We start from the raw sequence: 56,922 nt of genomic DNA on the forward strand, positions 1-56,922 counted from the left end.
GGTCGTTATAGGCCGGACGCTCGGTACGAGCCGGACGGTCGTTATAGGCCGGACGCTCGGTACGAGCCGGACGGTCGTTATAGGCCGGACGCTCGTTACGAGCCGGACGGTCGTTATAGGCCGGACGCTCGGTACGAGCCGGACGGTCGTTATAGGCCGGACGCTCGGTACGAGCCGGACGGTCGTTGCTGTACGACGGGCGATCCGTGCGGGCGGGACGGTCGTTATAGGCCGGACGCTCGGTACGAGCGGGACGGTCGTTGTAGGCCGGACGCTCGGACTGAGCCGGACGATCCGTACGAGCCGGACGGTCGTTATAGGCCGGACGATCCGTGCGCTGCGGGCGATCGCCGTATGCCGGGCGGGCCGGGCGATCGTTCGCGTTGTAGGCCGGGCGCGCGGGACGGTCGTTATAGGAGGGGCGGGCGGGGCGATCGTTGTAGGAGGGACGCTCGGTGCGCTCCCCATAGGCCGGACGCTCGGTGCGCTGTGGGCGGTCACCGTACGACGGACGCGCCGGGCGGTCATTTGTCGGATTCCAATTCGGGCGGCGATCCGTGGATGCCGGCCGGTCGTTTCCAGCCGGGCGGTCCCCGGTGCGCGCGGCGCGCTCATCCGCGTTCCATCGCTTCTTCACCGGGGCATCATTGTGAAAGCCTCGGTGTCCCTCGCTTCGGCTGCCGTTTTTGGCGGGTCCGGCGGAGTTGTATTTTTTGACAGGTCGGCCTGAGGCCGCTTTTTTATCGAATGGCATAGTCGTATTTCCGGGTTGTTTTTAATTGCATGGCAGCGCACTGCCAACAAGCAGTGCTTCTGCGGGAACCCGGGCAGTCTTTGGCCAGGACCGTTTCACATACGTGATTGTTCCCACGTATTCCAGGGAGTAGCTGGAGATGTTCTCTTATGGTGAGAACTGAGGGAAACCGGCCCGAAAGACTTACAAACCCATTCGCGTTTCTGTCGCGATGTCTAGAGCCGACCCCGCAACGTTACAGCACACCCGCCGAAAGCGCATCAGATTGACCCGAATGCGTCTTCGTCGGCCGTCGGCGCCGTCACGGTGCTCGCCCTCGCCACGTGCGCCCTGTTGCGCAGTCCGGTAAGGTCACGCCTTCCAACCAGTCGCCCTACCCGCAGGTGAAGACCTATCCCCATATCGTTGTCGTCGAGAATCTCGAGTACGGCTGCATCACCGGAGAACGGGCGGATGCCTGCCTCCCCGTGACTCGTCGGAGGCGGCTACCCCGTGAGCGGCGGTCATCTCGATTTACGACGGCAGCAAGCTGACGGGCTTTCACTCCCTCGCCCTCTGCCGCCTCGGCCGCGCGAGTCTTGAAGCCTGCCCACACGCGGTCCAGGCCTCTGCACCGTGGCAGGTGGATGACTCGAATCCACCGTTCTTCGTCGGGCACTCGCTCGACGAGAGCATCTTGCAATCCCCAACGACGACGCGCGGTCGCGCATCGCCATCTTCTTTCCCGCCACGGTGGACGGGCCGGTTGGCGGCTAATCTCAGCGCTCGAAGCGGGTGGACTCCGCACCGATGACGGCAACTTTTATGCGCTCGCTCATGTCGGCCGAAAGCGCGGGCAGCGCGTCCAACGAGAACCAGGCGGCCTCGGTGTTCTCCCCATCGGCGGGGAACGGCTCACCCGACACCCAACTGCAGCGGAACACCAGGTCGAGATACCGTGACCGGTCGCCGTTGTCGTACGTGACAAGGTCGATGACTTTTACCCAGGACAGGGATTCGACGTGAGCGATGACATCCGCCTCCTCCAGCACTTCACGCTCGGCCGCGACGGCGGGCTCCTCGCCCGGGTCGACGATGCCGGTGACCGGAGTCCACGCGCCGCTGTCGGCGCGGCGAACCAGAAGCACCTCAGCGCCACGAAGCACGACGGCAGTCACCCCGGGCAGCCACAGCTCGTCATGACCGACCTTCTCGCGGAGGGTGAGCACGAAATCAGGGGTAGCCATTCGACGAGCCTAGCTTCGCGGGTCGGGCACCCTCGCCGTGGTCGGGCGTCCGGGCGCCGCGGCTTGCGTGCGGGCATCCGGCCACTTCGGGGCGAGAGGGCCTAAGGGGTGGAAGAAAGCGCCGCCTTCGCCGCGCGACGATCCGTGCGGCGTTCCTTCGCGCCCTCGACGAGGTAATAGAGCACTGGAAGCACGATGAGGGTGAGCAGCGTGGATGACACCAGCCCACCGATCACGACGATCGCGAGCGGCTGCGAGATGAAGCCACCATGACCGGTCAGACCGATGCCGAGGGGCACCAGCGCGAAAATCGTCGCCAGCGCGGTCATGAGGATCGGCCGGAGTCGACGTGACGCGCCGTTGATGATCGCCTCGGTCACCTTCATGCCACGGGTTCGGTACTGGTTGATCAGGTCGACAAGCACAATGGCGTTAGTCACCACGATCCCGATCAGCAAGAGCACTCCGATCAGCGACGCGACACCGAGGGGTACTCCCGAGATCACCTGAAGCGCGATGGCCCCGGTCGCCGCAAACGGAATCGAGACGAGAAGCAGCAATGGCTGGCGCAGGCTCTTGAAGGTGGCCACCATCACGACGTAGACGATGAGGATGGCGGCGAGCAGGGCAAGGCCGAGCTGGCCGAACGAGTCGCTCTGTTGGGTGGTCACGCCACCGAGGGTCGCGGTCGCGCTCGCAGGAAGCTTCAGCTTCGCCACAGCGGCCGACACGATCGCCGAGGCGCTTCCGGTATTGTCCGTCCCCGGCACCACCGTGAGGGTGGCGCTGCGCAGCCCTTTGATCGTGGTGATGCTCGAGGGCCCGTTTACCGTGGCGATCGTGGCGAGGTCGGAAAGCGGCACCGCGCCCTTCGCTGTCGGGATCGAGAAGGTGTTGAGCGCGTCCGTCGTGAGCGGGGCGGTGGAGTTATTGACATAGATCGACAACATCTTGCCATCGATGACCACACTGCCGGTGGCGCTCGGGTTCATCGCCTGGGTGACGATGCCACCGACCTGTACCTCGCTGAGCCCATCGGCCGCTGCTTTCGCCCGATCGATCTGCACCGCTATATAGGGGAGCGAGGCGGACAGGTTGCTCGACGCACGCGAGACCACGGAGAGGTTCTTCATTTTCGCGAGAATGACATCGGAGGCATTCCGCAAGTCGGCATCACTGCCGGCCGTGACGTTCACCTCGATGTTGGAGGAGGCGAACCCGCCCTGCGCGGTGGCCACCGCGAGCTCGCCCTCTCCGGTGGTCTTTTTCAACTGGGCGGTGACCGTGGCCTGCAGTTTGGCCTGGTCGGCATCGGGATTGGTCGTCAGCGAGAAGGTGCTCGAGCCGCCTCCGGAGAACGCTGCGCGCAGCGAGCTGCCGCCGGATCCGATGGTGAGCAGAACGGTGTCGACACCCTTCACGTTGCGCAGCAGAGTCTCTACCTTCTTCGAGGCGGCATCCTGTGCCTCGAGGCTCGTGCCAAGGGGCAGAGTCTGGGTGACGGTGAGCGTGTTCTGCCCGCTGTTGCCGATGAAGTTTGTCTTGAGGCTCGTGGCAAGCAGTGCGCTGCCCATCAACACGACAAAGGCTGCGATGAGCACGAGAGCAGGAAATCTGAGGGTCCAGCGGATGACCGGAAGGTACACCTTTTGCAGCCGAGTCGTCTGCTCGAACTCGTCCGCACCGGTGGAGGCCGCAACGGACTCGCCTTCGGCGTGCCGGCGCGCATTCTTGCGGCTTCCGAGGAACCAGTACGCAAGCACCGGAACAATCGTGAGCGACACGAACAGCGATGCGAGGAGGGCAATCGTGACGGTGATGGCGAAGGGACGGAACAGCTCCCCGGTGAGTCCACCGACGAGTGCAATCGGCAAAAATACCGCAACTGTGGTGATTGTGGAGGCGGTGACGGCCGTCGCGACCTCCCGCACGGCGGTGAGGATGGCTGGCAGCTTTTCTTCGCCGAGACCGATGTGCCTCTTGATGTTCTCGATCACGACGATGGAGTCGTCGACCACCCGCCCGATCGCGATGGTGAGTGCCGCGAGCGTAATGATGTTGAGCGTGTAGCCGGAGGCCTGCATGCCGATGAAGGTGATGAGCACAGAGACGGGAATCGAGATCGCGACGACGAGGGTCGACCGCACCGAGAACAGGAAGACGAAGATGATGATCACGGCGAAGCCGAGGCCGAGCAGCCCTTCTTGCGCAAGGCTGTTGATCGACTGGGTGATCGATGGCGCCTGGTCGGCGACGACCACGAACTTGGTGTTGCTGCCGAGCTGCTTCTCGAGAGTCGGCAGGTCGCTTCGAACCAGATTCGATACCGACACGGTGTTGCCGGCTGCCGACTTGGTGACGTTGAGCGAGACGGCTGGCTTGCCATTGACGCTGGAGTAGCCGCTCGTCGGATCGTTGACGACGGCGACGGTCGCAACATCCGCGACAGTGGGGATCGTGAGGGACCTCGCGCCGAGCAACGGAAGGGCCGCGATCTCGTCGGTCGTGGTGATGCGCGATCCGGACTGCACCGTGAGCGTCTTCGAGTTCTCGGTTATCGATCCGCTCGCGAGGAGGGTGCCATTCGCGGTGAGTGCGGTCTTGATCGACTGGATACTGAGGCCGTTAGCAGTGAGCTTTGCGGCATCCGGCGTGATCGTCACGCGCTGGGACGCGGCGCCGAGCAGGCTGACGTCGCTGACGCCGGTGAGCTGCTTGAGGTTCGTAACCGTGAGAGTCGACAGCTTCGACGCGAGGGTGTTCGCATCCATATCGCTCGTGACGGCGAGCTGGATCACCGGCAGATCGCTGAGGCTGAAGGTGATCACCTGGGGGGTGACGCTCGCAGGGAGTCTCGTCTTGATGCGGTCGAGGGCGAGCTGGACCTTTTGCTCGGAGGTGGCGATATCGGTACCGTACGAAAAGGAGGCCGTGACAGTGGATGCTGCGGTATTCGAGGTCGCCGTGGTCGATTCGAGATTCTCGATCCCCTGAAGGGCGCTCTCGATCGGAGTGCTCAGGTCGGTGTTCACGACGTCGGGCGACGCACCAGGGTAGCTGGTGACGATGAAGACCGAGGGTAGCGAGAGAGAGGGGATCAACTCCTGCTTGAACGAGGTGAGCGCGATGCCTCCGAAGATACCAATCACGATTGTGATCAGCGCGATGAGGGCGCGGTTACGAAGGCTGAAAACCGAAAACAGATGCACGGGGGGACTCCTGGAGCAGCGGCGGGGGAAGCGCACGACCATGTGCTCTTCGAAAGTATCTCAGGGCTTGCTGGGCGTGTGCATACTCTCTCAGGAGTAAGTAGAAAGGGCTAGACCACGTCTGCGAGGAATGATTGGTCGAGTAGCGGGCCACGCGCAAGCGATACCCATGCGGCGCTCAGAGCCGTCACCGCACGATCCGTTTCATCCGCTGAATATCCGAACGGAATGCGAAGGAAGCGCTCGAATGTGCCGTCTATACCGAAGCGGGGACCAGCCGCGAGCAACAGGCCTTCCGCCCGGGCGGCGAGCGTGAGCTGCGAGCTCACCGGCGCACCGAGATTGACCCAGGTGGTGAGCCCGCCGTCGGGGGTCGGTACCCTCCACTCGGGGAACGCGACCGCGAGCCTGTCGGCGAGGTGATCTCGGCCCGCCCGCAACTGAGCTCGCCGGGTTTCGAGAATCGCGTCGTAGTCCTCCAGCAGGTTCTTCACCACTAGCTGTTCAAGGGCCGGGGTTCCGAGGTCCCCCGCGCTTCGCGCTCGTGTGAGCTTCTGGATGAGCTGGCGCTCGGCTCGGATCCACCCGATGCGCACCCCGCCCCACACGGTCTTTCCCACTGAGCCGATGGTGACGGCAGCACCATAGGCGGCGAGGGGAAGGGGTGCATTCACTCGATCGATAGTGAGCTCGGCCATGGTCTCATCGGCGACGATCACCGTTCCCTGCCGCTCGGCGAGCGCAAGCAGCCGCTCTCGTTGCGCGGGAGGCATGGTACGCCCGGTGGGATTGTGGAAGTCGGGCATGAGGTAGCCCATCGCCGGACTGGAGCGTCGGAGCGTCTGTTCGAGGGCGGCCTCGTCCCACCCTTCGTTGCTGGTAACGCTCACGGGAACGAGCCGCGCGCCGGTGAGTCTCAGCGCTTCGTAGGCATGCGGATAGCTTGGCGACTCGACGAGTGCGCTATCCCCGCGACCGAGCAGGGTCCGCGCGACCAGCGCGATCGCGTGCTGGGCGCCGAGGGTAATCATGATTTGCTCCGGCTCGGTTGGCACGCCGCGCGCGGTGAAGCGGTCCGCGACGGCGGTGCGCAAAACCGGGAGTCCAATCGGATCGAAGCCCGAGTCTCCGAGATAGGCCGGCAGTTCGGCTGCGGCTCGATTGACCGCCTCGACGAGTGCCGGAATCGCGGGAAGAGCCGCTTTGCTGAAGTCGAGGTACCCGGTCTGGTGGGTGTCGAAGATGGGCGGGAACCGTGTGGGCAGCCGTGCGATGCTGCCCGATCCGCGCAGGCTTTCGAGGAATCCGGCGTCTCTCAGCTCGCCGTAGCTCGCGGTCACGGTGGTGCGACTGACCCCGAGCTGCGCGGCGAGGTCGCGTTCCGCGGGCACCCTGGTGCCGAGCGGGATGCGGCCGTCGAGGATGAGCAGGCGGATGCGGTCGGCGAGCGCCGCATACGCGGGAGCGGTAGTGGCCTCTCGCCATCCGCGCACCAAGGAGGCCAATGACCGCGCAGAGAGGGTATTCATAGAACCACTCTAGGAGAATTGGCATCTTGCAAGAAAGCCAATTACCGAATTGGATTGGCCCATGATGATTCGGCGTATTCCCCAATTGCTCGTCGGCCTGTTCCTCTACGGGTTCGCGATCGCGATGATGGTGCAGGCCGGCATCGGCGTCTCACCGTGGGACGTTCTGACGCAGGGAATCGCCCGGCAGACCGGTCTCGCGTTCGGCCTCATCACGAACCTCGTCGGGCTGCTCGTATTGGTGCTCTGGATACCGATCCGCCAGAGGCCGGGTCTCGGCACCCTGCTCAACGTGCTGCTGATCGGGCCGAGCGCCCAGCTCGGCCTCTGGCTGCTTCCGGTCGCACATGAACTGTGGGAGCAGGTGGTGCTCTTCGCCGGCGGGCTGGCGCTACTCGCCCTTGCAACGGGCCTCTACATTGGTGCCCGATTCGGACCGGGGCCGCGCGACGGCCTGATGACGGGCATCCATCGCCGCTGGGGGTGGCGCCTGTGGATCGTGCGCACCTCGATCGAGGTGACGGTGCTGGCCATCGGCTGGCTGCTCGGAGGCAATGTCGGCATCGGCACCGTGCTCTTTGCTCTGCTCATCGGGCCGATGGTCAACGTGACCATCCCATTGCTGACTGTGCCGATCGCGCCGACTGCGGTCGCCACTGCCGAGCGGGTGCCGTCATGATCTCCGCCGTTTCGCTTGCCACCTTCGGTCTGAGGGCATCCGTCACCGCGCTCGCGATCGCCCGGCGGTACGAGTACGACCGGTAGCGGACGCACGCCCGGCGCAGAGGGCCGGCATCCACCTGTCCGTGACTTTTGCGCTATGAGTGTCACACCCGCCTGAATGAAGAGGGGGATCATCGGAGGGAGAGGAAGGTACAGGAGGCCATCGGGGGATCTCCTGGATCGGCACGTCGGTTGTTTGACTCCCTCGTGGCTCGCACGCGGGAGGGGACCACGCGCAAAGGTCGAGTGCGATTTCGAGCTTCCAGCGGCACCTTCGCGGCCCTGAGCGACACTCGCGCCCGCCTGTTTGGGCGCGAGTGTCGCTGAGGGCCGCGGAGCCTCCCGATCCGCGAACCGCAGCTCCTTTCCAGAGCACCCTTGCGCAAACCCAACTCGCGATATATCTTGAGTTTGTTGAGACGCGATATAGCTCGAACGTGGATGTCGCGGCATCCGCCCCATCCCCACCCAATCGAAGGAGACCCCATGGCCCAGGAGAAGTGGCTCATCGACGGCGAGAAGACCATCGACATCGAGATGATCCGCAAGCTCAAGGTTGGCCTTGTCGCTGGCCAGGTGAATATCGTCGGACACGACGACCCCGGCGCTCGCGTCGAGGTGCACTCGGTGCGCGGCAAAGCGCTCACAGTCACGATCAACGGGGACACGCTCGAGATCGACCATCCCCAGCTTGGCTGGGACAACTTCATCGAGGTGTTCAAGTCGTTTCGCGGCAACGCGAGCGCGGACATCAGCATCATGGTTCCTCGCGATGTCGGCCTCAAGTTCGGCATCGTGACTGCGAGTGCGCTCATCAGCGGACTGACCGCGGATGCCCGCATCAGCACGGTGAGCGGCGACGTGATGATCGACAACCATCACGGTGACCTCGAACTCAACGCGGTGAGCGGCGAAATATCGGTGCGCGACCACTGCGGCAGGATCGTGGCCCACACCGTCTCGGGCGACCTGACGGCGAGTGGCGAGACCATATCGTTCACCAGTGACGGTGTCTCCGGCACCGTGTTCCTCGACATCCGGGGCATCCCCCAACTGGTTCGGATCAATACCGTAAGCGGCGACGTCACGACGCGACTCGAGCCGGGCGTGCCCGTGCAGTACAAGATCAACACCGTGAGCGGCAAACTGCAGCTCGACGATTCCGAGATCCGCGGGGTGCGTGGCGGATACACCGGCACGTTCGGCACGCTGGAGGAGCACTGGCTCGAATTCCGCGCCAACACGGTCAGCGGCGACGTCTCCGTGCTGCACGCGGTGAGCGCTTGACTCCCCCGGTCTTCGCCCACGGGCACCTGCGGCTTTACCTGCTCAGCATTCTCGCGACCCGGCCGATGCACGGCTACGAACTGATCCAAGCGCTCGGGTCCCGCTTCGGCGGCACCTACGTTCCGAGCGCCGGCACGATCTACCCCCGCCTCGCCAAGCTGGAAGACGAAGCGCTCGTCACGAAGTCGACCGACGGACGCAAGACCATCTACGAGATCACGGATGCTGGACGGGCCGAGCTCGAAGCCCGTCACAGCGAACTCGATGGCATCGAGAATGACGTCACCGACTCGGTGCGCCGCCTCGCCGACGAGGTGCGCGCTTCGGTGAACAACGCCATGAAGACGCTGCGGGCCGACCTGGCGGCGACGGCGCGCGAGGCCCGGGCGGATGCTCGCGAGGCCGGTCGCGCGATCCGTGGAGAACCGCAGCGCGAAACTTCGGCGACCCGATTGCGCGAGGCCGAGATGGTGCTCGATGAATTCCGTCACCAGGTGCGCATCGACCTGCGGAGCCGCGTCGGGCAGGGGGACCTCGGCGAGGACGTCGTCGCAACCCTGCGAGAGCAGCTCGCACAGGTGCGACAGACCCTGCGCGGCTGATCCGCGCCTCCCGTTTTTCCGACCACCTCCCGTTTTTCCGACCACCTCCCTGTCGGCACACCGAGGTGGTCGGAAAAACGGGAGGTGGCACGTGGAAAAACGGGAGGTGGTCGGAAAAACGGGAGGTGGTCGGCCAAACCCGGTCGGGGAGCTTGGTTGCCCGAAGTATTCCCCATTGCGGCGACTGATTTCTAGGCGCCCTCGGTTCAGGTGTAGTGTCGCACTCCGTGACTAGCGAAGTACGCTCGCCGAAACGATGGCTTATTGGCGAACCGCTGGCCTCCGAGAAACTCGAGGGCCAGCTCCTCCCGAAGCACCTTGCGCTGCCTATTTTCGCGAGCGATGCACTGTCTTCCGTGGCGTATGCGCCGCAGGAACTCCTGCTAATCCTCACTCTCGGCGGCCTCGCCTTCCTCAGCTTCGCGCCCTGGGTCGCGGCCGCCGTCGTGCTGCTGCTCGTCGTGGTGGTCACCTCGTACCGCCAGCTCATCAAGGCATATCCCTCTGGCGGTGGCGACTATGAGGTCGCCCATAAGAACCTGGGCGAAAAATCGGGGCTGGTCGTCGCCTCCGCGCTCCTCGTGGACTACATCCTCACCGTCACGGTTTCGGTCGCCTCCGGCGTGGATAACATCATCTCGGCATTCCCGGTGCTCAATACCTATCGGGTCGAGATCGCGGTCGGTTTCGTGATTATTCTCGCCGCCATCAACCTCCGCGGCGTCGCCGAATCGAGCAAGACCTTCGCGCTTCCCACCTACCTCTTCATCGCGTCGACGGGTGTAATGATCGTCACCGGGTTGGTGCGGGCCGCACTCGGCGATACCCCGATCGCGGCATCCTCAGCCTTCACCGTCAAAGACCCGGCGAGTCTTACCCAGGTCGCGTTCATCCTGCTGCTTCTCCGGGCTTTCGCGAGCGGATGTTCCGCCCTGACAGGTGTCGAAGCCGTGGCGAACGGGGTGCCGGCCTTCCGCCGCCCAAAGATCAAGAACGCGCAGAAGACTCTGGTGCTCATGGGCTCCATCGCCATCGTGCTCTCCATCGGCATCATGGCGCTGGCACTGATCAGTAAGGTGCACTACGCGGAGTCGGCCTGCGACCTGCAGGGCTTCAAGGACTGCACAACGGCGCCCCAGACCAGCGTGATCTCGCAGATCGCCGCGGCCACCTTCCCCGGTGGCGGGTACTTCATGTTCTACGTGATCCAGGGGGCGACTGCGCTGGTGCTACTGCTCGCTGCCAATACGGCGTTCAACGGCTTCCCGCTGCTCGGCTCGGTGCTGGCCCGCGACTCCTACGCGCCGAAGTCCCTCCAGACCCGCGGTGATCGCCTCGTCTACTCGAACGGGGTGCTCGTCCTCAGCGGCGCGGCCATCCTCCTTCTGGTCATCTATCGCGCGAATCTCACCCAGCTCATCCAGCTCTACATCATCGGCGTGTTCGTGTCGTTCACTCTCGGCCAGACCGGAATGGTCGTGCACTGGACGCGGATGCTGCGCGATGGACGCGAAATCCTGAGCAAGACACAACGCGGCCAGGTCTGGCGTAGCCGGGCAATCAATGCCACTGGCGCGACTTTCACGGGAGTCGTGCTCATCGTCGTCACGATCACCAAGTTCACTCACGGCGCCTGGCTGGTGTTCGCGATCATGCCAGTGCTCTTCTTCCTGATGCTGCGGATCAACCGCTACTACGCGCAGGTGGCCAAGGACATCGAGGTCGACCCCACCACTACCTTCGGGGCCACCGGGGACCACGCCGTCGTGCTCGTCGGCAAGATGCAGAAGCCAACTCTCAAGGCCCTCGACTACGCCATCGCAGCGCGCCACGACAGCATCGAGGCGGTGCACATCAACATCGACGACCACGCCTCTGAACAGCTCTCGAAGCAGTGGGACGAGATGAACATCCAAGTGCCGCTGCGAATTGTGCCCTCGCCCTACCGCGACATCAGCATGCCCCTCATCAAGTACATCAAGGCGCGTCGGGCCGAGTTCGGCTCCGAAGTCGTGACGGTTTATACACCGCAGTACATCGTGGGGCACTGGTGGGAAAACCTGCTGCACAATCACAAGGCCCGCCGCATCCGCCAGAAGCTGATGCTCGTGCACGGCGTCACGATCGCGCTGGTACCGTGGCTGCTCGACTCCTCGCGCAATCTCTACAGCCGTTCGTACCGCCCGCTGCCGGGCGAGTCCCGTCGTGGCGAGCCCCGTCGTCCGATCATGCGAAAGCCGCTTCCACCGGCCGCGCCCGCCGCCCGCACGTCGAGGGTGAGTGCCGGAGAGGTTCGGAGCGAGAGCCAGGTCGACCGTGCCGCGCGTCTCGCGCGCGAGACCGCCGCCAAGAAGTCCTCGGCGCGGAAGTAGCCCCCATGGCAGGCTGGCGTGAAGTGGCGGCTGTCGCAGCGGGGGGCGTGATCGGCACGGGGCTGCGGCTCACCCTCGATACGGTGATCCCCCATACCGATACGGAGTTCCCTCTCAGCACCCTCCTGATCAACGTCGTCGGATCCTTCGTTCTCGGTGTCCTTGTCGCCACCGTCTGGCGTCGGGCGCACACGCCCAACTGGCTCAAGGTGGGGCTCGGTACCGGCACGGTCGGCTCGTTCACCACCTTCTCGGCACTCATCATCTCGCTCATCGCCCAGGCTCACAACGGCCTCTGGATGCTCGCAGTGCTGTACCTCGTGTTATCCCTCGTACTCGGTTTCGGTGCAGCACTCCTCGGGCTCAGCCTCGGTCGACGTCCGCGATCGACACCGCTGGAGATCGACATGGTGGACGAATGAGCCCGGCACTCATCGCCGCAGTACTCGGCGCCGGAGCCCTCGGAGCTCTCGCCCGCTACGCGATCGCGCTCGCCTTCATCCGCGCGACGCGATTTCCCCGGGCCGTGCTGGTGGTGAACGTGGCCGGATCCCTGCTCGGCGGCGCGGTACTCGCCCTCGCCGACCGGGGAATCGTCGACACCGAGCTTCGCCTCATCCTGCTCACCGGCATCGCCGGGGGCCTCACAACATTCAGCACCTGGTCGGTCGAGACGCTGCAGTTCGCCCTCGCCGGACGCTGGCGCACCGCTGTCGCGAACCTGGTGCTCAATCTCGTGCTCGGTCTCGGGGCTGCGACGGCGGCCTACTTCGTCGTGTACTGGTTGTTCCTGCTTCACCAGTATCGGCCCTAGCTCCAAAGAGTCGCGGCACCCGGATCCGCCCGCCACTCCCCGCGCCCAGGAGTGACACGCGCGCCCGCACCTTCGGGTGCGCGTGTCACTCCTGGGCGCGGAGAGGGCAGACAGCGCAGAGAGGGCGCAGCGACAGCGCAGCGCCTCTACCCCTTCTCCCCACCCTCCGTGGTGTTCATGATCTTCCGTTGAAAGATAAAGAAGATCGTGGCCACCGGGATCGTCATGAGGATGGCTGCGGCGAGCTTGAGTGGAAATTGGTTGCCCGATCCGAGCTGTCCCGAGAACAGGCTCGCTATTCCTGTGGTGAGGGTGTTGAGATTCGGATTCTGCCGCGAGACAACGAAAGCGCCGAATTCGTTCCACGACCCCTGGAAACTCAGGATGAACAGGGTCACGAGCGCTGGCCTCGCCATGGGGAGCACGATGGTCCAGAAGGTGCGGAAGATACCGGCGCCGTCGATGCGCGCGGCCTCCTCAACGCTCACCGGAATCGACTCGAAGAACTGCTTCATGATGAAGATCCCGCCCGCATCGACGATCAGCGGGATGATCATGCCCGCGTAGCTGTCGTAGAGCCCGAACTGCTTGAGGATGAGGAAGCGCGGAATCAGCAACACAACATTCGGCACCGCCATCACGGCGATCAGCGCGCTGAAGACGATCGTGCGGCCGCGGAATTTCAACCGGGACAGCGCATAGCCGGCCAGCGAGTCGAAGAAGACTCGCGCGGCAGTGACGATGATCGTGATGAACGCCGAGTTGAGTGCCCACAGCGGCAAGGGCGAGCCCGAGAACAGCTGCTGGTAAGCGGCGACCGTCCAGGTTTGCGGGATCAGCGCGAGCGGATTGTTCGTCGCGTCACCATCCGTCTTGAATGATGACGATATCGCCACCAGGAATGGATAGATGTACACAATTGCAAAGAGGAGGAGCATCGTATAGCTGAGAATTGCACCTATATGGAACCGTCGCCAGGCCCGGTGCGCGCCAGAGGGCGGTCGGGGCGGCGTGCGCACCATTGTCGCCGGTGCAGCGGCGTTCAGATCCGGAGGAAGTGCCGTGGTGGTCATCGGACGCTTCCGTTCCGTGCGGCAGTCTTCGCCGCGGCAGTATGCGCTGCGGCTGTCGCATCGGCGGCGAGCAGGCGACTCAGCGGCCGGTCCAGCCGTTCCTTTTCGCGATCTCGCAACACCAGTCGTTGTAACAGGGTGAGAACAACGATGATCGCGAACAGGATGAACGAGATGGCCGCGCCATCCCCCCAGTTGAGGTCCTTGAACGAGGTCTGGTAGGCGAGGAAGGCCGGCGTGAGGGTGGTCTTCGCTGGCTTTCCCTGACCGAGGATATAGATCTGGTCGAAGATCTGCCAGGTACCGATGAGGCCGAGCGTGAGCACGGTGAACAGGGTAGGACGCAGCATCGGCAGCGTCACGGAGAAAAACTTGCGGAAGGGACCGGCACCGTCGATGAGCGACGCCTCTTCCACTTCGATGCCGATGTTCTGAAGTGCGGCAAGGAAGAGCAGCATGAAGGTACCAGAGGTGGTGAAAATGACGAGGATGATGATCACGCACATCGCCACGCTTGGTCCTGACAGCCAGTCCCACCAGCTCAACTCGAGCAGCGCCGGCGAGGAGAGCACCGGCGGGTTGTCGCCGACACCGAACACTCCGGCGATGATGTGGAACAGTCCGCGAGGATCCGCGAACCAGGTCGGTCCCTTGGCGCCAAGCGCGGCGATGACCGAGTTGACGGCACCCGAGGAGGCGAAAAGGAACGCGAAGATGCCGGTGATGGCGACGGCGCTCGTGACCGAGGGGAAATAGTAGGCCGTGCGGAAGAAGCTACGCCCGCGGAGGACTCGCCGGTTCACCTGCACCGCGAGAAACAGCGCGAGCGCAGTCTGCAGCGGCACCACGAACACGACGAACCAGAAGTTGTTGCGGATGCTCGTGCCGAAATCCTTCTCCGCGAGGCCGCCGGAGGTGAGCACGTGAGCGAAGTTTTTCGCACCCACAAATTCGACCTGCGAATTGATCGGCGAGCCGAGTCCTCCCCAGTCGCTCACGCTTACCCAGAGCGCCAGGATGATCGGAAACACGAGGAAGACGCCGATGATCACGATGGCCGGGGCGGTGAACAACCAGCCAAAGCGCCCCTCCCCCGACCGGATACCGCCGCCGCGGTTGCGGTTGCGCGGGGAATCCTTCGCCGGTCGGGGGAGGGTGCTCGTCGACATGATGCCTACTTGCCGTTCGCGGTGTCGAGCGCCGACTGCAGGTTCTTCTGCAGCGCCGACAGTATCGCCTTCGGGTCACCGCTGGCGATGCCCTCAAGCTGCGAGTTGAAGTCGGCGATCACCGAGGCGGCGCCCGCAAAGGCGACCGGGCTCACGGCATAGTTATTGCCCTTCACGAACGGGGCGTTATTCGGATAGGTGGTGGCGTAGGTCTTCGCTGCACTCTCCGTGCTCGGGATGACGCCGAAGGCCGCCGAGAACTTGAGTTGCTGCGCATCCGAGGTCAGGTATTTGACCAGGCTCTCTGTCTCCGTCGCGGTCTTGGACTGGGCCGGGATACCCCAGCAGTTGCTGAACGTGAACGTCGACTTTCCACCCGGGCCAGCCGGCAGCTCCGCTACCGTGTACTTGAGGTTGGGGTAGTCGCCCTTCAGCCCGCTGATCCACGGGCCCTCGATGACCATCGCGGCCTTGCCCTTGCCGAGTGCCTCACCACTCCAGCCGGAGTCGAGCGCCGACGGGAACTTGAGCACGCCCGCGGTCGCAAGCTTCTTCACCTCGGTCAGTCCGGCGATGTTTTCGGCGGTATCCGCGGTGACCTTCTTGCCGTCCTTCGACAGCAGCGATCCGCCGGCCTGGTTCATGAAGGTGCCGATTCGGGCGTACTCCGCACCGAACGCGAGTCCGACGGTGTCCGCCGTTGTCAACTTCTTTGCTACGGTCTCGAGACTCGCCCAGTCCTTGGGTACGTCGGAGGCGGTGAGTCCGGCTGCCGCCCACTTGTCGGAATTGATGATGAGGCCGAGCGTCGAGAAGTCCTTCGGCTCGCAGTAGAACCTGCTCTTATAGGTGAAGGCCTTGGTGAGCGCGGGGTAGAAGGCACCCTTGTTCGCCTGGTCTGCCGCGTAGGGCTCGAGGTACTTCTTGCTCGCGTAGGTCTGGAACTGGTCCCAACTCATGTAGAAGAGATCCGGCGGATTGCCTCCGGAGAATCCCTGTCCGAGCTGCTGCGTGAGGTCGCTCGCCGCGGTGACGGTCACCTTGGTTTTGTTGGTGGCGGCCCAGGCATCCGAGGCATCCTGCACGGCCTTGGTCTCCGCTGCGCCACTCGAACCGATGAGCATCGTCAACGGCTTATTGGAGGCGGCGTTGCCGCCACTGGATCCGGACGAGCATGCCGCGAGGCCGGCGACCATGCCGACCGCGAGCAGCGCCGCGCCCCATTTCCTGTTGGTGTTCATTGTGTTTCCCTTCTTGGTGGTCAGGAGTCGTGCCTGTCAGCACTACGTATCGGTCGAATTCGGCTCGCGGATCGAAAGTTGATTGGGCCGCCGGATCACCAGTTCCGGGGTGATGAGCCGGTGAGCCTCTCCAGGAGACGGCCTGCGGCCGACAAGGTCGCTGCCGGTCGCGCCCATGAGCAGCTCAAGCGCTCCCGCGGCGACAAGGCCGAGCGACTGTTCGACACTCGAGAACCCGACGGCCTGCGCAATCGGGGTGTTGTCGAAGCCGATGATTGGAAGTTGCGGACGACCGGCGGATGCCGCGGCGATCATCGCTCCGAGTGCGAGCGAGTCACTCACGCACACCAGTGCGTCGATCGACGGCTGCCTCTTCAGCAGCTCCGCAACGACGGCAGTAGCTTTCGAGACGTCCTCCACGGAAATGCTCTCCAGATTCACGAGCGCCGCGCCATCCGAGCCGAGATGCTTGCGCATGGCGTCCGCCCACCCGCGCCGGCGATCGTCTCCGGTACCGGAGGGGCTGGGCCAGCCCAGATAGTGCACCCGGGTGGCACCGGATTCAATGAGGTGATTGGTGGCGGCGCGCACGCCGGCTGAGCCGTCGACATCCACCCACAGGTGCTGCGGATCGTTCATGTCATCAATCCCCCAGGGACGTCCGAAAGTCACAAACGGCACGTGGTTATTGATAAGCCACTCCGTGCGGGGGTCGCCGTGAAAAGTGGCCGTAAGCACAAATGCATCTACATCCGAACCGTCCCGGAGCCGACGGATCTGTTCGATTTCGGCTTCCGGCGTGGCTGCGGTGAAGAGCAGTACGCGCATCCCTCGAACATCGGCCTGCTCGGTGAGGGCGTGGAGAAAACGGTCGAGGACAGAGCCGGAGATTCCGTTGACCATCGGATCGAGGCGAATGCCGATTGTCGACGACTTTTGCGTGCGCAGACGCCGGGCCGACGCATTCTGTCGGTAGCCGAGTTGCGCGATCGCGCTCTCGACCCGCTGGCGGGTGGCCGGCTTGACGATGGCCGGCGTATTCAGCACATTGGACACGGTCTGGCGCGAGACGCTGGCGAGAAGCGCCACATCTTCCACCGTTGGGAGTAGTCCCACTGCCGCCTCCTTTGGCTGCCGGAAATGCCTAAACACCATATTTGATCGTTCAACTAAAGCGAGGATGCGGCGGTCCACTGCGACCGTTGCGGAGAAATCACGACGTTTTGATCGTTCAAATTATGAGTGCTACATTACATCGGGTACCCGGTTTGTCAATGCCGGTCATCGCCGATTACACAAATCGGCCCGACGCACGAAGGAGTCGTGATGCGTTGATGTCGCAGCCCGTGCAGCCCCTGCTCCATGCCGAGACCGTTGTGTTGAAAGCTCCAACCCAGGCCTGGTCGGCCGGCGATGGATCAATGGGCTCGTCTCCGATCCATGGTCTCTACTTGTCAGACGTGCGCATTCTGTCTGGCCTCAGCGTCTTGATCGGGGGCCTCCCCTGCGAATCAATTGCCACCGTTCCGGACGGGGCGGATGCGGCAGCCTTCCTCGCTGTTGCCCGTCAGCTCGACGATCGCGCGCCCGACCCGCGGGTGCGAGCGACCCATCGTCGTCGGGTCACCGTCGACGGTGACTCCGAGAGCGTCCAGGTCAGGTCCGCGCTGGATGAGCCGATCAAGACGACCGTGTCGGTTCGGCTCACCACCGACCTCGCCTCCATGGACACGGTGAAGGCCGGGCTTGCCAGCGATCCCGTGGCCATAAGCGTAGCCGGGGCATCCGCGATCTGGAAAAATGATCATGTCTCGGCCTCACTCGCGGCCCCCGGTGCGACGTTGTCCACGCGCGACGAGGTGCTCGAACTCTCCTGGGCAATTGTCGTGCCCGCGCACGGAGAGATCACTGTCGGATGGACCGTCACGGCAATCGACGACCGAGCGGTTGTGCTCGGTTCGATCACCCCTGCACGCTGGTCAATGCCCGTCGTCTCCGCGGGGGACGACCGATTGACCCGTTGGCTCGACACCGCGCTTGCCGACCTCGACAGCTTGCGCCTTTCGATCGTTGCGGATCCGGCATCCGAATTCCTCGCCGCCGGTGCGCCCTGGTTCTTCACCCTTTTCGGTCGAGACTCACTCTGGGCTGCACGCTTCATGCTGCCGCTCGGCACGACTCTCGCTGGCGACACACTTCGCGTGCTCGCCGGGCTGCAGGGCACCACGCCGGTTGCGGAGACTGCCGAGCAACCGGGCAAGATCATGCACGAGCTGCGTCGTGGCGTGCTCGAAATCCCCGGCGAGAGTATCTCGCTTCCTCCGCTGTACTTCGGAACTGTCGACGCCACGGCACTGTGGGTTTGCCTTCTTCACGACGCGTGGACGTGGGGGCTGCCCGAGACCGAGGTGATCGTGTTGATTCCACACCTCGTCGCGGCGCTGGAGTGGATGCGTGACTATGGCGATGCAGACGGGGATGGGCTCCTGGAGTACGTCGACGCCACCGGTCGCGGGCTGGCAAACCAGGGCTGGAAAGACTCAGGCGACTCTGTCCAGTGGCGCGACGGCACTCTCGCTGAGGGTCCGATCGCACTGTGCGAAGTGCAGGCCTATGCCTTCGAGGCGGCAAACGGCGGGGCCGCCCTGCTCGAACATTTCGGGCACGATGCGTCGGAGTGGCGCATTTGGGCTGCCCGGCTGCGCTCGAAGTTTCACGAGAAATTCTGGATCGACGATCCCGCAGGCGCGTTCCCGGCGATCGCGCTAGACGCCACCAAGCGGCCGGTCGACACGGTGACCAGCAATATCGGCCATCTCCTCGGCACCGGCCTGCTCGATCCGCGCCAAGCCGCCCTGGTCGCCCGACGTCTTGTTTCGCCAGAGATGAACTCCGGATTCGGTCTCCGCACCATGTCCACGGATGCCACCGGCTACTGGCCGCTGAGCTACCACGGCGGCAGCGTCTGGACCCACGACACCGCGATTGCGATCGCTGGTCTGGCGCGCGAGGGATTCACCGCCGAAGCGGCGTCGCTCTCGGCCGGACTGTTGGCCGCGGCATCCGGTTTCGACTATCGGATGCCCGAACTCCACTCCGGTGACTCGGCCGCCGAATTCGGCGCCCCCGTTCCCTACCCCGCCGCATGCCGCCCACAGGCCTGGTCGGCCGCCGCGGCGGTCTCCGTGCTCGCGAGCACGCTCGGGTTGCGGCCGGACGCATCCTCCGGCGTGCTCGGGGTTTCGCCGATCGGGATCGTCGGAGCGCTTTCGGTGAGCGGACTCCGGCTCGGTGGGGCGGATGTCTCGATAACCGTGAACGCGGACGGCGAGGTGACCGCCACGTCCGGTGCAACGGTGCAGGTGGAATAGGTCTCCGGGAGGACGGCGCCTTCCGCCCAACCGCGTCTGCGTCACACGACTCCTGTTCGGCCGGTGAGGGTCCTGTGCTGGTCCTGTGCTGGTCCTGTGCTGGTCCTGTGCTGTTCCGTGCTGGTCCCGTGCTGGTCCCGTGCTGGTCCCGTGCTGGTCACCTGCGAATCACCTGCGGCTCGTGTGCGGGTCCTCTGCCGCTCATGGCGGGGGATACGCCAGCTCGCGGCGGGGGATAAGCCTCGCGGAGGGGGTTACAACTCCCTCCGCGAGGTTCTTTCCCTGCCGCGACACTTCTGCAGCGCACGGTGCCAGCGGCGAGGTCAGCGCGGCCTGGACGAAGACCAGCCCAACTGCTCCGGTGAGCAGTGTGCCAATCGCGGCTATCCACGCCCCCGTCGTCAGATGGTGATCACCGGAGAATCGAGAGTGTCACGACTGGCTATGCAGTCGACCATCCCGGCCTGCCGCGTCGCTGTGAACGCTCGACACCGAAAACGCAGGAGATTCGCCACCGGATGAGAGCGGTGCGGCGAAACATCCGCTCTCGTGGGGAATCTCCTGCGTTTTGAGAGGGGGAACCGGAGGATTGAGAAGGGAAGACTAGAGGTTTGAGAGGAGGGCCACTACTTGGCGATCGATCTGGCGACCGGCGCGATTCGCCCCGATCGTGCTGGCCCGGAGTCCATGCCCGGCAAAGAATATACGACCATTTTTCCAGGAAGAGCCAGCACCGACCGTAATGCCGCCCTCCTTCTCCCGCATCTTGAGGGGGCGAGGTGACGAAGTTCGGGCCGGATTCCGGACCTTTCGTTCTCGGTGTCCTTGTCGCCACCGTCTGGCGTCGAGCACACACGCCCAACTGGCTCAAGGTGGGGCTCGGTACCGGCACGGTCGGCTCGTTCACCACCTTCTCGGCACTCATCGTCTCGCTCATCGCCCAGGCACACAACGGCCTCTGGATGCTCGCAATGCTGTACCTCGTGTCATCCCTCGTACTCGGTTTCGGCGCAGCACTCCTCGGGCTCAGCATCGGTCGACGTCCGCGACCGACACCGCTGGAGATCGACATGGTGGACGAATGAGCCCGACACTCACCGCCGCAGTACTCGCCCTCGCCGACCGGGGAATCGTCGATACCGAGCTTCGCCTCATCCTGCTCACCGGCATCGCCGGGGGCCTCACAACATTCAGCACCTGGTCGGTCGAGACGCTGCAGTTCGCCCTCGCCGGACGCTGGCGCACCGCTGTCGCGAACCTGGTGCTCAATCTCGTGCTCGGTCTCGGGGCTGCGACGGCGGCCTACTTCGTCGTGTACTGGTTGTTCCTGCTTCACCAGTATCGGCCCTAGCTCCAAAGAGTCGCGGCACCCGGATCCGCCCGCCACTCCCCGCGCCCAGGAGTGACACACGCGCCCGCACCTTCGGGTGCGCGTGTCACTCCTGGGCGCGGAGAGGGCAGACAGCGCAGAGAGGGCCGCGCATCGACAAAGGGCAGACAGCGCAGGGACAGCGCAGCGCCTCTACCCCTTCTCCCCACCCTCCGTGGTGTTCATGATCTTCCGTTGAAAGATAAAGAAGATCGTGGCCACCGGGATCGTCATGAGTCCGCAGCCCGCACCCGGACAGGCAATCGCCGCCGACACTTTCGCCCGATAATGGGGACTGAGCAGAAGGGAACATCGTGCGCGCAACGGTCAAGGATGTCGCGGCGATGGCGGGCGTGTCGCCGAAAACGGTGTCGAACGTGATGAACGGGATCGTCTTCGTTCGGGCGGAGACCCTTGAACGGGTTCAGCGGGCTATCGAGGAACTTGGCTATGTGCCAAACCTCAGCGCGCGAGGCTTGAGGAACGGTCGTTCGGGTGTGATCGCGCTGTCGCTTCCCGACCTCGGCACCTCATATTCGGCAGAAATCGTGCATGCTTTCGTCGAGGTTGCACACAATCGCGGCTGGTCGATCCAGATTGAGGAGACCGCGGCCTACCCGAATCGTGAGGTCGAGCTCGTGTCTCGCGCACGGGCACACCTTATCGACGGGTTGATCCTCAATCCCCTGACCCGTGAACAGAGCGCGGTCGAGAATACGGTCTCCCTCCCGCCTGTCGTGTTGATCGGCGAGGTAGAGCAATCCGTCGCCGATCAGGTATGGGTCGACAGCGTGGTCGCGGCCGAAAACATGACCACGCACCTTATCGACAGCGGCTATCGGCGCATCGCAGCCGTCGGCACGCCGGAACCATCCTTCATCACCTCGACCTCCAGCCTGCGCGTGCGGGGCTACCGGAACGCCCTCGCCGCGGCGGGGTTGGCACACGACACGGCGTTGGAAATTTCCTGCGACAGCTGGACCGCTGAGGCCGCGGCACGGGCGGTCGGGCGATTCATCGACGCTGACGGTGTCGCCGACGCGTACTTCTGCTTCACGGATTCGATGGCCCTCGGTGTGATCGGCGCGCTCTGGAACCGGGGCATCCGCGTGCCGGAGGACACTGCAGTCGCCGGATTCGACGATCTAGCCGAGGGGCGGTATTCCGGTCCTCCACTGACGACAGTGAGCTTCGACAAGGTGTTGTATGCAGAAAAAGTGTTCGACCTACTTGTCGCCCGGATGTCAGACCCGCACCGACCTCCGACCCGCACGACGATCCCTCATTCGGTGATCGTCAGAGCCAGCACTTCCTCAGCAGGCCGCGCGTAAGATGAATGACCCTCAATCCGCGGGCTTGCATCTTGATTACAACGATGTAATGCTTCTGGGAACACATCACGAGGGAGTGACAGGTGAACGAGACGCATGAACCAGAGAGTGCACCCGGTCCACGGGTGTCGCGCAGACAGCTCATTGTTGGTGCGGCGGCTCTCGCAGGCGGAGCGCTCGTAGCTGGTCAGATAGTGAACAGCGTGGGTGCAGCCGGCTCTAACGCTGAACAACTTAATTTCTGGCACCTGCTCACCGGTGGCGATGGCATCAACATGAACACGATGGTGCAGCACACCAATCGAGGAAACAGTTCATTCACAACGAGCCAGACGATCCTCACCTGGGGCACCCCGTACTACACGAAACTCGCGATGGCATCGGCCGGTGGGCGAGCTCCCGACGTCGCCATCATGCACGAATCGCGCATTGCCGGGTACGCTCCCGGCGGTCTTCTCGATGCCTGGGATCTTGACCAGCTCGCACGCCACGGCGTACATGCATACGACTTCCCCGAGCGTGTCTGGAGTACCGGCCAGAGCGACGGCAAGCAGTATGCGGTGGCGCTGGACTCACATCCGTTCATCCTGATGTACAACCCGAAGATCTTGAAGAAGGCCGGGATGCTCGGGGCGAACGGCCAGATCGAAGAGATCTCGTCTCCTGCACGCTTTCTCGAGGTCGCGGCCGCCGTGCAGAAAGTCACCGGAAAGCACGGCCTGTCCTACGGCTATCTCGGCGATGGCGCGCAAATGTGGCGACTGTTCTACACGTTCTACAAGCAACATGGTGCAGAGATGGTGCTGACGCCCGGCAAAAAGGCGGAGGTGGATATGGATGCCGCAGTCGCCTCCCTCGACTTCATTCGTGCGCTGCTCAACAACACAATCGCCACCTCGAGTGGCGACTACAACACCGCGATGTCGGAGTTCCTCGGCGGTGGCAGCGGCCTGCTCTTCACCGGAGTATGGGAACTGCCGACGATGCGAGCCAACAAGCTCGCCGTGGATGCCACCCCGATTCCCACCCTGTTCGGCACGCCGGCCGCCTATGCCGACTCGCACTCCTTCGTTCTCCCCCACCAGCATTCGGTGGACCCGCAGAAACGAGACGACGTCTACGCATTCGTTGCCGCAATGTTGAAGGATTCGCTGCTCTGGGCGAGCGGAGGCCACATTCCCGCTTTCCAGCCGGTTGCGACCAGCAATGAGTACCTGGCGCTTGAGCCTCAAGCGCACTATTCGAGCGCCGCAAAGAATCTGAATTACGATCCGACGGCCTGGTTCACGGGTTCCGGTTCTGACTTTCAGACCTTTTTTGCCTCCAGCCTTCAAGACGTCTATCGCGGAAAGGTCAGCCCGCGCGTTGGCATGGAGGGATTCATCGCGCGCTTGAACGTGCTGCTCTCCAAGCCGAATCCGGTCGGCTGACTCCGATGATGTCCACGACTGACAAAGGAGCCACCTCATGACAAGTCCAACGCTGACCAGCCGAGTGATGGCTGGGGCACTCCCCGCCTCGGGAATGCTCGTCCGCAAACGCAAGAGATTCACCGAAAACCGCACAGGATGGCTTTTCGTCACACCCTTTCTCGTGGTGTTCGCTCTCTTTCTGGTGTGGCCGGTCATCTACGGCCTGTATCTCAGCTTCACCGGTCAGAGTCTCACGGGAGCAAATGGCGGCTTAATCGGTTTCGCGAACTACGCCGAGGCGTTTCAGGATGCCGATATGTGGCGCTCGCTCGGAAACACTGTGCTGTTTACCGTGCTGAGCACCGTGCCGCTGGTCGTCGTCGCGCTGGTCCTCGCCCTACTCGTGCATCTCGGCCTGCCGGGCCAGTGGCTGTGGCGGCTCTCGTTCTTCCTCCCCTATCTGCTGGCTTCCACGGTCGTGTCACTGTTCTGGGTTTGGATGTACAGCCCCCAGCTCGGGTTCATCAATGACGTGCTGAGTAGGCTCGGTCTTCCGACGTCGGACTGGCTGAACGACCAGAACACGGCCATGCTCTCTATCGTCGTCACGACGGTGTGGTGGACGGTGGGTTTCAACTTCCTGCTCTACCTCGCGGCACTCCAAAACATCCCCGAACAACAGTTCGAGGCCGCGGCGCTCGACGGGGCGGGAAAGTGGCGCCAGCTCTTCTCGATCACGATCCCCCAACTCGGACCGACCACCGGATTGATCATCATCCTGCAGGTTCTCGCGTCCCTCAAGGTCTTCGATCAGGTGTATCAGATGACCGCCGGTGGCCCCGCTGGCTCCACCCGGTCGATTCTCGAGTACGTCTTCGAAACCGGGTTCACGGGCTATCGCCTCGGCTACTCTTCCGCGATCTCCTACGTGTTCTTCGCGATCATCATCATCATTTCGGTTCTGCAGTTCCGATTCATTTCACGGAGGCACGCCTGATGTCCACCCGGTCCCCCACACTCAATACCCGCGTGTCTCGCCTGTCTGCGACGCCCCGGCGTCGCAGACCTAAGTTCCGCCCGTCGTCCGCCGTCGCTGTGCTGATCCTCATCGTGCTGGCGGTCGCCTGGCTCGTGCCCGTTCTCTGGGCACTGGCCACCTCGCTGAAATCGGAAACCGACGCTGGCGCACCGGGCGGATGGATTGGTGCCGGCGGCATCACATTCGATGCCTATGCAAAAGTGCTCAGCTCGGGGCAGATTCCCACCTGGGCGTTCAACAGCCTGCTCACTTCGGTACTGATCACCGTGCTCACCGTTGTCATCTCGGCGTTGGCCGGATACGCGTTCTCGCGACTGGACTTCAGCGGGCGCAAATGGCTGCTCGCCGTGATCATCGGGTCCATCGTGATTCCGCCGCAGGTGCTGATCGTTCCACTCTTTTACGAAATGCTCTCGCTGAACATGATTGATACCTATTGGGGCATCATCCTTCCTCAACTGATCGCTCCGGCGATGGTCTTCATCCTCAAGAAGTTCTTCGACCAGATCCCGAACGAACTCGAAGACGCGGCTCGGGTGGACGGCGCTGGGCGGATGCGCATCTTTCTTCAGGTGGTCGTGCCCCTGTCGCGGCCGATCCTCGCCGCGGTGTCGATTTTCGTGTTCATCGGCGCGTGGAACAACTTTCTCTGGCCATTCATCGTGATCAATGACTCGTCGCTGATGACACTGCCGGTGGGCCTCCAAACCATCAAGAGCGCCTTCGGGGTGCAGTACGCACAAAACATGGCGTCGGCGCTCCTTGCTGCTCTTCCCCTGATCCTGGTGTTCCTGTTCTTCCAACGACAGATCATCAAGGGCATCTCGTCCACCGGATTCGGCAACTCCTAGATCAGCACCCTTCCCCACCGACCCGCCCAACAAAAAAGGACAGCACCGCTATGTCACGCGCACACATCACCATCGACCGGGAATTCACCATCGGAACGGTGCCGACGCGACTGTTCGGCTCGTTCGTCGAGCACATGGGGAGGTGCGTCTATACCGGCATTTACGAACCGGGGCATCCGACGGCCACGCCAGAGGGCTACCGACAGGATGTTCTCGAGTTGACAAAGGAACTCGGGGCAACGGTGGTTCGCTACCCCGGCGGTAATTTTGTGTCCGGCTATAACTGGGAAGACGGAGTCGGGCCGGTCGACCAACGGCCTCGTCGGCTCGACGGCGCCTGGCACACCCTGGAGACCAACGCCTTCGGCCTGCACGAATTCGTCGGGTGGTCCAGGCTCGCCGGGGTCGAGGTGATGGAGGCCATCAACCTCGGAACGCGTGGGGTGGACGCCGCCCGCGCCATCGTCGAATATGCAAACCATCCCGGCGGTACCTACCTCAGCGACCTGCGCAAAACAAACGGGGATGCCGAACCGTTCGATATTAAACTCTGGTGCCTCGGCAACGAGATGGATGGCCCGTGGCAGATCGGCCACAAGACGGCGGACGAGTATGGCCGACTCGCCCAGGAGGCCGCGAAGGCCATGCGGTTCGTCGATCCCACCATCGAGCTTGTGGCCTGTGGAAGCTCGGGCTCCGGCATGCCGACCTTCGGCGCGTGGGAGCAGACGGTGCTCTCTCACGCCTACGACGAGGTGGACTATGTCTCGCTGCACGCCTACTACCAGGAGACGACGGGGGATCCGGGGAGCTTTCTTGCCAGCGCCGTCGACATGGATTATTTCATCGAATCGGTCGTCTCGATGACCGACGCCGTGCGCGCACGGGGCAAGCACAAGAAGCATGTCAATCTCTCCTTCGACGAATGGAACGTCTGGTACAACGACGGGCGCGACTCCGACGACCAACCGGGAGCGATCACCGCGTCGGGCGCGTGGCGCGAGCATCCGCGTGTCATCGAAGACGAATACAACGTGACCGATGCGGTGGTGGTCGGAACCCTGCTCAACTCACTGCTCCGGCACGGGGATCGCGTCACGATCGCCAATCAGGCGCAACTGGTGAACGTGATCGGCCCGATCCGGAGTGAGGAGAACGGACCAGCCTGGCGCCAGTCAATCTTCTGGCCATTCGCCCGGATGGCAGAGTTAGCCCGCGGACAGATCCTGCGTACCGTCGTGCACTCCGACAAATACGAGAGCCGCCAGTATGGCGACACCGACCTGGCGGATGTCAGCGCCACCTGGGACGAAGAAACCGGGCGCACCACCTTCTTTCTCGCCAATCGCGGGCTTGACGATTCGTGCGAGGTTGAGGTCTCTCTGCGCGGTTTCGCTGCAGCGCGCATTATCCGTGCCGAGGTGCTTCGGGTACCGGAGGATGCGGACCGGTTCGCCTCGAACAACCTCGGGCAACAGGACCGGGTGGGCCTGCGCCCGCTCGACGGTGCGACGGTGGATTCCGACGCCCTTCGGGTGACACTTCCCGCTCTGTCATGGGCGGTCGTGCAACTGGAGGAAGTGCGCGGAGGCTGACGCGCCCGATCGCGGAGGTGCGCGGCGGCGGGCAGCTGTGTCCCACCAAGCTAGAGGTTCGAGAGAAGTGCCACTACTTGGCGAGCGATTTGACGACCGGCGCGATTCGCCCCGATCGTGCTGGCCTGGGGTCCATACCCGGCGAAGAATATACGACCATCCTTCCAGGAGGAGCCAGCGCCGACCGTAATGCCACCCTCCTTCTCCCGCAGCTTGAGGGGGGCGAGGTGACGAAGTTCGGGCCGGAATCCGGTAGACCAGACGATCGCATCCGCTGGCCGGAACGTTCCGTCGGCCCAGCGCACGCCATCCGGCTCGATCGAGGCGAACATTGGTTGCGCGATGAGAGTCCCGCGGTCGATCCCCGCCTGGATGCGACGGGTGCGAGGTACCCCCGTGCCGCTGACGATGCTGGGGAGCGCTCGCCCGTTTCGGGCCGCTTCATCCTGGGCGGCAACCGCCGCCGTGCCCGCTTCCATGTTGAGCTCGCCCTCATCCAGGAACTCGATCGGCCGGCGGGAGACCCAGGTGAGACTCTCGGCGCTTCCCTCGAGCTCGAGTAGGAATCCGATCGCCGAGGTCCCCCCGCCCACGACGATCACGTTCTTGCCCTCGAAGTCACCGGCTGAGTCGTAGCCGGTGGTGTGCACGTGGCGCCCGGCGAAGTCGTTAAGACCGGGATACCAGGGGATGAACGGAGAGCCCCAGGTGCCCGTCGCATTGACAACGACATCCGTTTCGAGCTCTCCGGGGCGGGAAGCGCCGTCCTCAAAGCCGACCACGAGGTCGGTTCCGCGGTTGAAGACACGCTTCACGTCGACCGGCCGTCGCACCTGCAGCTCAAAGTGCGCCTCATAGCGCGCGTAATAATCAGCCACCACATCCTTCGCCGGCTGTGCGCGATCGGCGGTGTCGAAACTCACGCCGACTTCATCCATGCCTGGCAGGTCGTTGATGTGGTGGGCAGAACCGATGCGGAGCGCTTCCCAGCGGTGCTGCCAGGCCCCGCCGGTGCCCGGACCGCGGTCGAGAACCACGAAATCGGAGCCAGGTTCGAGGCCGAGTCGTCTGAGGTAGAAGGAGACCGAGAGTCCTGCTTGTCCCGCGCCGATCACCACGACAGAGGGAGAGCCAGGCGAGGTTGTCACGCGTCTACGTTAGCCGCCGTTGAGAGCCCGGACGGCGGAAGCAGCTGAGCCGCGCGTGCATGCTAAAGTTGGACTTTAGTTTTTAGTTCCCTATTTGGTCAATCCCGGCAGCTGTTCGCCAGTTGGAACGCTGTTCGTCCGGGCAGGAATCGTGAGGGGGTCAAGCCATGGGGCGCGGCCGTCAAAAAGCAAAGCACACCAAGGTGGCTCGTGAGCTGAAGTACTTCAGCCCGGACACCAACTACAACGCGCTCGAACGCGAACTCACGCACCCCGTGACCGGTGCCCCCATCGATGCCAAGCTCGAGGAAGACCTCGAGAAGTGGCCAGAGTTCAGCGCGAGCGCCTACTCGCCGGAAGTCTCCGATTACTCCGACGACGAATACGAGCCGGACCAAAACAAGACCGCATAGCTCGGTACGGTCGATGGCAGAGCCTGTCGAGACCCGACGATCGACCGTCATCACGGGACGTCTAGTCGCGGTACTGGCCCACCAGCCGCACGGCCCCACCGTCGACTCCCTTGGCGCCCTGCTCGAAGCCGGCGATGTCGCGCGGTGTGGTTGACACGACGCCGAGAGTCCAGGCCGGGATGCTGCGGGCGGCCAGGCTGGCGATCACTGTGTCGACAGTGGATGCGGCGACAACCGCGATCATGCCGACGCCGAGGTTCCAGGTGCCCTCGGTCTCCTCGAGCGTCATCGAACCCCAGCCCGCGAGAACGCGGAACACGGCGGTCGGTGACCACGTGCTTCGCTCGAGCTCAACCCAGCTGCCGACGGGCAGCACGCGCGCGAGGTTGGCGGCGATGCCACCCCCGGTGACGTGACTGAGCGCATGCACCGAGCCAGGGGCATCCGCCAGCAATGCCAGCAGAGGCGTCGCATACAGGCGAGTCGGCTCCAGTAGTGCCTCACCGACGAGCCCGCCGAGGTCGTCCGACCGATCAGAGTACGAGACTGCGGCCTGGCGCAGAATGCTGCGCACAAGGGAATATCCGTTGGAGTGCAATCCGGATGACTCCAACGCGATAACCACATCGCCATCTGCCACGAGGTGGGCGCCGAGTTGCGCGTCGGCCTCGACGGCACCCGTCGCAGCTCCGGCGACGTCGTAGTCATCAGGTCCGAGGAGCCCCGGATGCTCGGCCGTCTCGCCGCCAATGAGCGCGGTGCCGGTCTCGCTGCAGCCGCGCGCGATGCCGGCGACGATGTCGGCGATGCGACTCGGCACCACCCTGCCGCAGGCGATGTAGTCGGTCATGAATAGCGGGGTCGCTCCGACCACGACGATGTCGTCGACGACCATTCCCACGAGATCGATGCCGATCGTGTCGTGCTTGTCGATGGCCTGGGCGATCGCGACCTTCGTGCCGACGCCATCCGTGGATGTCGCGAGCAGAGGCCGCTCGAAGGACTTGAGGAATGTCACGTCGAACAGCCCGGCGAACCCGCCGACGCCACCGACGACCCGTGGTCCGTGGGTGGCCGAGACCGCCGACTTCATGAGCTCGACGGCCAGGTCGCCGGCCGCCGTGTCGACGCCAGCCTCGGCGTACTTGTTGGCCATTCGTTGTCCGTTCCTAAAGCGTGAAAGACTGGACTAAATCACCCCCAACTCTACGGTCTGGAGACTCACCGCGAATGTGCGGCATTGTCGGCATCGTTTCTTCGGAACCCGCCAACCAACAGGTCTACGACAGCCTCCTCCTCCTGCAACACCGGGGCCAGGATTCCACCGGCATCGCCACGGCCGAGGGACGCACCTTCCATATGGTGAAGGCGAAGGGCCAGGTGCGCGAGGCATTCCGCACCCGTGACATGCGCTCTCTGCCCGGCAACATCGGCCTCGGTCATGTGCGCTACGCCACCAAGGGCAACGCGGCGAACGAGGAGGAAGCCCAGCCGTTTTACGTGAACGCGCCCTACGGAATCGTGCTCGTGCACAACGGCAACCTCACCAACACTCGGGAACTCACCGAAGAGCTCTTCCATATCGACCGTCGGCACCTCAACACGAGCTCCGACACCGAACTGCTCGTCAATGTGCTCGCGCATGAGCTGCAGGAACAGGTGACGGGCCTCGACCTGGATCCCGCCCAGATTTTCGCCGCAGTCGAGCGGGTGCACGAGCGCGTCGAAGGCTCCTACGCCACGATCGCACTCATCGCCGGCTACGGGCTGCTCGCGTTCCGCGATCCCTTCGGTATCCGCCCCCTTGTGCTCGGAAAACGGGCGCGCGGATTCGTCGGTGACGACTGGATCGTGGCATCCGAATCCCTCGTGCTCGAGAGCGGTGGTTACGAGATCGTGCGCGACATCGCTCCCGGTGAGGCGGTCTTCATCGCTCTCGATGGGGAGATGACCTCACAGCAGTGCGCGAAGAATCCCTCCCTCGTGCCGTGCTCATTCGAGTATGTCTACCTCGCGCGCCCCGACTCGATCATGAACGGCATCTCGGTCTACGACGCTCGCTTGCGCCTCGGCAACCGGCTCGCCGACACGATCGCCCGGTACACGCCCCTCGGAGACATTGACGTTGTCATGCCCATCCCCGATTCCTCACGTCCGGCCGCCATGCAGGTGGCACAAAAACTCGGGATCGAATACCGCGAGGGCTTCTACAAGAATCGCTACATCGGCCGCACGTTCATCATGCCCGGGCAGGCCGAACGCAAGAAATCGGTGAAGCAGAAGCTCAATGCCATGGGCTCAGAGTTCCGCGGCAAGAACATTCTCATCGTTGACGATTCGATCGTGCGCGGCACGACCTCAAAGGAGATCGTGCAGATGGCCCGCGAGGCTGGCGCGAACAAAGTCACCTTCACTTCGGCCGCGCCGCCGGTGCGATTCCCGCACGTGTATGGCATCAACATGCCATCACGGGAGGAGCTCATCGCCCACAATCGAAAGATCGGCGACATCACCCGGGAGATGGGATCCGATTACCTGATCTACCAGGAGGTCGCTGACATGCAGGCGGCCATCCTCGAGGGCTCGAACGTCACGGCCCTCGAGATGAGCTGCTTCACGGGCGACTACGTCACCGGCACCGTGACCCCGGAGTATCTCGCCTGGGTGGAGCGCACTCAGCTCAGCTGAGGCATCCCAAGGTTCGCCGCCCCTGGTGCGTTCGCTGCTCGAAGCTGCCGCTGCACGGTCGTCCCGTGCGCCGTTCCTTCCCCCGCGTGCGCCGTTCCTTCGCCCGCGTGCGCCGTTCCTTCCCCCGCGTGCGCCGTTCCTTCCTTCCCCCACGCGGGAGGGTTTTTTGCTCGATCCGCACCGAATGGAGGGAGATTTTCCGTCAAACGGTGGATTTCCCTCCCTCGCTGCGGTGGGTGCACCGCTGACTGCGTCACGCTGGTGCGGTCCAAGGGCGCATCCAGATCGCGCAGCATGATCGCCACGATGGTGAAACACGGGGACGAGGAACAGTGCGGCGAGATCCTCAGCCCGGCAATAGATTTTCCCGAAAACGCAGGAGATTGGCCACCAAATGGCATGCGTGGCCGCGTGGAGGCGCCTTTCGCGGCGAATCTCCTGCGTTTTGAGGAGCGGGGAGGCGTCAACCCCACGCGGGTGCAGGCGGCTTCAGGAGGCGGGCTCGTCGGGCAGCGGGTCGACCGTGGTGTGCTCGGCCAGGGCGGTGCGGGCACGCCGCTTGAGGCCGGCATCCAGCACGATCGCGACAAGTGCTCCCATCACAAATCCTGCCGGCACTCCGAAGATCAGGAAATAACCGAAGAGGGCGCCGAAACCCACCTTCGGGTCAGAGGGAAACGATGCAGTGAGGATGAAGGTGGCGACAGCCCCGAGCCCCGCCCCGATGATCAGGAAGCGTGAGTACCGGGGAATCCGGCGCACCGTCACCTCGGTCTCGACCGTTGACCGGGAGGGTTCATGCGGGCCGGGTTGCGCACCGGTGTCGAACTGAGGGTCGGTGTCAGGCTCGGGGGTCATGTTTCCATTGTCCCTGACGGCTTCGGGGTGTCCGCCCCTGCCCAGTCGAGGGGCAGGTGGGCCGAGAGATCAGCGCGGGATCCGGATGCCGCGATCCGGCCGTGCTCAAGGGCGTGGGCCCACGCGGTACCGCCGGTCGCAAGAGCGAGCCAGGTGAGAGCGTCGGTCTCGACGACGTTCGGCGGAGTTCCGCGGGTGTGGCCAGGGCCCTCGATGCACTGCACGGCACCGAACGGCGGCACCCGCACCTCCACGGAGTTACCGGGGGCGCCTTCCGCGAGCACCTGGAGAAGGTAGCGAACAGCCGTCGCCTCGGTATCGCGGTCGGCAACGGTCGCGAGCGCTCGATTCACGGCGTCGCGGCCAGCGGCATCCGCAATGCGTGCTTTAACCATGGTTCTACGCTACTCGGGGTTGGCGCACCTATTCAGGTACGAACGCGCGCCTTCGCGGGCGCCGGTTCACGACGGCAGCCGCAAGCCCGCCGAGCATGATCGCCCCGCCGACGATCTCACTCGCCGTCGGGTTCTCTCGGTACACGACCCAGGCGGCGAGGATTCCGATTACGGGCACGAGCAGCGTAAATGGCACGACGGCACCGGTCGGGTAGCGGGCGAGCAGGGAATTCCAAATCGTATAGGCCACGAGAGAGGCCGCAACCGCGGTGTAGACCGTGCTGAGAATTGCGGCGATCGACAGATGCGTGAGCGAGTATCCCACGGCCTGCGGGCCATTCACCAAGAGCGCCAGACCGAGGGAGGGGGCGGGCACTACGAGCCCCGACCACACCACAAGCGAGAGTCCGGATGCCGCGCGGGCTCGCCGGGACAGCACATTGCCAATGGCCCAGGACAGCGCCGCGAGCAGGGTGATCACGAGCGGGAGCCAGGGCGCCGCGTAGGTGTGCCCGACCACCACGACGGCGAGGCCGATCATGCCGATGACGATCCCCACGAGCTGACGACGGGTGGGATGCTCGCGCAAAAGCAGGGATGAGACGACCACTGAGAACACAATCTGGGTCTGCAGCAGCAGTGAGGCGAGGCCGGGCGGCATCCCGAGCGACAGCGCGAGGTAGAGCAGTGTGAACTGGCCGAGGCTGAGGAAAGCCCCGATGAGCAGGATGTTCCGCCAGCCGATCGCCGGTGGCCTGATGAAGAAGACTGCCGGAACGGCCACCAGCACAAACCTCATCGCGAGGAAGACCAGCGGCGGCACCTTGGCGAGTCCGAGGTCGATGGCCACGAAGTTGAAACCCCAGAGCACCACTACCAGCAACGCGAGGAGAGTGTGGCGGGGAGTCATCCACTCAGCTTGGCAGGTGCGGCCGACCCTGCTTCACCGCGGGCGGCGACGCAGCTGGAACGGACCCTTCGCTGTCGATGCGTCCACGATTTTTCCGCCCTGGAGGATGTCGACCTCCCCTGCCGCGACGAGCCGCCGTGCCGCGCGCCTGGCCGGCTCCGCGAGCTCCTGCCAACGGTCCGCACCGACTGCCCGGGCGGCATCCGCGACGAGGATGGTGGCGCCTGCGGGGCGGTCGGCCAGCAGTGCGAGGATCGCGGCTTCGAGCATCCGGTCGCTCTCGGCCACTCCCCGGCCTCGGCAGGCGTCGGAGCAATAGCGCACGGCCTCCCAGTCGCGCGCCCATTTTGCCCGCCACTGGATGCGACGGCCGCAGGCGACACAGAACTTGTCGACCGGCGCTGTCGATTCCGTAGGTCGCTGACGGTGGGCCATGTAAGCAGTCTGCCCGGCGTTGCTGGGCATCGGGCCGGGGTAATCGGATCGGGAATCGCGCCGATGGGTGACTCGGCGGGTCGGTACGCTTGCCGAGTGAGAATCCTCGTCCTCGGTTCCGGTGCTCGCGAGCATGCCATCATCACCGCCCTCCTGCGTGAGGCCGACGATCACGACATCATCGCGGCCCCCGGCAATGCGGGTATCGCCGCCGACGTGCCCGTCATTGCGCTCGACCCCACCAATCCAGCCGTCGTCACCGACTTCGCTCTCGAAAACGACATCGAGCTGGTGATCATCGGCCCGGAGGCGCCGCTCGTCGCCGGAGTCGCCGACCGACTGCGCCAGCGCGGGATCGCGGTGTTCGGCCCCGGCAAGGCCGCGGCCCAGCTCGAGGGCAGCAAGACCTTTGCTAAGCGGATCATGGATGTCGCCGGTGTGCCCACCGGCCGCGCGACCCGGGCGGGCAGCCTCGATGAAGCCATCGCCGCGATGGACTCGTTTGGCGCGCCCTACGTCGTCAAGGCGGATGGCCTTGCTGCCGGCAAGGGCGTGCTAGTCACGAGCGATCGGACAGCGGCGGTTGCCCATGCCGAATACTGGATTGGCCAGGGCAGCGTGCTCGTCGAGGAGTTCCTCGATGGCCAGGAAGTCTCGCTCTTTCTGCTCAGCGACGGTCACAACGTACTTCCGCTCGAGCCGGCACAGGACTACAAACGGCTGTCTGACAACGATGAAGGACCGAACACCGGCGGCATGGGCGCGTACTCCCCGCTCCCGTGGTTGCCCGTCGGCTTCGTGGACGAGGTGATCAACACCATCGCCATTCCCACGGTTCGCACTCTCGCCGCCGAACAGACACCCTTCATCGGACTGCTCTATTGCGGCCTGATCATCACGGAAAGCGGTACTCGCGTCATCGAGTTCAACGCCCGCTTCGGAGACCCCGAGACCCAGGTGGTGCTGCCGCGGCTCATCACACCGCTGAGCGGCCTGCTGTTCGCAGCGGCGAGCGGCGAACTCGGCGGGCTTGCCCGCCCGGAGTTTTCCACGGACGTCGCGGTCACCGTGGTGCTGGCGAGTGAGGGCTATCCCGAAACCCCGATCACCGGCCGCGCCATTAGCGGGGTCGATGCCGCACTCGCGATCCCCGGGGTGACGGTGGCCCATGCAGCGACCGCGCTCTCCGGCGGCACCCTCGTGGCGATCGGCGGACGCGTGCTCAGCATCGTCGCGACCGGCAGCGACTTTGTGGAGGCCAGATCCCGCGCCTATCTCGCGCTGCAGGCGATCGACCTCGAGGGCGGCCAATACCGCACCGACATCGCGCTGAGCGTCGCGGGGTAGCGCCGCGGCCAACGGAGTAGCGCCGCGGCAGACCGAGTAGCGCCGCGACAGACCGACTAAATGCCGCAGGCCGTCACCCCGAACCATCCGCCCACGGGTTCCTGAATAATGGGAGGGGTGAACGCAATCGACTTGACCGCGGATGGCTGGACGCATGCCTACTCCGGCAAAGTGCGCGACCTGTACTTCGAGACGGGGACGGCGGATCTGGCCAGCGCCGGGCGAGTGCTCCTGGTCGCCAGCGACCGGGTGAGCGCGTTCGACCACGTGCTGTCGCCGGGGATCCCCGGCAAGGGCGAGCTGCTCACGACGCTGAGCCTGTGGTGGTTCGATCAGCTCGTGGGGGTGCCGAATCACCTGGTCGCCGATCACGAGTTGCGAGGGGATTCGGTGCGAGACCTCATTCCGGATGCCGTGGTCGGGCGCGCGATGCTCGCTCGCACCCTCGATATGTTTCCGATCGAGTGCGTGGTTCGCGGATACCTCGTGGGCTCCGGCTGGCTCGAATACCAAAAGTCCCAGACGGTATGCGGCATCGCCCTGCCAGCGGGACTCGCGAACGGGGATCGCCTTCCCGAGCCGATTTACACGCCGGCGTGGAAGGCTCCGATGGGCGAGCACGACGAGAACATCCCCTTCGAGCGCACGGTCGACCTCGTGGGTCGGGGGGTCGCCGGGGCACTGCGCACGCTCAGCCTCGAGGTCTTTTCACGGGCATCGGCAATTGCGGAGTCGCGCGGCGTGATCCTCGCGGACACCAAGTTCGAATTCGGCGCCAATCGTGACACTGGCGTGATTACGCTCGCGGACGAGGTGCTGACGAGCGACAGTTCGCGCTACTGGGATGCCGCCACCTACGCCGAGGGGGGACCCGACCGGCTCGCAAGCTTTGACAAGCAAATCGTGCGCAATTGGCTCAGCGCAAACTGGGATCAGCGCGGTGTGCCGCCGTCGCTCCCGCCGTCGCTCCCCCCCGCGATCGTGGAGCAGACCGCGGCCCGCTACCGGGAGCTGATCCAGCGGCTCACCGGCTCATGATCGTGCGTCAGGTCGCTTGGGACGACCCGGAGGCCACCGCGCTCCGGGGAGCCCAGCGCGCCGAAATGGAGCTGCGCTACGGCACGCCCGATTCCGAGCCAGGGCCGGCTCCGACTGCCGCCGACATCACGGTATTCTTCGTGGCATACAGCGACGACGGCGAACCTGCCGGGTGCGGCGGGCTGCGGCAACTCAGCGACACCGAGGCGGAGATCAAGCGCATGTATGTCGCACCGCACCACCGCGGGTCCGTCGTCTCCACCGGCATCCTCGATGCCCTCGAGACCTTTGGGCGGGAGCGTGCGTGGCTGCGCCTCGTGCTCGAGACCGGTGATGCGCAGCCCGATGCCATCCGGTTCTACGAGCGGGAGGGATTTACGCGCATCCCCAATTTCGGTCATTACGTCGACTCTGCGCTCTCGATCTGTTTCGAAAAGTCACTGTTCGGCAGCGATCCCGCCGATGACGCTCTGTGCGAGGGATGCCAGTAGGCGCTGCCTCCTGTGCCGCCGGTGCCTGCGTTCAGTCATGCCAGTCGCCACACCCTCCCGCGCACACACCGTGCCTCGCCGCCTGTTCTCGGTGCGGGGCCGCCCTGCTCCCCGATAGACCTCGCGGAATAGTTGTCGCATCAACTAAGTTGATACCGATATGACCGCAACCGACCTCCTCGCCGCCGACACCTCGATGGGCACAGTGACGCTTCTCGTCGCCGACCTCGACGGGATGACCGCTTACTACCGTGATGCGGTGGCGCTCAGCGTGCTGGCCTCCACAGCCGACACCGTTACTCTCGGCCGCGGCACGACCCCGCTGATCATCCTGCGTGCGGCCCCCGAGCTCGTTCAGGCGAGTCCGCGGGATGCCGGGCTGTTTCATACGGCAATCCTGTTCGATTCGGAAGCCGCACTCGCGGCATCCGTCTATTCGATCGCGACGAAAGCCCCCGGCACCTTCACCGGCAGCTCCGACCACCTTGTGAGCAAGGCCTTCTACTTCACCGACCCGGAGGGCAACGGGGTAGAGCTCTACTGGGACCGCGACCGAGCCGAATGGGGTTGGGTTCACGGCCAGGTCGAGATGTCCACGCTTTTTCTCGACCCGAATGTATTTATGCAGGAGCACCTCACCGAGGCCGCCGTCGCCGCTCCGAACTTCGGCGACGCCGTCGTCGGCCACGTGCACCTCGCGGTGGGCGATATTGCCTCAGCCCGGGAGTTTTACGTCAACCGTCTCGGCTTCGAGCAGACCATCATGTACGGCGATTCCGCCCTCTTCGTGAGCGCGGGCGGCTACCACCACCACATGGCGATGAACATCTGGAATAGTGCGGGCGCCGGCCGCCGCGGGCGCACCCTCGGACTCGGCCAGGTCGATATCGTCGTGCCAGGAGCGGACGACCTCGGATCCCTCGGCGAGCGGATGTCACACCACGGCATCGCGACCCGTCATGACGGGCAGACCCTGAGCTTCGACGACCCCTGGGCGAATGTGATCCGCGTGACCGCAGCGACCTGAACGGTCGTGGCCCTCCCTGGCAATTCGCCCGGCGCGAGCGGCCTAAAATTGGTGGAGTGATGAATTTCCGTCCGAACTTCCTGAGTCGGGCCGCCGCCATTCCCCTCGCCCCCGTGTTACTCGTGCAGGCGAGAAAGGCACGATCCAGCATCCCCCGGCTTCCGGATGCGGCGCTGCCCTGGACCGGGTCGTTGCCGGGCGCCGACCTGATCCGCCTGCTCGTGCTCGGGGATTCGACGGCCGCCGGCGTCGGGGCGGACAGACAGAATGAGGCACTTCCCGGCAGTTTCGCCCAGGAATTCGGTGATCGTTTCGATCGGGGAACAACGTGGAGAGCGATCGGCGAGAACGGCGCAACCTCCCGCGACCTCCTCGCACGGTTCATGGGTGCAGCGACGGCGGATCGCTACGACGTCGTCTTCCTCACAATCGGAGCCAACGATGCCCTCGGGCTGCGCTCCCGCCGAGCCTTCGCTCAGGATGTGCGCGAGATCGTGCTCCGACTGCGAAAGGTGAACCCGGATGCCCTGCTCCTGGTCTCGCTGATGCCCCGGTTCGACCGCTTCCGCAGTCTTCGCAGCCCCTTGCGCTGGAACCTCGCGCTGCATGCCGCGAGCCTGGACGATGCCGCTCGCGCGGCCGTTCGCGGCCTCGATCGGGTGTTCGCCCTGCCGAAGCCGCCGCCATACACGCCTACGTTCTGGGCCACCGACCTCTTCCACCCTGGCCCGTCGGGCTACCGCGAGTGGGCGGAATTCGTGCTCGACTCGGTGCCACTCAGCCTGCTCGAGCCACTCCGGCGTCGGCATTCACCTCGCGGCTGACGCCCTCTTCGCGGTGTCGACGCCGGGCTCTGGCACGATCGGGTCGTTCCAGCGCTTGATGACGGCCCAGGCGACCGCCGCGGCAGGAACCGAGATCAGCGTGCCGAAGATTCCCCCGAGGATGGTGCCGGCGGTGAGGGCGAGCAGCACGATGAGTCCGTGCAGCTTGAGCGACTTGCCCATCACGAAGGGAGAGAGAAAGTTGCCCTCGATCTGCTGCACCGCGACAACGACGATCACCACGACGATCGCCGCGGTGGGGCCGTTCGTCACCAGGGTAACGAGGGCCGCGATGATGCCAGTGATCGTCGCCCCGACAAGGGGGATGAACGCACCGATGAACACCAGGATCGCCAGCGGGATGGCAAGCGGAACCTGAAGGATCAGCATGGCCACACCGATGAAAAGCGAGTCCACGAAGGCGATGATCGCGGTTCCGCGCACATAGCCGCCGAGGGTCTGCACCGCGCTGTCACCGGCGCGACGCATTTTGGCGTGCACACGGGGTGCGAAAGGCGTGATCAGGAACGACCAGATCATCGGTCCGTCCTTCATGAAGTAGAACAGCACGATCACCGTGAGCACCGCGCCGGTAACGAACTCCGCGGCCGTCGACACCCCGGCGAGCGCACCCGATCCGAATTGCGCGCTCGTGACGAAGTCGACGAGCGTCTTCTGCACGCCGCTGATTTGCTTGGTTCCGAGGTTGAGCGGACCGTTCTGCACGAAGTTTGCCACCGTATTAATGCCGGAACTCACTGACTTCTGCAGGGTGGAGAACTGCGACTGCACCTGGAAGACAGCGATCGTGATCACCCCACCGAACACGATGATCCCGGCCAGGAGCGAGATGATCGCGGCGATCACCCGTGGCATGTGCTGCTCCAGAAGGCGCACAACGGGGCGGAACGCGGATGCCACGATCAGCGCGATCAACACCGGCACCACCACCAGCTGGAGCTTCGTAGCCGCGAAGACGGTCAGTGCCACGATGGAGAGCACGAGCAACGCCTGGCCGCAGCGCTGCGCGAGACGCGCAAAGGGGTCGTTCCACACGGCAGTCGGCATGCGGGGCGGGACGGGTGAAGGGGTGATCTGCTTCTTCGTGAACATCATCCGATCGTATCGACGGCGAACGGATCTGGCGTGGGGCTTGCGCAGAGGGTGCGCTACGTGTCTCCGGTAAGCTGAAGACATCCACCAACCGGCGAACTCATGGAGTGTCTCGTGCCCGTAATCGTCGTCGAGGTCATGCCGAAGCCCGAGCTTCTCGACCCCCAGGGCAAGGCTGTCGCCGGTGCCCTCCATCGCCTCGGCACGGCCGGTATCGCCGGCGTGCGCATCGGCAAGCGCTTCGAGGTGACGGTGGACGAAGTCACGGATGCCGTGCTCGCCGAGGTCACTCGACTCGCGGAGGACATGTTTTCCAACTCCGTGATCGAAGACGTGGTGTCGATCACGACAGTTCCGACCGTGACCGGCTCATGACCTCCATCGGAGTCATCACCTTCCCAGGGTCTCTCGACGACCGGGACGCCCAGCGCGCCGTGCGACTCGCCGGTGCAACCCCGGTCGCCCTCTGGCACGGCTCGCACTCGCTCGAGGGCGTCGATGCGATCGTGCTGCCCGGCGGCTTCAGCTACGGTGACTACCTGCGCTGCGGCGCCATCGCCTCACTCTCCCCGATCATGGCCGAAGTCATCGATGCGGCGGCGAAAGGCATGCCAGTGCTCGGCATCTGTAACGGATTCCAGATGCTCACCGAAGCGCACCTGCTCGAGGGCGGTCTCATTCGCAACGACCACGGCAGCTTCATCTGCCGTGACCAGAAGCTACGGGTCGAAAACGCTTCAACGGCCTGGACCGGTGGCTTCGAGAGCGGTGCCGAGATCACCGTGCCACTGAAGAACGGCGAGGGCGGATTCATCGCCGACGCCGAGACCATCGCTCGCCTCGAAGGCGACGGCCGCGTGGTCTTCCGCTACCTCGAGGTCAACCCGAACGGATCGCTCAACGACATCGCCGGAATCTCGAATGCCCGCGGGAACGTCGTCGGCCTGATGCCCCACCCGGAGCACGCGTCCGAGGAGGGTTTCGGCCCGGATACCGCGCTCGCAATGCGCAATGGCACCGACGGGCTCACCGTCTTCACGAGCGCGATCGCGGCGCTCGTCTCCGCCTGACGCGCAGTTTCAGCTCGCGTCGTGTGACGTCCGCCCTGTCGCATCAGGCGATGGTCGCGTTCGACCATCGCCCGGTTCGCCTTCTACTCCCCGCTCTTTCGATCCGCTGAAGCCACCGGCACCGGCATACCCTCCGGGGCTGGCAATCAGATAGCGGCGGAATCGCCAGGGCTTACTTCTCTAGTTGCCGCCGCTTGCTCGGTAGTCGGCTGCGTTGTACTGGATGCGGAGTTCGCGGATTTTGTCGCCGTCGAATTCGAAGAACTCGGAGAAACGGATGGTTCCGCTGGGGAGTTCGGCGTCGTAGAGCACCGCCGCCCCTGCCGAGGTGACAACGGCCTGAAGGATCGTGATGCTGCGGACCGAATCGATGAAACCTCGCACCCCGTGCGTGAAGCGGATGCCGCCCGCCATCCGGCCGGAGATCGGTCCATCGAACACAAAGTCGTCCGCGAGCAACGGGAGGAGGTCGCGCCCATCCTGGTACAGATCGGCACCGCCAGTGAGGATGCTGTAGTAGGTGCGAAGAGTGGGCGATTCGTCGATGGTCGTCATGGTTCCTCCGGACATTCAGAGATGGATATTGGTTGATATCCTCAAGTGTGCGCTTGATTAAGTCAAGTGCTTTGATAGCCTGATGTCGTGAAAACATATGGCCAGTACTGCGCGCTGGCGCGAGGACTCGATTTGGTCGGTGACCGGTGGACGCTCCTGATCGTGCGCGAGCTGCTGTCGCTGGGAGAATGCCGCTACGCGGACCTACAACGCGGTCTCCCGGGGATTGCGACGAACCTGCTGGCCGGCAGGCTCCGCGACATGGAGGATGCCAACCTGGTGCGGCGCGCGAATCTGCCCCGCCCCGCGAACGCGGTGGTGTTTTCCCTGACCGATCGTGGCGCAGCACTCGAGGGTGTCGTGCGCGAGTTCATCAAGTGGGGCGCACCACTCATGGGCTCCCCGATGCCGCAGGAGTCCTTCCGTGCGCACTGGTTGTTGCTACCGCTCCGCGCCCTGTGTCGAGACAACAGTCCCACAGCTCAGCGGCAGGTCGTACGTGTCGGGACCGTCGTTGATGGATGCGACATCATCGTGGATGCTGGCGTGATTCGGGTCACGCCCAGTGGATCGGATGAGCGCCCTGATGCCGTGGTCGCTGCTGACCCCGGTTCGCTCGTCGCTCTGTTCGCAGGCACGATGCCCATCGCAGCTGCCGCCAGTGCGCAACTCATCACCGGAGACGTCGATGCGGTGCGGCGCGTGGTCGGCGGCATCTCGGTCGCGGCGGGGGAAATGACACCGTGACGCATCCTCACTCGACAGCGATGCACTGTCTCGAGGGTGTCGCCGCAGTGGGTGAAAACGACGGCCCTGCGGGACCCGTCACCAGCACCACACGAACTCTGCGCGAATGAGTCGCGATCCCCGCGAGTCCCGGCCCTCAGACCGCCCGCCAGAGCGGGACCGTTCGTGCAAGAGAACCTCGCTATTAGGTCCGGCTGGGAGCCTGAAGAGGCGTCCGATGGAGGCGGACGATTTCAGGCGGTCGTCGCAACATGGGATTCTTCTGGCTCGAAGAGTAATCGCTGCATGGCGTGCGTGGGGGGGCTGCCGCCGAGGGTTTTGCGCGGGCGGGCACGCGTGCGCACGGCGCGCCGCCGTTGGTTGATCACGAGCCGTCCGGATCGACTACCGGCACCGTGCCGGTGAAGTGGCTGGCCCGCTCCTCGGCCTCCGGCGTACCGGTGAAGAGTCCGATCTGACCGGTGGTCACTGGCACGGAGGATGCACGAGCACGTGGCGGGTTCTCCATCGACTGGATGCGCGTGCGGGGCAGGGCCGCGACATCCGTCTCGTGAAGCCACTGCACCAGCTGTTCGCGCACGTGACAGCGCAAATCAAAGAGGGTCGGGGCATCAATCGCGGACACGAGCACCCGGATGCGCACGAAGCCGCCAACGGCATCCGTCACCTGCAGCACCCCGGTGCGGCCGTCCCAGAGCGGGGTCTCGGCGAGGATCAGGTCGAGTCGATCCCGCATCTGCGACGGACTCGCCTGCCAGTCGAGGTCGAACTCCACCGAGCCGAGAAGCTCGCTCGAGTGTCTCGTCCAGTTCTCGAACGGGGTGTTCGTGAAGTGGGTGGAGGGCAGCACCAGCCGCCGGTCGTCCCAGATGTGCACCACCACATAGGTGAGGGTGATCTCCTCGATTCGGCCCCACTCCTTCTCGACGATCACCACGTCATCCACCCGGATGGCATCGCTGAAGGCGAGCTGGATGCCGGCGAACACGTTGGCGAGGGTGGACTGCGCCGCGAGTCCGGCGACGATCGACACCACTCCCGCCGACGCGAGCACGCTCGTGCCCACGGCCTGGACCCCCGGGAAGGTGAGCAGGACGGACGCGATGCCAACGATAACGATCACGACACTCGCGAGTCGACGCACGATCGCGATCTGCGTCTGGACGCGACGGGCGCGCTTGTTGTCCGCGACATCCGTTCTGTATCGGCCGGTCGCAAGCCCCAGTCCGAAGTTGACGAGGGCAGCGACCAGCCAGGTGCCCGCGGCGATCGTAGCGATCAGGAACCCGTGGTCGACGGTGCCGAGCGGCGCCGCCTTCGGCAGGGTGAAGTGAACCGCGATCCATCCGGCAACCACGACGAGGAGTAAGCGATACGGAAGCCGCGCCCGCAGGATCAGCGCGCGCGCCCAGCTTTCCCGGCGGGCGGTGAGCCGCGCTGCCACCGAGGTGATCGCCACGACTACGACTACGGCGGCGAGGGCGATGAGCACGGCGACGCCAAGCCCGATCCATGATTTCCAGTCCGACATTTGGCCAACGGTAGGCGCATTCACCTTCAGGGCAAAGTGAAGAATCCCCCGTATGAGAGAACCCTGAGATGCCACTTTCCGTTCCATAGCTGCACGGTTGGGACCGAAAGTGGCATCTCGTGTGGAGTGTTCGCGCGCGGCACCCCAATGCCCTCGGCTGTGGATGGATCCGGATGCCACTGCCCGGTTTCGGGCAGCATGAGCGGATGTCTCCCCGTCGAGTCGACTTACCACCCGAGCTGGCGGGCGCGCCCTTCTCGATCACGCAGGCACGGCAAGCCGGTGTCGGCCCGGAACGGCTGCGGAGCGCGGATCTGATTCGGCCGCATGCCGGCGTTCGGGTGACTCGTTCAGGCGCTGGCGCCAGCAGCGCTGGCGCCGATTCCCTGGGCGCCGGCAGCGCCGACGCCACCATGCATCGCTGCGCGGAGTACGTACCGGTGCTCGGTCCTCACCACTTCTTCAGCCATCTCACGGCCGCCCGACTATGGGGCTGCCCACTGCGGGCGGAGCCCGACGAGCCCCTCCACGTCTCGGCGACCCAGAACGCCCGGGCTCCGCGGCGGCGGGGCGTAGTTGGTCATCATGCCGACCCGGCATCGAAAATCGTGATGAGGGCAGGTTTTCCGACGTCCGACCCGGTCTCGACTTGGCTGGCGATCGCCTCCGTCGTCAGCCTGGATGAGCTTGTGGTTGCCGCTGACCACCTCGTACTCGATCCGTATCAGCTCGACCCGCGGGACATCCGCCCACACACATCTATCGAGGAACTGGGCGCTGCGGTTAAGAAGTTTCACGGACGGGGAGCGGCGCGTGCGGCATCCGCTTGTGATCTGGTGCGTCAAGGAGCCGAGTCCCGGCCGGAAACACTGCTGCGGCTGTTGCTCCAGCGAGCGGGACTGCCCGAACCGCAGCCAAACCGCGAGGTGAGGGATGACATGGGCCGGTGGCTCGGGCGTGCGGATCTCGTCTACGCCAACTTTCGTACAGTGGTGGAATACGACGGTGACCAGCACCGGTCGAACAAAGCCCAATATGAGAAAGACATCATTCGCTGGGAACGTTTCATCGCGGCGGACTGGCGAGTGGTGAAAGTGCGGGCTGGCGGCCTCTTCGCGACCCCGGAGGCCACGGTGCAGAGAGTGCGCAGTGCGCTGCACGCCGGCGGCTGGACTGCGTGACCTCCTCGGCCACGTCGCGCATGCCCGTGCGTGCGCGTTTGCGCCCGTTCGCCCGCGTTCGCGCCCTTCTCGGCCGCGTTCGCTCCTTCTCGCCCGCGTTCCTCAATCGACATGCCACTTTCTGTTGCATGACCTGAAATTTGAGACGGAAATCGGCATCTCGCTGGCACGCGGATGGGGACGCGGGGTCGCGGTGCGCGCAGGGTCGCGGTGCGCGCAGGGTCGCGGCGCACGCAGGGTCGCGGGGCGCGCGCAGGGTCGCGGTGCACGCAGGGTCGCGGCGCACGCAGGGTCGCGGTGCGCGCGGGGTCGCGGTGCATGCAGGGTCGCGGCGCAGGGTCGTGGCGCGGGGTCGCGGCGCGTGGGGCGGTCGGCACGCGCAGCGGCACGCACGCGTGGGGCCGCACGGATAGAATTGGGGCTTCCGGCACGCCCTCGATCCAGGAGTCCTAGCGCCCGTGAGCACCCCTAAAATCTCTGCCGCTGACACCGTGTCGAACGCTGCGGCCACCCCCGATAAAGAACAGCCCTACGCCGCGCTCGGCCTGAAGCACGACGAGTACCTCGCCATCCGCGAGATCCTCGGCCGGCGCCCAACCAGCGGTGAGCTCGCGATGTATTCGGTGATGTGGAGCGAGCACTGCTCCTACAAATCGTCGAAAATCTACCTCCGTCAATTCGGTGACAAGACCACACCCAAGATGCGCGAGAACCTGATGGTGGGCATGGGTGAGAACGCCGGGGTAGTGGATGTCGGACAGGGCTGGGCCGTGACCTTCAAGATCGAGAGCCACAATCATCCCTCCTATATCGAGCCGTTCCAGGGCGCCGCGACCGGTGTCGGCGGGATTGTGCGCGACATCATCTCGATGGGTGCTCGTCCGGTCGCGGTGATGGATGCCCTCCGCTTCGGCGCGATCGACGACCCGGACACGGCGCGGGTCGTGCACGGGGTCGTCGCCGGAATCTCCTTCTACGGCAATTGCCTCGGCCTGCCCAACATCGGTGGTGAGACGTGGTTCGACTCGGTCTACCAGGCCAATCCGCTGGTCAATGCGCTGGCCGTCGGTGTGCTGCGTCACGAAGACCTGCACCTCGCGAACGCTCGTGGCGTTGGCAACAAAGTGGTGCTGTTCGGCGCCCGCACCGGCGGAGACGGCATCGGCGGGGCATCCATCCTTGCTTCGGATTCGTTCTCCGAGGGAGGCCCGACCAAGCGGCCTGCCGTGCAGGTGGGTGACCCCTTCGCCGAAAAAGTGCTCATCGAGTGCTGCCTCGAGTTGTTCGCGAACGACCTCGTCGAAGGCATCCAGGACCTCGGCGCCGCCGGCATCAGTTGCGCGACGAGCGAGCTCGCGAGTAATGGCGACGGCGGAATGTTCATCGAACTCGAGAAGGTGTTGCTGCGCGACCCGACATTGACCGCCGAGGAGATCCTCATGTCGGAGTCGCAGGAGCGCATGATGGCGATCGTCACCCCCGACAAGCTCGCGGGATTCCTGGCCGTCGTCGAGAAGTGGGATGTCGAGACTTCCGTGCTCGGGGAGGTCACTGACACCGGTCGCCTCATCATCAACTGGCATGGCGAGCAAATTGTCAATGTGCTGCCACGCACGGTCGCGGTGGACGGGCCGGTGTACGAACGGCCCGTTTCCTACCCAGCCTGGATCGATGCGCTACAGGCCGATTCCGCGTCATCGTTGCCCCGTGCCAGCGTGCCTCTCGACTTGCGCGCCGAAGCCCTTGCCCTGCTCGGAAGCGGCAATCTCGCCTCCAAAGACTGGATCACCAACCAATACGACCACTACGTCATGGGCAACACCGCGCTGTCCTTCCCGGATGACGGCGGCATGGTGCGCATCGACGAGGAATCTGGCCTCGGATTCGCCGTCGCGACCGACGCGAACGGCCGCTACGCGTACCTCGATCCGTACCGCGGAGCGCAGCTCGCCCTCGCCGAGGCGTTCCGCAACGTGGCTGTCACGGGTGCGACTCCGGTCGCCGTGAGCGACTGCCTCAACTTCGGCAGCCCGGAAAATCCCGAGGTCATGTGGCAGTTCTCGAAGGCCGTCGAAGGCCTGGCGGATGGATGCCTCGAGCTCGAGATCCCCGTCACCGGTGGCAACGTCTCGTTCTACAACCAGACCGGCGACGTGCCGATCCACCCGACCCCGGTCGTGGCCGTGCTCGGTGTGATCGACGACGTGGCCGACCGCATCCCGAGCGGCTGGCAGGATGAGGGCAACAACATCTACCTGCTCGGCACGACGCGCGACGAGCTCGACGGATCGGCCTGGGCTGGAGTCATCCACTCCCATCTTGGCGGTCGTCCGCCGATCGTCGATTTCGCCGCAGAGCAGGCTCTCGCCGGGCTGATCAGGTCGGGGTCAGAGCAGAACATCATCGCCTCTGCCCACGATCTTTCCGACGGCGGGCTCATTCAGGCGGTCTCCGAGTCGGTGCTGCGCTTTGGCGTCGGTGCACGACTGTGGATCACTGAGCTCGTGGAGCGGGACGACATCGACGCGACGGCTGCGTTCTTCAGCGAGTCCGGAGCCAGGATGATCGTTTCGGTTCCGCGCGAAGATGATGTGCGGTTCATCGGCCTCTGCGAGGGACGTGGGGTGCCCTTCCTGCGCGTGGGAGTGACGGATGGAACGGACCTCGAGGTGCAGGACCAGTTCACGCTCACGCTCGAAGAGCTGCGTGAAACCCATCGCGGCACGCTCGCACGGCACTTCGGGCCGGTCGTCGGATACTGAGCTGCGGCGCCTCTGCCTTTCGCTCACCATCAGTTTTTCGCACAAGTGGCCGCTCAACAGCAGAATTTCGGGGCATCCGCGGGTTGACTGATGTTCAGCGTGCTCGGGTGCCACCCCCACTGCCACCCACATCGGCGACCTAGACCGGGAACTTCTGCCCGACGAGTTTCTCCGAGGCAGTCCAGAGTGCCGCTCCGAATGTCGCACGACTGCTGGATGCCACGGGCTTCTGCCGCACGGGAGGGCCGGTGAGACCTCCCCGCGGGCCCCAGTACTCTCCGCCGATGGCCTCCGGATCGGTGGCCGCCCGAACGGCGGACCACGCCGCCGTTTCTTTGCCACCACCCGTGAAGAAGCGGAGCTTGGCGAGGATGCGAGCCCGTGTCGACGGCTCCATCACGCCGGGGCGAGTGGGACTATTGCCGTCCTGGGCACCGCCCGGATGCGCGACCAGCGCGATGACGGGACTGCGCACGGCACGTAGCCGACGATCCAGCTCGAAGCCGAAGGCCTGCGTGGCGTGCTTTGACCAACCGTAGACGGCAAACGGAGAGAACTGTTTCTCACTCTGCAGATCGTCCAGGCGCGGCCTTGTGAGGCGGGTCGCCCCACTGCCCATTGTGACGACACGGGCCCCCGGGGTCGCCGCCAGCGTCGGATACAGCAGCGCGGTGAGCAGGAAGTGCCCGAGATGGTTGGTGCCGAACATCCGCTCGTTGCCGTCCACGGTGATTTCGCGGTGTCTGCTCGGCATGATGACGCCGGCGTTCTCGATGATCGCGTCGATATGCCGGCCAGCCAGAGATGCCGCGGCGGCGCGCACCGATTCGTAGGACGAGAGATCGAGCGTGACGTGCTCGAGCTCGGCCGCGGGAATGCGACGGCGGATCGCGGCGATCGCGGCATCCGCCCTTTTAGCGCTGCGGCACGCAATGACCACCCGGCCACCGGCGGCAGCGAGTTGCTCGCTGATGAAGTAACCGATGCCCGCGTTACCGCCGGTGACGACAAAGGTCTTGCCGGCCTGGGAGGGGAGGTGGCGCGGGTCCCAGGTCATGCCGGGTGCGTCTCGATGGTGCCGGTACTGGCGATCTGCTCGTGCTGATGGATGACCTCGGCGATGATGAAGCCAAGGAACTTCTCGCCGAACGCGGGATCGAGGTGGGACTCGGATGCCAGAGCCTTCAGCTTCGTAATCTGCTCGAGTTCGCGGCCAGGATCGGCTGCCGGCAGTCCACTGGATGCCTTGAGCCGCCCCACCTGCTGGGTGAACTTGAAGCGCTCGGCGAGGAGATGCACGAGGGCGGCATCCACGTTGTCGATGCTCTGGCGGAGACTCAGGAGCTGAGCGGCGGGATCAACAGTGTCGGACATGTTCTGAGGGTACCCGTGGTGAGGACTCGACACGGTATCCCGCCAGGCTGGGCGGATGCGAAAGAGCATGGGTCGGTCACCGTAGCGTTCGAGTTTCGCCTCGAGGACGGCCCGCACCCGCGGCCAGTCGGCCAGTCGTCCAGTCGGCCAGTCGGCCAGTCGTCCAGTCGGCCAGTCGGCCAGTCGGCCACGATGGTGGAGAAGACCGCGCTGTCGCGCCAGCTGCCATCCGCTTCGGGGAGATCACCCCTCACGATGCCCTCAGAGGTCGCACCGATGCCGCCAATGGCCGCGCGGGACCGCTCGTTGAGAGCATCCGCCTGGATCTTCACTCGGCCGAAACCGTGCTCGAAGGCGAAGCCAAGAAGCAGGAGCGTGACCTCAGCATTTACCGCGGTAGCCCGAGGCTCCACCGCCGTATCCGCCCGCGAAGACCACCGGATGACCGATCGCCAGAAATAGCGCCGGCAGATGCGCGCGCTGCACCGGCTGCAGTCGCACGGATCGGCCGGGGATGGTGGTGGGCACCGGGCGCGTCGCAGTCACGCGATTAGTCTGAGCGGGTGCGGCATGGCCACGGTGATTGCTAATCGGAGTCACGGGTGAATAATGCAGGAATGACCAACACCGCCCTGTTCCTCAGTTCGGCCGCCGGGTTCGTGCGCCTGCTCGGCCAGATCCCCGACGAGCAATGGTCCGAGCCCGGCCTCGGGTCGTGGACCGTGCGCAGCCTCGCTGGGCACACGGCCCGAGCCATCCTCACCGTGGAGAACTACTTGGCGCAGGAGGAACCGGGCGACGTGACCATCGCCACCGCCGAGGCCTACTACTCCACCGTCTACCTCACCTTCACCGATGACGCAGCCGTCGCCGCCCGCGGTGTCGAGGCCGGCGAATGGCTCGGCGACGATCCGGTCGCCCAGGTGTCCGCTGCCCTCGCTCGTGCGACGGCGGCGATCGAGTCCCAGCCGGCGAACCGCATCGTGTCGATCGGAGGGATGGGCATCCGCCTCAGCGAGTACTTGCGCACACGGGTTTTCGAACTCGTGGTGCACACGATCGATCTCTCGCGGGCGGCCGGACTCCCCCACTCCATGCCAGAGCCCGTTATCGAGGATGCCGTGACGCTTGCCGCTGCCGTGGCTGCCCGACGCGGATCCGGCGAAACCCTGCTGCTTGCCCTCACCGGGCGAGCCCCGCTCGCCGAGGGCTTCAGCGTGGTCTGACCGAGCGTGGTCTGACCGAGCGTGGTCTGACAGTCGGCCGCCTGACGATCAGTCGGTGAGTGCCGAATCGATCTGCGCCCAGAGTTCATCGGCAATGGGCACCTGGGATTCGACGATGGCGCGTTCGAGTCCATCCAGGCTCGAGACTCCGACGATTGTGCTGTGGATGCGTGGCTCGCGGAGGCTGAACTGGAGAGCCGCCGCCGCAAGGGATACGCCGGCTTCTGCGCACAGCCCCGTGATTCGATCGACCGCGTGCTGCTCTGCCGGTCGGATCGCCCGGTACGCGTAGGTTCCACGAAAGCGAGCCTCCCCGGTAAGAATCCCTCCGCCGTAGGGAGCGGCATTGTTGATCCCCATCCGACGGCTGGTCGCGGCGTCGAAGAGCCCGGAGGCGGTGCGGTCGATGAGGGTGAAGCGATTATGGGTGATGAGCGCCTCGAAGACATCGGTTTCGACGAATTGCTGAAGCATGTCGACCGGCCCTCCGGAGATACCGATGTGGTCGGCGAATCCGCGTTCCTTCATCGCGACGAGCGCCTCCACCGGACCACCCGGTGCCATGGATGCCTCGAACCCGATGCTCTCGGGATCGTGGAGGTAGAGCACCGGAAAGCGATCGATGCCGAGTTTCTGCTGCGACTCCTCGAGGGAACGCCACATTCGATCGCCGCTGAAGTCCCCACTGGCGTCACGATCGAGCTTGGTCTGAAGTACGAAACCGTGCGGGATGCCGCCGGCGCGTTCGATCGCCCTCCCGATGAGCGACTCGGAGAGCTCGCCTCCGTATTCGTTGGAGGTGTCGATGTAGTTGATCGGGGCCGCCCCGGAGAAGAACGCATCGCCGAGACAGGCGATCCGGGAATCGACCCCCGCTGCCGATTCGCCGGTGCGCGCCGGTCCCCAGGACGAGGTGCCCAGACAGAGCGCGGAGACACGGAGCCCGGTGGATCCGAATTCGACGAGGCCGTGCGGTGCGCTGTCGTTCGGGGTGCTGTCGTGCACGGTTCTGAGCTTTCTCCTATCGGGTGCGCCATGAAGGCGAATCGGCTCCAACTGCGTCGCAGTGTCGGATACCGGCGGGCGCAAGCGGCAGTGTGCCGTTCGCGAATCAACCGAGCTGGGCAGTGGCCCTAGACGCAAGAAAGACTCCCCAGCGACGGTAGTGGCTGGCGTAGTTAAATGCTCCGCCGACGAAATCTGACTTTTCCACCGGTGGCATCTCCACGAATTCCACCTTCGGTGTTCGGGCGCACGCCTCAGCCACCGCCGCCGAAAATCGGCGTGAATCGTCACTCAGAATGCTACTAATCATCGGTCCGACCTGCGCATAGCCGGAAACCTCAGGGATGCCGGTCACCAAAACTCTCGCCCGGGAAGAAGTCTTTTCGGCGAGAAACACGAGAAGGCGCTCAAGTTCCTGACGCCAGAGCCGCAGGGGAGCGAAGGAGAGCACATCCATGACACCTGGCGAGAGCACGATGAAGTCGAAGCTGCCCAACCCGTCGAGCCCGCGCACCGAAGCCGCGATGCCCGGGAGCCGTGGCCGGCCTGGCGCGAGAGACTCCCATTCGACCCCCCGACCGGTAGCGCGGGCGAGGTTTTCGGCGAACTGGTGGGCGACACCGAGTTCAAAGCTCTGCACGCCGATTGACGATCCGCTAAGCCCGCCAACGACGAGGAGATGCAGAACGCGCGGCCCCTCGATGAGGCCGTAGGGGGCGTCATCCGGTGCCTCGGTGGAAACCCGGGTCTGGGCACCAGCCGCATAGTTCAAGGCGATGACAGGGCGAAATAGTGACAGGCAGGCGCGAAGAAACCGGCGACCGAATGGCGCCTTCTGCACTGCCATTTCTGCGGTCATCGTTCAGCCCAAGAGGTCGTGGCGCACCACGATAGCCTCACGGTCGGGGCCGACGCCGATAGCCGAAATGCGTGCACCACTCATTTTCTCGAGGGCGAGCACGTAGTCGCGCGCATTCTTCGGCAGGTCGTCGAATATCCGGATGCCCGTGATGTCCTCGGTCCAGCCGGTAAACTCCTCGTAGATGGGCACGGCATGGTGGAAGTCCGACTGCGACACCGGCATCTCATCGACCCGCACGCCGTCGACGTCATAGGCGACGCAGACCGGGATACGCTCGAGCCCGGTGAGCACATCGAGTTTGGTGAGTACAAAGTCGGTGACCCCGTTGATGCGCGCCGAGTAGCGGGCGACGGGCGCGTCGTACCAGCCGCACCGTCGCGGTCGGCCGGTCGTCGTGCCGAACTCGGCACCGTTCATGCGCAGGAATTCTCCGGATGCATCGAGCAACTCGGTCGGGAATGGCCCCGATCCGACCCGCGTCGTGTACGCCTTGACGACCGCGATCACGCGATGCATTCGATTCGGAGCCACGCCGGATCCTGTTGCTGCGCCACCACTCGTCGAGCTCGACGACGTCACAAACGGATACGTTCCGTGGTCGACATCCAGCATCGTCGCCTGGCCGCCCTCGAACAGCACCGTCTTTCCGGCGTCGAGCGCCTGGTTGAGCACGAGTCCCGTGTCGGCCACCATCGGGCGAAGCCGCTCCGCATATGACAGCAGATCATCGACGACCTCGTCGACGCTGATGGCACGCCGGTTGTAGATCTTCACGAGGAGGTGGTTCTTGCTGTCGAGGGCTCCCTCGACCTTCTGACGCAGGATATTCGTATCGAACAGGTCCTGGACCCGTATTCCCACCCGGTTGATCTTGTCGGCGTATGCTGGGCCGATTCCACGCCCGGTCGTACCGATCTGGCGCTTACCCAGAAAACGCTCGGTCACCTTGTCGAGGGTGCGGTGATACCGCGTGATGACGTGGGCGTTCGCGCTGACCAGAAGGCGCGAGACATCCACTCCCCGGCTGCTGAGGGCGTCGAGCTCTTCGAACAGCACAGCGATATCGACGACGACGCCGTTTGCGATCACCGGAACGACCCCGGGGCTCAGGATCCCCGAGGGCAACAGGTGCAACGCGTACTTCTCGTCACCAACGACGACGGTATGGCCGGCGTTGTTGCCGCCGTTGAATTTGACGACGTAGTCGACACGGGGGCCGAGCAGGTCGGTGGCCTTGCCTTTGCCTTCATCGCCCCACTGGGCGCCGATCAGGACAATCGCGGGCATGGCGGATCCTTACGTCAAACGGGGATGAGACCCGAGTCTATCAATTCTTCGCTTTTGCGAATCGCCGTGGCCAGCGCTGGACACACCGCCATAATCGTCGAACGCGGGCGCCGAATAACTTGCACGTTACTGTGCAAGTTATTACGATGGGATCATGATTGCTACCACTTCGCGGCGGGTACCCCGCCGCGACTCTGCCGAGAACCGCGAGTCCCTGCTCGCCGCTGCCCGCGTCGTCTTCAACCGCGACCCGAACGCATCGCTCGAAACTGTCGCCGCCCAAGCTGGGCTCAGCCGCCGCTCGGTGTATGGGCACTTTGCCAACCGTGATGACCTGCTGCTCGAGCTCGTGACCACGGGCGCGCGTCGCGTCGCGTCCGCCCTGGAGTCGGTGAGTCATCCCGATCCCCTCACGCGGCTCGCCCTGATTGCCTCGAAGCTCTGGCGCGAGGTGGAAAGTGTGCGTGTGATTGCGGTCGTCGCGGTGCGCGGTTCGCTCGCCCATCACACGGCCGACATTCTCGGAGCCATCCGTTTCCATGTGCGTACCGCCATCTCCGAGGGGCAGGCGGATGGCTCGATGCGGCGGGACGTGCCGACCGAGCGACTCGCCCGCCTGGTAGAAGAAACCGCACTCGTGGTGCTGGAGGACTCGACGGAGCATCCGCTCAGCGCCCGCGACGGTGACCGGCTCGCCATGCTGATGACGCTCGCCATCGTCGGCCTCGGGTGGCGCGACGCCGACGCGTTCATCGATAGCAAGCCAGAACTTGCCTGGCCGGAATCACAGCCGAACCCAGGCCTGAGGCACTGATGCGCGTGCAACTTGAACGCGCCGCAATCGGCCGCGGCCTCGGCGCTGCAGTTCCCGCCCTCGACCTCATCGTCGATGGCCCGCTACCGGTGGTCGTGGCGGTGCAGACGGATGAGCGGCCCCTGCTGGTCTCGATGCTTCTGGCCGGTCGCATTCGCTGTGACTCGGGGCGTGTGCTCGTCGACGGACGCGACGATGCCGACGAGTTGCGCCGCCGCTCCGCCCTCGTGGACACACCGATCGTGGCGGAACCGACAGCGGGCATCGCCCTCAAGATCATTGTGGCCGAAGAATTCTCCTTCGCGGGGCTCCCCACCTCTGGCCGGGCGGTTCGCGCATTCCTCGCCGACCATAACCTCGCCGAATACGCGTCCTTGCCGGTGCGCTCTCTGCTGCCAGCCGACCGCATCCGGGTGCTCTGCGAACTCGCGGTGCTGCGCGCCGGAGTGGACGGCATCATCGTCACGTCTCCCGAGCGCCATGGTGGCGAGCCTTCACAATGGTTCGGTCCGCTCGCCGACCTCGCCGAACGCGGAGTGACAGTGACCGTCGTCACCGACTATGCCACTGCCGCAATCCTCGTCTCACTCGGTGCCAGGGACGGCGCGCTGCCCGAGCCAGAAGTCCCCGAACTGTCCTCCCCCACAGATTCTCTCGAAAGCGACCCGCAGTGAAGATCTCTCCTCTCATTCGCGCCGAGTTCGCGCGTCTCACCTCCAGCCGAATCGGCATCGCCTCGCTCATTGCGCTCATGACCGTGCCCCTGGTCTACGGCGGGCTCTACCTCTGGGGCAACCAGGATCCGTACTCGAGCCTCGACAGGGTGCCCGCGGCGCTCGTCATGCAGGACGCCGGAACCACGATCGACGGAATCGCCACCAACTACGGCGAAAAGGCCGCGAAGAGCCTCCTGAATGGCAAGAAGTTCGGCTGGGTCGAGGTAACCGCCACACAGGCGGCCGCCGGGGTGAAGAACGGCACCTACGACTTCGGCATCACCTTCCCCGCTGACTTCTCCAGCCGGCTCGCGTCGGCCTCTGGCGACAGCCCCCGAAGCGCGAAACTGCAGCTCACCACCGACGACACCAACAGTTACCTCTCTACGACGATCGCGAAGCAGGCAGCGGAGGCAGTACGGGTCGAGATCGCGAAAGAGGTGGGTGGAAAGGCATCCATCACCCTCCTCAACGCGGTCGGCGACATCCGCGGCGGCCTGGTGAAGGCCGAGAACGGCGCGAGCAGGCTGGCGGATGGCGCGGCCACTGCCGCGAGCGGTGCAGCGTCGCTCAGCTCGGGCACCTCCTCCCTCGCGAGTGGAGCGACATCCCTGTCGAGCGGGCTCGCACAGCTCGACGCGAAGGCCTCGAGCCTCCCATCCTCGGCTGCACAGCTGAAGGCCGGCGCGGCCACCCTCGCCAGTGGGCTGGCGATGGGAGCCCTGGCGGGAACCGCACTGAAGTCGGGGGCGGCCACCGCCGCGAGTCTGGCGCCCCAGGCCACCCAGCAGCAGCAGATCATCAGCGCGCTGACGCTCGCGGGGGCGACTCCGGAGACGATCGCGCAGGTGACAGCCCAGCTTGCCGGACTAGCCACGGCCACCGCGCAGGTCTCGGCGGGGGTCAGTACCCAATTGGTTCCGAGCCTTACAGCCGCGGCGGCGGGGTCTGCCCAGCTGGCGACTGGCACGGCGGCGCTCAGCGCCGCGGCGCCGGCCCTCGCCTCCGCGGTGCACTCGGCATCGACCGGGGCCGCGAGTCTCTCCCGCGGAGCCGGCGAGCTCTCGACCGGCGCATCCGCCCTTTCCAGTGGCGTCGGCGAGCTCGCGAGCGGATCGACGACTCTCACATCCTCCCTCTCGGATGCCGCCCGCACGGTGCCCGTGACCACCGCAGCCGGTCGCCACGCCACCGCCGATCTCATCGCCAACCCGATCGCGGTGGAGCAGACCGCGATCACCCAGGCGGCAAACTACGGGGCTGGGCTCGCGCCGTTCTTCCTCGCGCTCGCATCCTGGATCGGCATCTACGCCCTCTTCCTGCTGGTGCGCCCACTCTCCCGTCGAGCCCTCACGGCTGTCCGGCGCCCGATCCGCACCACGCTGGCGGGCTGGCTCACACCGGCCATGCTCGGAGTCGTTCAGATGGTCGCGCTGTTCGCCCTCGTCACGCTCGCCCTTCACCTGCCGGTCTCAAACCCGATCGGAATGCTTGCTTTCATGGCCTTTGTTGCCGTCACCTTCGCGGCCATCGTCCTGGCGCTCAACGTGCTACTCGGCAGCGTTGGGCAGTTTCTCGCCCTCATCTTCATGGTCGTTCAACTCGTGACTGCCGGTGGCACCTTTCCGTGGCAAACCCTTCCGGGTCCGCTCGCCGCACTACACCAGGCGCTACCCATGAGTCATGCCGTTGACGGCATACGCCAGCTCATGTACGGCGGACTGAGTTCGAACGTGTGGTCGTCCATCCTGCCACTGCTGCTCTGGCTGGTCGGCTCACTCGTGGTCTCGGTGCTCGGCGCGATGCGCCAGGGCCGGTTCAGGATCCTTCGTGAGCTGCGCCCGTCGCCGATCGGCGCGTGATCTGCTCAGTCAGAAGCTCGCGTGCTGCAGTACCCAGGCGTGCATCGCCACCGCAGCAGCCGCCGACGCGTTGAGGCTGCGCGTGGAGCCGAACTGGCTGATCTCCACGATGGCTTCCGCGGCTACGATCGCCTCCGCGCTGAGTCCCGGTCCCTCTTGGCCGAAGAGCAGGATGCAGGCGGCAGGAAAGCGGAAGGTCTCGATGATCACCGAACCGGGCACGTTGTCGATGGCGATCACCGGAAGTGAAGCATCCCGCGCCCAGGAAGCGAAGCT

54 protein-coding genes and 1 pseudogene (1 of these 55 only partly in view) are annotated in these 56,922 nt (G+C 64.8%); 30 read left to right on the plus strand and 25 right to left on the minus strand.

Annotated features, from left to right (window positions below):
• The 4 genes and pseudogenes from RCH11_RS14550 to yczR form a co-directional block, all read right to left on the minus strand.
• A pseudogene (locus tag RCH11_RS14550) lies at positions 1–637 on the minus strand (DEAD/DEAH box helicase); the annotation flags it as partial.
• Positions 638–1,512: 875 nt separating this feature from the next.
• Positions 1,513–1,980, minus strand: coding sequence for an NUDIX hydrolase (locus RCH11_RS14555; protein ID WP_327057739.1), 468 nt, complete (start codon positions 1,978–1,980; stop codon positions 1,513–1,515).
• A gap of 101 nt (positions 1,981–2,081) precedes the next feature.
• The gene (locus tag RCH11_RS14560) at positions 2,082–5,189 is read right to left on the minus strand and encodes an efflux RND transporter permease subunit (RefSeq protein WP_327057740.1); all 3,108 of its coding nucleotides are present in this window, start codon (positions 5,187–5,189) and stop codon (positions 2,082–2,084) included.
• 110 nt (positions 5,190–5,299) lie between these two features.
• Positions 5,300–6,718 carry a MocR-like transcription factor YczR gene (yczR, locus tag RCH11_RS14565; RefSeq protein WP_327057741.1) on the minus strand — a complete coding sequence of 473 codons (1,419 nt, stop codon included), beginning with the start codon at positions 6,716–6,718 and terminating at the stop codon, positions 5,300–5,302.
• Between the two features lie 61 nt (positions 6,719–6,779).
• Between yczR and yczE the strand changes: the two genes are divergently transcribed.
• From yczE to RCH11_RS14595, 6 genes are all read left to right on the plus strand, one after another.
• Positions 6,780–7,397, plus strand: coding sequence for a membrane protein YczE (gene yczE / locus RCH11_RS14570; protein ID WP_327057742.1), 618 nt, complete (start codon positions 6,780–6,782; stop codon positions 7,395–7,397).
• Positions 7,398–7,927: 530 nt separating this feature from the next.
• Positions 7,928–8,728 carry a DUF4097 family beta strand repeat-containing protein gene (locus RCH11_RS14575; protein WP_327057743.1) on the plus strand — a complete coding sequence of 267 codons (801 nt, stop codon included), beginning with the start codon at positions 7,928–7,930 and terminating at the stop codon, positions 8,726–8,728.
• Positions 8,725–9,330 carry a PadR family transcriptional regulator gene (locus RCH11_RS14580; RefSeq protein ID WP_327057744.1) on the plus strand — a complete coding sequence of 202 codons (606 nt, stop codon included), beginning with the start codon at positions 8,725–8,727 and terminating at the stop codon, positions 9,328–9,330. The genes RCH11_RS14575 and RCH11_RS14580 overlap by 4 nt, the downstream gene beginning before the upstream one ends.
• A 227-nt stretch (positions 9,331–9,557) precedes the next feature.
• On the plus strand, positions 9,558–11,702 hold the full coding sequence (locus RCH11_RS14585) for an APC family permease (RefSeq protein WP_327057745.1): 2,145 nt from the start codon (positions 9,558–9,560) through the stop codon (positions 11,700–11,702).
• 5 nt (positions 11,703–11,707) lie between these two features.
• Positions 11,708–12,124, plus strand: a complete 417-nt coding sequence (locus tag RCH11_RS14590; RefSeq protein WP_327057746.1) for a fluoride efflux transporter FluC — start codon at positions 11,708–11,710, stop codon at positions 12,122–12,124.
• Positions 12,121–12,516, plus strand: coding sequence for a fluoride efflux transporter FluC (locus tag RCH11_RS14595; protein WP_327057747.1), 396 nt, complete (start codon positions 12,121–12,123; stop codon positions 12,514–12,516). Before RCH11_RS14590 ends, RCH11_RS14595 begins: the two co-directional genes overlap by 4 nt.
• Before the next feature lie 146 nt (positions 12,517–12,662).
• Here RCH11_RS14595 and RCH11_RS14600 read toward each other — a convergent pair whose 3' ends face one another.
• From RCH11_RS14600 to RCH11_RS14615, 4 genes are read right to left on the minus strand one after another with little or no spacing between them, the layout of a single operon-like run.
• Complete coding sequence (locus tag RCH11_RS14600; RefSeq protein WP_327057748.1) at positions 12,663–13,589, minus strand: carbohydrate ABC transporter permease; 927 nt, start codon at positions 13,587–13,589, stop codon at positions 12,663–12,665.
• Positions 13,586–14,758, minus strand: a complete 1,173-nt coding sequence (locus tag RCH11_RS14605) for a carbohydrate ABC transporter permease (RefSeq protein WP_327057749.1) — start codon at positions 14,756–14,758, stop codon at positions 13,586–13,588. The genes RCH11_RS14600 and RCH11_RS14605 overlap by 4 nt, the downstream gene beginning before the upstream one ends.
• A 5-nt stretch (positions 14,759–14,763) precedes the next feature.
• Positions 14,764–15,999, minus strand: coding sequence for a sugar ABC transporter substrate-binding protein (locus tag RCH11_RS14610; RefSeq protein ID WP_327057750.1), 1,236 nt, complete (start codon positions 15,997–15,999; stop codon positions 14,764–14,766).
• Between the two features lie 42 nt (positions 16,000–16,041).
• A complete protein-coding gene (locus RCH11_RS14615) occupies positions 16,042–17,115 on the minus strand; it encodes a LacI family DNA-binding transcriptional regulator (RefSeq protein ID WP_327057751.1) in 1,074 nt (357 codons plus the stop codon).
• A gap of 218 nt (positions 17,116–17,333) precedes the next feature.
• Here RCH11_RS14615 and RCH11_RS14620 point away from each other — a divergent pair, with 218 nt between their 5' ends.
• The 8 genes from RCH11_RS14620 to arfA all read left to right on the plus strand — a co-directional run bounded on the left by RCH11_RS14620 (position 17,334) and on the right by arfA (position 26,967).
• Complete coding sequence (locus tag RCH11_RS14620; protein WP_327057752.1) at positions 17,334–19,370, plus strand: glycogen debranching N-terminal domain-containing protein; 2,037 nt, start codon at positions 17,334–17,336, stop codon at positions 19,368–19,370.
• Between the two features lie 779 nt (positions 19,371–20,149).
• Positions 20,150–20,455: a fluoride efflux transporter FluC gene (locus RCH11_RS14625; protein WP_327057753.1), complete on the plus strand. Its 306-nt coding sequence runs from the start codon at positions 20,150–20,152 to the stop codon at positions 20,453–20,455.
• Positions 20,452–20,721, plus strand: coding sequence for a fluoride efflux transporter FluC (locus RCH11_RS14630; protein ID WP_327057754.1), 270 nt, complete (start codon positions 20,452–20,454; stop codon positions 20,719–20,721). The genes RCH11_RS14625 and RCH11_RS14630 overlap by 4 nt, the downstream gene beginning before the upstream one ends.
• Positions 20,722–21,053: 332 nt before the next feature.
• Positions 21,054–22,070: a LacI family DNA-binding transcriptional regulator gene (locus tag RCH11_RS14635; protein WP_327057755.1), complete on the plus strand. Its 1,017-nt coding sequence runs from the start codon at positions 21,054–21,056 to the stop codon at positions 22,068–22,070.
• Positions 22,071–22,153: 83 nt separating this feature from the next.
• Positions 22,154–23,500 carry an extracellular solute-binding protein gene (locus RCH11_RS14640; RefSeq protein ID WP_327057756.1) on the plus strand — a complete coding sequence of 449 codons (1,347 nt, stop codon included), beginning with the start codon at positions 22,154–22,156 and terminating at the stop codon, positions 23,498–23,500.
• Positions 23,501–23,594: 94 nt separating this feature from the next.
• Complete coding sequence (locus RCH11_RS14645) at positions 23,595–24,479, plus strand: carbohydrate ABC transporter permease (RefSeq protein ID WP_327057838.1); 885 nt, start codon at positions 23,595–23,597, stop codon at positions 24,477–24,479.
• Positions 24,479–25,372, plus strand: a complete 894-nt coding sequence (locus RCH11_RS14650) for a carbohydrate ABC transporter permease (RefSeq protein WP_327057757.1) — start codon at positions 24,479–24,481, stop codon at positions 25,370–25,372. Before RCH11_RS14645 ends, RCH11_RS14650 begins: the two co-directional genes overlap by 1 nt.
• Before the next feature lie 50 nt (positions 25,373–25,422).
• The gene (gene arfA / locus RCH11_RS14655; RefSeq protein ID WP_327057758.1) at positions 25,423–26,967 is read left to right on the plus strand and encodes an arabinosylfuranosidase ArfA; all 1,545 of its coding nucleotides are present in this window, start codon (positions 25,423–25,425) and stop codon (positions 26,965–26,967) included.
• A gap of 50 nt (positions 26,968–27,017) precedes the next feature.
• Here the strand turns inward: arfA and RCH11_RS14660 are convergent, their stop codons facing one another.
• Complete coding sequence (locus tag RCH11_RS14660) at positions 27,018–28,115, minus strand: NAD(P)-binding domain-containing protein (RefSeq protein WP_327057759.1); 1,098 nt, start codon at positions 28,113–28,115, stop codon at positions 27,018–27,020.
• A 167-nt stretch (positions 28,116–28,282) separates the two neighbouring features.
• Here RCH11_RS14660 and RCH11_RS14665 point away from each other — a divergent pair, with 167 nt between their 5' ends.
• Positions 28,283–28,528, plus strand: coding sequence for a DUF3073 domain-containing protein (locus tag RCH11_RS14665; RefSeq protein WP_327057760.1), 246 nt, complete (start codon positions 28,283–28,285; stop codon positions 28,526–28,528).
• Between the two features lie 61 nt (positions 28,529–28,589).
• Here the strand turns inward: RCH11_RS14665 and purM are convergent, their stop codons facing one another.
• A complete protein-coding gene (gene purM, locus RCH11_RS14670; RefSeq protein ID WP_327057761.1) occupies positions 28,590–29,684 on the minus strand; it encodes a phosphoribosylformylglycinamidine cyclo-ligase in 1,095 nt (364 codons plus the stop codon).
• Positions 29,685–29,758: 74 nt separating this feature from the next.
• Here purM and purF point away from each other — a divergent pair, with 74 nt between their 5' ends.
• Positions 29,759–31,216 carry an amidophosphoribosyltransferase gene (purF, locus tag RCH11_RS14675; protein WP_327057762.1) on the plus strand — a complete coding sequence of 486 codons (1,458 nt, stop codon included), beginning with the start codon at positions 29,759–29,761 and terminating at the stop codon, positions 31,214–31,216.
• 489 nt (positions 31,217–31,705) lie between these two features.
• Here purF and RCH11_RS14680 read toward each other — a convergent pair whose 3' ends face one another.
• Genes RCH11_RS14680 through RCH11_RS14695 form a run of 4 tightly spaced genes read right to left on the minus strand, consistent with a single transcriptional unit; the run spans position 31,706 to position 33,814 of the window.
• Positions 31,706–32,074 (minus strand): hypothetical protein, encoded by a 369-nt coding sequence (locus tag RCH11_RS14680; protein ID WP_327057763.1) that lies wholly within the window; start codon positions 32,072–32,074, stop codon positions 31,706–31,708.
• A complete protein-coding gene (locus RCH11_RS14685) occupies positions 32,071–32,469 on the minus strand; it encodes a sterol carrier family protein (RefSeq protein ID WP_327057764.1) in 399 nt (132 codons plus the stop codon). The genes RCH11_RS14680 and RCH11_RS14685 overlap by 4 nt, the downstream gene beginning before the upstream one ends.
• 28 nt (positions 32,470–32,497) lie before the next feature.
• Positions 32,498–33,379, minus strand: a complete 882-nt coding sequence (locus RCH11_RS14690; protein ID WP_327057765.1) for an EamA family transporter — start codon at positions 33,377–33,379, stop codon at positions 32,498–32,500.
• Positions 33,380–33,412: 33 nt separating this feature from the next.
• Positions 33,413–33,814 carry a DUF3253 domain-containing protein gene (locus RCH11_RS14695; RefSeq protein WP_327057766.1) on the minus strand — a complete coding sequence of 134 codons (402 nt, stop codon included), beginning with the start codon at positions 33,812–33,814 and terminating at the stop codon, positions 33,413–33,415.
• A gap of 96 nt (positions 33,815–33,910) precedes the next feature.
• Between RCH11_RS14695 and purD the strand changes: the two genes are divergently transcribed.
• The 5 genes from purD to RCH11_RS14720 all read left to right on the plus strand — a co-directional run bounded on the left by purD (position 33,911) and on the right by RCH11_RS14720 (position 38,541).
• Positions 33,911–35,161, plus strand: a complete 1,251-nt coding sequence (purD, locus tag RCH11_RS14700) for a phosphoribosylamine--glycine ligase (protein ID WP_327057767.1) — start codon at positions 33,911–33,913, stop codon at positions 35,159–35,161.
• A gap of 108 nt (positions 35,162–35,269) precedes the next feature.
• Positions 35,270–36,199 carry a phosphoribosylaminoimidazolesuccinocarboxamide synthase gene (locus RCH11_RS14705; protein ID WP_442789055.1) on the plus strand — a complete coding sequence of 310 codons (930 nt, stop codon included), beginning with the start codon at positions 35,270–35,272 and terminating at the stop codon, positions 36,197–36,199.
• Positions 36,196–36,690: a GNAT family N-acetyltransferase gene (locus tag RCH11_RS14710; RefSeq protein WP_327057769.1), complete on the plus strand. Its 495-nt coding sequence runs from the start codon at positions 36,196–36,198 to the stop codon at positions 36,688–36,690. The genes RCH11_RS14705 and RCH11_RS14710 overlap by 4 nt, the downstream gene beginning before the upstream one ends.
• 160 nt (positions 36,691–36,850) lie before the next feature.
• Positions 36,851–37,717 carry a VOC family protein gene (locus RCH11_RS14715; RefSeq protein ID WP_327057770.1) on the plus strand — a complete coding sequence of 289 codons (867 nt, stop codon included), beginning with the start codon at positions 36,851–36,853 and terminating at the stop codon, positions 37,715–37,717.
• 59 nt (positions 37,718–37,776) lie between these two features.
• Positions 37,777–38,541 carry an SGNH/GDSL hydrolase family protein gene (locus RCH11_RS14720; protein ID WP_327057839.1) on the plus strand — a complete coding sequence of 255 codons (765 nt, stop codon included), beginning with the start codon at positions 37,777–37,779 and terminating at the stop codon, positions 38,539–38,541.
• Here RCH11_RS14720 and RCH11_RS14725 read toward each other — a convergent pair.
• Positions 38,527–39,657, minus strand: a complete 1,131-nt coding sequence (locus RCH11_RS14725) for an AI-2E family transporter (protein WP_327057771.1) — start codon at positions 39,655–39,657, stop codon at positions 38,527–38,529. The genes RCH11_RS14720 and RCH11_RS14725 overlap by 15 nt on opposite strands.
• A gap of 111 nt (positions 39,658–39,768) precedes the next feature.
• Between RCH11_RS14725 and purS the strand changes: the two genes are divergently transcribed.
• Both purS and purQ read left to right on the plus strand, forming a co-directional pair.
• Positions 39,769–40,029, plus strand: a complete 261-nt coding sequence (purS, locus tag RCH11_RS14730) for a phosphoribosylformylglycinamidine synthase subunit PurS (protein WP_327057772.1) — start codon at positions 39,769–39,771, stop codon at positions 40,027–40,029.
• A complete protein-coding gene (purQ, locus tag RCH11_RS14735) occupies positions 40,026–40,724 on the plus strand; it encodes a phosphoribosylformylglycinamidine synthase subunit PurQ (protein ID WP_327057773.1) in 699 nt (232 codons plus the stop codon). Before purS ends, purQ begins: the two co-directional genes overlap by 4 nt.
• Before the next feature lie 180 nt (positions 40,725–40,904).
• On the opposite strand, the gene RCH11_RS14740 is transcribed toward purQ, so the two are convergent.
• Positions 40,905–41,294, minus strand: a complete 390-nt coding sequence (locus RCH11_RS14740) for a hypothetical protein (protein WP_327057774.1) — start codon at positions 41,292–41,294, stop codon at positions 40,905–40,907.
• Positions 41,295–41,366: 72 nt separating this feature from the next.
• Between RCH11_RS14740 and RCH11_RS14745 the strand changes: the two genes are divergently transcribed.
• Positions 41,367–42,026 carry a winged helix-turn-helix transcriptional regulator gene (locus RCH11_RS14745; protein ID WP_327057775.1) on the plus strand — a complete coding sequence of 220 codons (660 nt, stop codon included), beginning with the start codon at positions 41,367–41,369 and terminating at the stop codon, positions 42,024–42,026.
• Between the two features lie 364 nt (positions 42,027–42,390).
• On the opposite strand, the gene RCH11_RS14750 is transcribed toward RCH11_RS14745, so the two are convergent.
• On the minus strand, positions 42,391–43,557 hold the full coding sequence (locus tag RCH11_RS14750; RefSeq protein ID WP_327057776.1) for a mechanosensitive ion channel family protein: 1,167 nt from the start codon (positions 43,555–43,557) through the stop codon (positions 42,391–42,393).
• Between the two features lie 206 nt (positions 43,558–43,763).
• Between RCH11_RS14750 and RCH11_RS14755 the strand changes: the two genes are divergently transcribed.
• Positions 43,764–44,738, plus strand: coding sequence for an endonuclease domain-containing protein (locus RCH11_RS14755; RefSeq protein WP_327057777.1), 975 nt, complete (start codon positions 43,764–43,766; stop codon positions 44,736–44,738).
• 458 nt (positions 44,739–45,196) lie between these two features.
• Positions 45,197–47,500, plus strand: coding sequence for a phosphoribosylformylglycinamidine synthase subunit PurL (gene purL / locus RCH11_RS14760; protein ID WP_327057778.1), 2,304 nt, complete (start codon positions 45,197–45,199; stop codon positions 47,498–47,500).
• A 139-nt stretch (positions 47,501–47,639) separates the two neighbouring features.
• Here the strand turns inward: purL and RCH11_RS14765 are convergent, their stop codons facing one another.
• Genes RCH11_RS14765 through RCH11_RS14780 form a run of 4 tightly spaced genes read right to left on the minus strand, consistent with a single transcriptional unit; the run spans position 47,640 to position 49,420 of the window.
• Positions 47,640–48,557: an SDR family NAD(P)-dependent oxidoreductase gene (locus tag RCH11_RS14765; RefSeq protein WP_327057779.1), complete on the minus strand. Its 918-nt coding sequence runs from the start codon at positions 48,555–48,557 to the stop codon at positions 47,640–47,642.
• Positions 48,554–48,874 carry a chorismate mutase gene (locus RCH11_RS14770; RefSeq protein WP_327057780.1) on the minus strand — a complete coding sequence of 107 codons (321 nt, stop codon included), beginning with the start codon at positions 48,872–48,874 and terminating at the stop codon, positions 48,554–48,556. The genes RCH11_RS14765 and RCH11_RS14770 overlap by 4 nt, the downstream gene beginning before the upstream one ends.
• Complete coding sequence (locus RCH11_RS14775) at positions 48,838–49,287, minus strand: GNAT family N-acetyltransferase (RefSeq protein WP_327057781.1); 450 nt, start codon at positions 49,285–49,287, stop codon at positions 48,838–48,840. The genes RCH11_RS14770 and RCH11_RS14775 overlap by 37 nt, the downstream gene beginning before the upstream one ends.
• On the minus strand, positions 49,256–49,420 hold the full coding sequence (locus RCH11_RS14780; protein WP_327057782.1) for a hypothetical protein: 165 nt from the start codon (positions 49,418–49,420) through the stop codon (positions 49,256–49,258). Before RCH11_RS14780 ends, RCH11_RS14775 begins: the two co-directional genes overlap by 32 nt.
• Before the next feature lie 71 nt (positions 49,421–49,491).
• On the opposite strand from RCH11_RS14780, the gene RCH11_RS14785 reads away from it, so the two are divergent.
• Positions 49,492–50,100: a maleylpyruvate isomerase family mycothiol-dependent enzyme gene (locus tag RCH11_RS14785; RefSeq protein ID WP_327057783.1), complete on the plus strand. Its 609-nt coding sequence runs from the start codon at positions 49,492–49,494 to the stop codon at positions 50,098–50,100.
• Positions 50,101–50,148: 48 nt separating this feature from the next.
• Here the strand turns inward: RCH11_RS14785 and RCH11_RS14790 are convergent, their stop codons facing one another.
• From RCH11_RS14790 to RCH11_RS14800, 3 genes are all read right to left on the minus strand, one after another.
• On the minus strand, positions 50,149–51,105 hold the full coding sequence (locus tag RCH11_RS14790) for an aldo/keto reductase (protein ID WP_327057784.1): 957 nt from the start codon (positions 51,103–51,105) through the stop codon (positions 50,149–50,151).
• A 106-nt stretch (positions 51,106–51,211) separates the two neighbouring features.
• On the minus strand, positions 51,212–51,952 hold the full coding sequence (locus tag RCH11_RS14795) for a hypothetical protein (RefSeq protein WP_327057785.1): 741 nt from the start codon (positions 51,950–51,952) through the stop codon (positions 51,212–51,214).
• A 15-nt stretch (positions 51,953–51,967) separates the two neighbouring features.
• Complete coding sequence (locus RCH11_RS14800) at positions 51,968–53,254, minus strand: adenylosuccinate synthase (protein WP_327057786.1); 1,287 nt, start codon at positions 53,252–53,254, stop codon at positions 51,968–51,970.
• A gap of 154 nt (positions 53,255–53,408) precedes the next feature.
• Here RCH11_RS14800 and RCH11_RS14805 point away from each other — a divergent pair, with 154 nt between their 5' ends.
• Genes RCH11_RS14805 through RCH11_RS14815 form a run of 3 tightly spaced genes read left to right on the plus strand, consistent with a single transcriptional unit; the run spans position 53,409 to position 56,646 of the window.
• Positions 53,409–54,068, plus strand: coding sequence for a TetR/AcrR family transcriptional regulator (locus RCH11_RS14805; RefSeq protein WP_327057787.1), 660 nt, complete (start codon positions 53,409–53,411; stop codon positions 54,066–54,068).
• A 5-nt stretch (positions 54,069–54,073) separates the two neighbouring features.
• Positions 54,074–54,742 (plus strand): hypothetical protein, encoded by a 669-nt coding sequence (locus RCH11_RS14810; protein ID WP_327057788.1) that lies wholly within the window; start codon positions 54,074–54,076, stop codon positions 54,740–54,742.
• Positions 54,739–56,646: a YhgE/Pip domain-containing protein gene (locus RCH11_RS14815; RefSeq protein ID WP_327057789.1), complete on the plus strand. Its 1,908-nt coding sequence runs from the start codon at positions 54,739–54,741 to the stop codon at positions 56,644–56,646. The genes RCH11_RS14810 and RCH11_RS14815 overlap by 4 nt, the downstream gene beginning before the upstream one ends.
• Positions 56,647–56,655: 9 nt before the next feature.
• Here the strand turns inward: RCH11_RS14815 and RCH11_RS14820 are convergent, their stop codons facing one another.
• Positions 56,656–56,922: the 3' portion of a TrmH family RNA methyltransferase gene (locus tag RCH11_RS14820; protein ID WP_327057790.1), read on the minus strand. The gene runs 390 nt beyond the window's last position; the window shows 267 of its 657 coding nt (coding positions 391–657); its start codon lies off the right edge, out of view — the gene reads right to left on this strand; its stop codon occupies positions 56,656–56,658.

Source organism: Glaciihabitans sp. GrIS 2.15 (assembly GCF_035984695.1).
Classification (GTDB): Bacteria; Actinomycetota; Actinomycetes; order Actinomycetales; family Microbacteriaceae; genus Lacisediminihabitans.

What these genes read in the sequence shown, in the direction of transcription:
- RCH11_RS14555 (WP_327057739.1), bottom strand. Translation starts at nt 1,980, where the DNA reads ATGGCTACCCCTGATTTCGTGCTCACCCTCCGCGAGAAGGTCGGTCAT.
- RCH11_RS14785 (WP_327057783.1), top strand. Translation starts at nt 49,492, where the DNA reads ATGACCAACACCGCCCTGTTCCTCAGTTCGGCCGCCGGGTTCGTGCGC.
- RCH11_RS14690 (WP_327057765.1), bottom strand. Translation starts at nt 33,379, where the DNA reads ATGACTCCCCGCCACACTCTCCTCGCGTTGCTGGTAGTGGTGCTCTGG.
- RCH11_RS14645 (WP_327057838.1), top strand. Translation starts at nt 23,595, where the DNA reads ATGCTCGTCCGCAAACGCAAGAGATTCACCGAAAACCGCACAGGATGG.
- RCH11_RS14755 (WP_327057777.1), top strand. Translation starts at nt 43,764, where the DNA reads ATGTCTCCCCGTCGAGTCGACTTACCACCCGAGCTGGCGGGCGCGCCC.
- RCH11_RS14695 (WP_327057766.1), bottom strand. Translation starts at nt 33,814, where the DNA reads ATGGCCCACCGTCAGCGACCTACGGAATCGACAGCGCCGGTCGACAAG.
- RCH11_RS14800 (WP_327057786.1), bottom strand. Translation starts at nt 53,254, where the DNA reads ATGCCCGCGATTGTCCTGATCGGCGCCCAGTGGGGCGATGAAGGCAAA.
- RCH11_RS14750 (WP_327057776.1), bottom strand. Translation starts at nt 43,557, where the DNA reads ATGTCGGACTGGAAATCATGGATCGGGCTTGGCGTCGCCGTGCTCATC.
- RCH11_RS14665 (WP_327057760.1), top strand. Translation starts at nt 28,283, where the DNA reads ATGGGGCGCGGCCGTCAAAAAGCAAAGCACACCAAGGTGGCTCGTGAG.
- RCH11_RS14805 (WP_327057787.1), top strand. Translation starts at nt 53,409, where the DNA reads ATGATTGCTACCACTTCGCGGCGGGTACCCCGCCGCGACTCTGCCGAG.
- yczE (WP_327057742.1), top strand. Translation starts at nt 6,780, where the DNA reads ATGATGATTCGGCGTATTCCCCAATTGCTCGTCGGCCTGTTCCTCTAC.
- RCH11_RS14650 (WP_327057757.1), top strand. Translation starts at nt 24,479, where the DNA reads ATGTCCACCCGGTCCCCCACACTCAATACCCGCGTGTCTCGCCTGTCT.
- RCH11_RS14725 (WP_327057771.1), bottom strand. Translation starts at nt 39,657, where the DNA reads ATGATGTTCACGAAGAAGCAGATCACCCCTTCACCCGTCCCGCCCCGC.
- purM (WP_327057761.1), bottom strand. Translation starts at nt 29,684, where the DNA reads ATGGCCAACAAGTACGCCGAGGCTGGCGTCGACACGGCGGCCGGCGAC.
- RCH11_RS14610 (WP_327057750.1), bottom strand. Translation starts at nt 15,999, where the DNA reads ATGAACACCAACAGGAAATGGGGCGCGGCGCTGCTCGCGGTCGGCATG.
- RCH11_RS14720 (WP_327057839.1), top strand. Translation starts at nt 37,777, where the DNA reads ATGAATTTCCGTCCGAACTTCCTGAGTCGGGCCGCCGCCATTCCCCTC.
- RCH11_RS14740 (WP_327057774.1), bottom strand. Translation starts at nt 41,294, where the DNA reads ATGTCCGGAGGAACCATGACGACCATCGACGAATCGCCCACTCTTCGC.
- RCH11_RS14715 (WP_327057770.1), top strand. Translation starts at nt 36,851, where the DNA reads ATGACCGCAACCGACCTCCTCGCCGCCGACACCTCGATGGGCACAGTG.
- RCH11_RS14605 (WP_327057749.1), bottom strand. Translation starts at nt 14,758, where the DNA reads ATGTCGACGAGCACCCTCCCCCGACCGGCGAAGGATTCCCCGCGCAAC.
- RCH11_RS14765 (WP_327057779.1), bottom strand. Translation starts at nt 48,557, where the DNA reads ATGACCTGGGACCCGCGCCACCTCCCCTCCCAGGCCGGCAAGACCTTT.
- purF (WP_327057762.1), top strand. Translation starts at nt 29,759, where the DNA reads ATGTGCGGCATTGTCGGCATCGTTTCTTCGGAACCCGCCAACCAACAG.
- RCH11_RS14685 (WP_327057764.1), bottom strand. Translation starts at nt 32,469, where the DNA reads ATGGTTAAAGCACGCATTGCGGATGCCGCTGGCCGCGACGCCGTGAAT.
- RCH11_RS14705 (WP_442789055.1), top strand. Translation starts at nt 35,270, where the DNA reads ATGGGAGGGGTGAACGCAATCGACTTGACCGCGGATGGCTGGACGCAT.
- RCH11_RS14710 (WP_327057769.1), top strand. Translation starts at nt 36,196, where the DNA reads ATGATCGTGCGTCAGGTCGCTTGGGACGACCCGGAGGCCACCGCGCTC.
- RCH11_RS14795 (WP_327057785.1), bottom strand. Translation starts at nt 51,952, where the DNA reads ATGGCAGTGCAGAAGGCGCCATTCGGTCGCCGGTTTCTTCGCGCCTGC.
- RCH11_RS14770 (WP_327057780.1), bottom strand. Translation starts at nt 48,874, where the DNA reads ATGTCCGACACTGTTGATCCCGCCGCTCAGCTCCTGAGTCTCCGCCAG.
- RCH11_RS14620 (WP_327057752.1), top strand. Translation starts at nt 17,334, where the DNA reads ATGTCGCAGCCCGTGCAGCCCCTGCTCCATGCCGAGACCGTTGTGTTG.
- arfA (WP_327057758.1), top strand. Translation starts at nt 25,423, where the DNA reads ATGTCACGCGCACACATCACCATCGACCGGGAATTCACCATCGGAACG.
- RCH11_RS14630 (WP_327057754.1), top strand. Translation starts at nt 20,452, where the DNA reads ATGAGCCCGACACTCACCGCCGCAGTACTCGCCCTCGCCGACCGGGGA.
- RCH11_RS14590 (WP_327057746.1), top strand. Translation starts at nt 11,708, where the DNA reads ATGGCAGGCTGGCGTGAAGTGGCGGCTGTCGCAGCGGGGGGCGTGATC.
- yczR (WP_327057741.1), bottom strand. Translation starts at nt 6,718, where the DNA reads ATGAATACCCTCTCTGCGCGGTCATTGGCCTCCTTGGTGCGCGGATGG.
- RCH11_RS14600 (WP_327057748.1), bottom strand. Translation starts at nt 13,589, where the DNA reads ATGACCACCACGGCACTTCCTCCGGATCTGAACGCCGCTGCACCGGCG.
- RCH11_RS14575 (WP_327057743.1), top strand. Translation starts at nt 7,928, where the DNA reads ATGGCCCAGGAGAAGTGGCTCATCGACGGCGAGAAGACCATCGACATC.
- purQ (WP_327057773.1), top strand. Translation starts at nt 40,026, where the DNA reads ATGACCTCCATCGGAGTCATCACCTTCCCAGGGTCTCTCGACGACCGG.
- RCH11_RS14595 (WP_327057747.1), top strand. Translation starts at nt 12,121, where the DNA reads ATGAGCCCGGCACTCATCGCCGCAGTACTCGGCGCCGGAGCCCTCGGA.
- RCH11_RS14680 (WP_327057763.1), bottom strand. Translation starts at nt 32,074, where the DNA reads ATGACCCCCGAGCCTGACACCGACCCTCAGTTCGACACCGGTGCGCAA.